We start from the raw sequence: 57,671 nt of genomic DNA on the forward strand, positions 1-57,671 counted from the left end.
AATGTAACAGCAATGACAAATGATATTAGTAGGCTAACTAACCAAGCGAGTAACAATGCGTTATACAAACTACCCAGTGGCGGAACACCTCTTTCATTGGGACTAAGAAAAGGCTATGAAGTTTTATACGCAAATAACGGTGGTAACGAGAGGAATCCAGAAAAAATCTTAATCGTTATTGGAGATGGTATTCCAACGTATAGTTACGGACCAGTTAAAAATAATGGCAATGTTATGTCAAGTAAGGTCGTCACGACAACAGTGGATAATATTGAACCTTTCAAAAATTTTGAAACCTATTCTGGAAATACATCAGGTGCAGGTTTTGTTGGACCGCTGACTTATCCAAGTGATTTTAATCGACCATCTGGCAATCGATACACTGGTGGTGAGGTTAAAGATAATGAAAGTACATCGCTTTGGGTTGGCGATGGTTCAGCCAATAACAGCACAGCAGGAAATGAGAATTCAGATGAAAAAGCGGCAGCAATTAACACAGTGGCTTATCATCACTGGTTAAAAAATAAGATGACTGACCCACCGAATATTTTCACGATTGGTCTAGGAATCGATGGTTCTGTTAGTGGCCGTCAACGATTGGATGCGATTGGTCGGAATGTGTTACAAAATATTGCTGATTCCAAAGACGACGGGACCTCGTACTATTACAATGCAAGCAATAAACAAGATATTGTTACAGCGCTAGAATCGATTTCTTCAACATTTACAAAAACAATTCGTCAAGCAACTTTGTATGATGAAACTGGTTTTAATGTTTCCTTATTTAATGGCGGAACATCGGCTGAAATCAACTATTATCATCTTGATAATAACTCGGAAGGTAGCGTTCGCTATCAAGCACCGGAACTATGGGATGAGGAAAAGCATGGACAAAGGCCAGCTGATGTTGTAGCAATGCCGACTAGTTATCAAGGACGAGATAATCATGCCTATAAATTTTCACCAATTTCGTTGGGTGAAGGCGAAATGGTACGAATCAAGTATCAAGTGAAACTAGATGGTGGTGCCCAAGATGGGAATTTCTACACCGTCAATAACTTAGCCTATATCCAAAACCAAGAGGATTACGAGAATGATGTTGAGTCAGGGAAAATGTTTTTCCCGGCACCGTCGATTCGTTTTGAACATCCTGACCGTAATCTACAGATTAAGAAAACTGGAGAAGATGGACAGCCATTAGCAGGTGTGTTGTTTGGCTTATATGATGCAGATCCGAGCTTGTCTGAAGCTAATTTAATTGAGCAAAGTCGAACGACAGATAATGGACAAGCTATCTTTAATACGAAGATTGATGTACTAAGTGATGGAGAAGACGCTACTAGTGATGTTTATTGGGTGAAGGAAATTGACGGACCTGAAAGGTATGAACTAGTAGAAGAAGCCTTAAAGTTCCAAATCAAAAAACATATCGCAAAACCTGGTGAATCATTAGGTCATTACGAATTAACTGTGGCAGGGACTTCAGGTAACCGAGTAAGCGAAATCAATGATACCGAAGGTGATGATCCTGATTCTTATTTTGAAGGAAGTCATCATAAATTATCAGTCGTTCAGAAGAAAAACGAATCAGAAACGGACTTTGCCGAACTATTTGTACAGTTAGAAATGAAAAATGAGTACAAACCTGTTCAACTAAACTTGAAAAAGGTAGCCAAAGAAAGTCGATTAGCAATCGATGGCGCTGAATTTTCTCTTTATGAAACGAATGGTTCGGGGGAACTTCAAGGGAAGCCTGTGGCAAAAGGCGTTTCTGGCGAAAGTAAAGATGCTACTAAAGGAACGTTGACTTTTTACGAGATTGATGACACCGGAACGTATGTGTTAGACGGAAATGGACAAAAAAAAGTCTATTCTTTAGCCAAATCAGGCAGCTTTGTTCATTCTGGCGATGGTTATCAATATGTAGAATATCGAGTTGTTGAAACAAAAAATCCCGCGGGGTATCAAGACCCAGTGGAAGAAGAGGACTGGTTATTACAGATCCAAAATAATGATCGGATCCGATTAAAACAAATAAATGCAGCAGATTGGACATTCTTGTCTTATACCGTTGATGAAACTGATAATACGTTGTGGATCGAATTTGAGGTTGAAAATACCTTCTTATATCGAGAAGTCCGCGTGAAAAAATTAGATGCGAATGATCAGCTGTTAAATGGTGCAGGATTTACGATTACAAAAGAAAATGATGCATCTTTCCCTGCTTACCGTGCCTATACAGGGAATCCGTTAGAGCCAAACACGGAACGACAAGCGGATGGTATCGGTTATTTCTACGCCTATCGTTACCATACTGAAAAATATGCTGATTTAGACTATGATATACCGCTGAGATTGATGCCAGGTGAATACACAGTTACAGAAAGCGTTGCACCAAGTGGCTATCAATTATCCAATAAAGTCTTTCAATTTGAAGTTAATGAAGAAGGTAATTTTATTGTTGATGGAATAAATCTTGATGAAGAGTCAGCTCAATCCCCAACTGGCTACCAAATGATTGACGATATTTTAGAATTAACTTTAACGAATGACTTAGCTCCAATAGATTTGACACTGGAAAAATTAGACAGTGTAACCAAGCGAAAATTGGAAGGTGCAAGTTTTAGTATTGAAAAGCAGCTAGAAGATGGTTTTGAGTTAATTGAAGATGGTTTGGTGGTGAATGAAGATGACTTAGCCACTTTTGTTGCCAAAGAGTTAACAGCTGGTAATTATCGAATTATTGAAACAGAGGCACCAGAAGGTTATCGAAAATTGCCGGGCTATTTCTTGTTAACCATTAGTTACCGAGAACAAGCAGCGCTAGATGGGGATTCAAAAGTCATTCCTGGAAAGGAAAAGGGAAGTTTGAAAGCAGAAATAGCTTATTATCCGACAATGGATGCAAGCTCTCCGGCTGAAACAAAGGAACTTACTTATGAATTGATTGATAACGAGAGAATTGCGTTGTCAGTTGAGGTAGGTAATGATACGGAAAATCCACTTCCAGCTACAGGCGGTCAAGGTAGGCAAATCTTTATGCTGATCTCAGCAATTTTAGTTGGCTTGGCTGGAATAGTTGGTGGAAGTTACTTCTATTATCAAAACAAAAGAAAGAAGGGATTAAAATGAGTCGCAAACTGTTAAATCTAGCTGGTGTGATACTAACGACTCTTTCTTTTCTTTTCATTCCGATGACAATCGTTCAGGCACAAACTAATGATGAAGTTGAGATTATTTTGCATAAGCGCATCATTCGTGATGTGGATTACAGTCAGGAAAATTTTGAGATGTATGAAAATGATGGCAAAGAAATTGATAAGAAGACGACGGATGTAGATGTCATCACACAAACAACGCCATTGAATGGAGCAAAATTTCAGGTGTATGATCTGACCGAATACTATGGTAAAGCAAATAATGGGACAGCAAAACAATTTGTGCAAACCATGGCGGGCTACAGTTTCCAACAGATTGATACATTGATTGAAAAAGAAGCAATTCCATTGGTTGGCACCATTCAAACACAAGATGAAGGTGAAACAAATGGAAAGTATGGCGGAGGAATCGGCAGAATTCGTCTTCCGCGAAAGAGTAACGCCCAAGATGCGGTGTATTTGTTTGTTGAACAAGAGACAGATACGGGGAGTGGAACGAATCTGGCTAAAGATACATTGACTACTCCTCTAGCCGTTGTTTTACCAATTATGGATCCAATGGACACAGCGAAAGAACTACAAGAAATTCATTTATATCCCAAAAACATTGGCTATTTACGAGATCCTTATTTCTTTAAATATGGCCGAACAAAGGGGACAAATGGAGAAGGTACTCCATTAGCAGGAGCAAAATTTGTCCTGTATAAACTCGAAGATGGGGAAAAACTTTATCTGACAGCTGATTCTACTAAAAGCTTTAACAGCAAGTGGGAGAAAGCAAAGAATAATGAGCCATTAACAGACGAAAATATTCGTAAATATCAGTCAAAAGACAATGGGTTAGTCGACACAGATGGTTTGCTTCTAGCGCCGAATACTTATTATTTTGAAGAAGTTCAGAGTGTTGAAGGGTATGAGATTAACGAAGAAAGTAAAAAAATCGAGGTGAAAATTCCTGCTTCATGGGTTGATGATGAAGGAAACGAAACCTTTGTAACTGTTGCTGGGCAAAAAATGTTGGAACTGCATTCAGGAAAAGTACCTGAGGAGGCAAAAGAAAGTGCAACACCGCGCGTTTATAATGAACGACAAAAAACACCTACAAAAGATTCAGAAGAACCGACGAATATTGGGAATAAACCGCCATTCAGTAAGTTTCCACAAACAGGTGCAGTTAAGACAGGGGCGTTTTTGCTTGGCGTCATGATTCTGGTAGGCGTTGGGTATTACTTGCGAAGACAAAAAACAACTAAAAAAGGTTCATAGGAGGAAAAAATGAAAAAATTTTGGAAAGTACTAACGATTATGGGGATGCTTGCCCCACTGTTTCAAGGATTTGGGACTAGTGTTGATGCAGCAGAAGTAGAAACGAAACCAGAGGAAGTAACGATTACGCTACATAAACGTAGTTTCTCATCACTGCCTGCTGAAGTACCTAACAATGGACTCGAGGATAATGATTTTGGTGGTGATCCGTTACCAGGTGTCGACTTTAGTCTGTTTGATGTCACAGATGTCTATTATGATTTGCTAAAAGACAATCCAACAACAGTTGAAGCAGATGATGGAATGACCTCAGCAGAAGCAATCCAATTGATTCAAACTGACCTTACGAGTGAATGGTTCCAAGATTACCAGTTGACAGCTGAAAAAACTGTCACGACGACTGGCGTGGGTGTAGCTGAATTTAGTGAATTAGAAGTTACAGAAACAACAGGTGAAAAACGGGATAAAGCGTATCTGTTTTTAGAAACATATTCGCCAGCTGCTATTGCCAAAGTGGCAACACCAATGGTCGTTTTAATGCCAGTGATGATGCCGAATACAAATAATCCAGGGCAATGGTTAGACACATATAATGATGATATTCATTTATATCCAAAAAATGAAACACAAGAGTCTAGTAAAGTCATGAATATTGATCCTTTTGAATTACAAGAAATCGAATTAAGCGATGGGTCGACAATTTCTTACGCGGATTTAGAAAAAGGACATGTAATCAATTATACGATTACTGCTCCGATTCCTTATTTTATTGACTCAGTAAATGATGACAGCACACCAGTAATCAATCACTTTATCATTGAAGATAAACCAACTGCTGGCTTAACTTACTTTGATCAAGAAATGGTTGTGACAGCGGGGACGACAGAGCTAACTTTAAATGAAGATTATACATTGGAAGAAGTAGACAATGGATTCAAATTAACAATCTTAACAGAAAAAGATGGTACAGCTAACACAACTACATTGGCTAAACTTGCTGCTGCGCGTGGGGGACAACTAACTGTCAACTATGCGATGAAACTTACAGCAACAATCACGCCTGATGTTCTTCAAGATAATTCGGCAACAATCAATATTGGACGCGGTGATGCGTATGACTACTCAGAAGATGTGGTGCCACCAGAAAAAGTAGTGACAGGTGGCCGTCAATTTGAAAAGTATGATGCATCAAGTAAAGCGAAACTTGGGGGAGCAGAGTTTGAGTTATGGGATGCAGCAAAAGAAAAATATGCTGTTTTCTATAAAGATGGGGCTGCCCTAAGTAGTTATCAGAACGATGCAGATAGCGTTGAATGGGTTGACGATCAAACAGGTGCCACTAAGTTTGTTTCTTTGGTAGACACTGGGAAATTTGAAGTCCAAGGATTAGAGTATGGCACTTATTACATGAAAGAAGTGAAAGCTGCTGACGGCTACGCATTACCAGCTGGGGCTGCTGCGTTTACAGAGTTTACGGTAGAACTTGGAAGCTATAACGGTTTTGAAGAAATTGGGCAACCAACTGATGTAGAAGTTCCTAATACGAAAAAAGGTGCTTTACCTTCAACTGGTGGAAACGGAATTTATCTGTTCTTGCTAATTGGTTCATTCTTAATGCTAGCTGCTTATGGTGGCTATCGTAAATTAAAAAAACCAACAGAAATTTAAGGACATGAAGAGTGGGCGATGATAACTGATGTTAAAGTTGTCGTTGCCCATTTTTTAATTAATCAAACGTTGGCGAAAGAGGTGAGAGATAATGAAGAAACTGACAAAAAGAGAAAAAAATCAAGCGCAAGAAGAGCCGCTAGGTCTGTTTTTAAAGGGCAGTGCTTTGACGTTGTTTTTGATTGGTTTCTTTATTTTCTTGTATCCATTTGTTGTTGATTCGTTGAACAATGTAATTGACCAAGCTAGGCTACAAACTTACCAACGAGAAGTTCGCCAAAAAGGAGAAGAAGAACAAAAAAAACGGCTAAGCAGTATGGCAAAAGTAAATCAACAGCAACGCGAACAAGGCTTGCTGATTGGTTCTGAAAAATTAGAGGATTATTTCTCAAAGAGTTTCCAAAAGAAAGAGGGAAAACAAAACCAACAATTGAATAATCATTTAATTGGAAGCATCTATATTCCTAAAATCAACGTTAGTCTGCCAATTTTTGATCAGACGAACGAATTGTTTCTGGAAAAAGGAGCGACTTTACTGCAGGGAACGTCCTATCCAATTGGTGGGAAAAGTACACACGCAGTGATTACGGGACACAGTGGTTTGCCCGAGAAAAGATTGTTTACCGACTTAGAGCAATTAAAAATCGGCGATCAATTTTATATTGAAACGCTGGGCAAAAAACTAGCATATGAAGTTAGTCAACTCACGGTTGTTTTACCAACTGACGTGGATGCCTTAGCTATCAAAGAAAATGAAGATTTAGTGACTTTATTGACATGCACGCCTTATGGGATAAATACGCATCGTTTATTAGTTACAAGTAAACGGATTCCTTATGAGGAACAGCAGGCGCAATCAGCGGAAAAGCGAGTAGCAACGTATCATATCAGCAGGTTTATTTTACTTGGGCTGATCTGCTTGGTTCTTTTGGCTAGTGTTAGTCGTTGGTGTTGGCTAAAATGGAATCAGATAAAAAGTAAGGATTTTTATTATTCCTTAGCATTTTCACTTTTTGTAGACGGCCAACCAAAAGAAAATCAACCTGTGTATCTTACCGATTGGAATCAACAAATAATCATGGATGCACAGGGACAACCTGTTCAACAAAACAGTGATGCGCAGGGACGCGTTTTATTTGAACAATTGCCAGGGGGACGCTATAAAGTAATCATCAAAGAGAAATCAAACGAACAGATTGTAAAAGCGAGCATCAACAATTACAAGAAGTTAGTTTTTGTGTTGAAAGTGAAGCGTTTTGGCAACTATCGTCTGAAAAAACAAAATAAGCAATTTATTTTGTGGAAGAAAACGAAAGAATATCATAAATAAAAACAAAAAAAGACTGGGAAAATTCAGTCTTTTTTTCGTATCTATTTATGAATCAGAAACAAAAGTAAAATTAGGGAGTCATGAGTGTGGAGAAATAATCTGTTTTATCTGCTTCAGTAATTGTTCGCAGTATGCGACAGGGATTTCCAACAGCAATGACGTTTGCGGGAATATCTTTTGTAACGACACTGCCAGAGCCGATAATTGTATTTTCGCCAATGGTCACGCCTTGATTCACCGTAACGTTTGCGCCTAGCCAAACTTTGTTGCCAATTGAAACTGGTTTCGCATAGCAGGCACCAGCTGCTCGTTCTTCTGGGTCAATTGCGTGATTGGTAGTAAAAATCCCAACACGTGGTCCAAATAAGACGTCATCGCCAATTCGAATTTCTGCACCATCTAGTAAGATACAGTCAAAATTGCTATAAAAACGTTCACCAATATGAATGTGTTTGCCAAATTCGCAACGAAATCCTAGTTCGAAAAAAGCAGATTCTCCAACAGAACCAAGTAAGTCAGATAGAATCTTTTTTCTGGCAGGTTCATCTGTCCCGTAGAGGTTGTTGTAAGTCAGAAGTGCCCGCATTGTTGTTTGGCGAGTCTGAATCAGTGTGTCAGCTAAATCGTTGTACATCTTTCCGGATTGAATAAAATCAAGATAGTTCTCTTTCATAATGCACCTACTTTGTTTAGTTTGGTCTTTCTTTCAGTTAAGCATAATCTGATTACAAAGACAAACAACTTTGTTAGTAGAAACTCGTGGATAAACATTCATACTGACCCGTGTATCATGGGAACGCATCTACGTGTTGTAAAAGGTATATGCTTAAGTCAAATGTTTATTGGTGGTACAATTAATGGCAGAATGAATCGAAAAGTGAATTAAGGTACGCTAGTTTTTTATGATGAAAGTTGGTGAGTAAGATGCTACGTGAGGTATTAGTAAAAGATGCTGCGGCATTAGCTACAATCAATGCTGATGATCTGGGCTATGAATTAGACAAACAACGTGTTCAAGAAAAAATCAGAGAATTTCAGCAAGATTCATTGCATCATTTTTTGGTCGTTTTCGAAGACTCGAATGAAGAAGTAGTCGGCTATGTTCACGCAGAAGTGTATGCGACATTGTATTCGGAAACGATGTTCAATGTCTTAGGCTTAGCTGTAGCAAAAAGAGCACGACATCAAGGAATTGCAACTTTATTGATGACTGCATTGGAACAAGAAGGAAGGCGGCGGAAGTATGCGGGAGTTCGACTGAATTCTGGTGAAGAGAGGATGGGTGCTCATCAATTTTATGAAAAGTTAGGCTATCAAGCAACAAAAAGCCAGAAACGTTTTATAAAGTATCTTTGAAGTTTGAAGATGGGTTTTAAAAGCATAAAAAATGAGAGGCTAGGATCTTACAGTTTCCTAGTCTCTCATTGATTTATTGGTTGCTACAGGAAAACAACATTTATTCAAACATTTTTTTCGCTGCTCTTGCAAGTGTTGGTATGTCTTTATCATAACGTGGTGTTTTGACAAGACGTGACATTGGGATTCCAGCAAAATGGAACGCGGCAATCTCACCAGAACGAACAGCACTTTGTTCTGTAAAAATCATTTGATAAGGTTGTTCGACAAATTCACCTGTAAAGGCAAGATTTGTTGAATGTTGTGGAATAACTTTTGGTCGATCTGTTTTTGCACGATTATTGAACAATGCAGAAGCATAGGGCATATACACTGGAATGTTATTAATAACACTAGCAAAAATTTCTTCTTCTTTTTCTCTGATATTTACTGGACCAGGGTCAACTTTTGAGAGTTGTCCAATCAGTTCTTGCAGCATTTCTCGACCAGTCATTTCAATGTAAGGCTTATTCACAAATTCACCGTGACGACGTGGGTAAAGGAAGTAGCCCCAAATAACCGTTTCGTTTGGTTTTTGTGAAGTAAAGTGTGGTTGATGATGAACCACGATCGACATATTGACATCTTTATGTCCTAAAGGTGTGATTGGCGTTGTTGAAATAAATGAATTTAATGCATTGCCAGGTTCTTGAGTTGTGATTCTTGCAATTTCATTCAACAACAAATGATTTTTGGTTGTTAAAGTAAAGCTGACCCATTCACTAGTGTCTCGATCAGCGAAAAATTTATCAGGATTTCCTAGATTATAGAAACGTTCACTTGCTTTTTTCCATAAACTTGAAGCGGCACCATAGTCCATATTTTCGGCAGCAGGTGTTTCGTAATCGCCCAAAGTTGCTGAGTCAGTGATTGATCCATTAGTAAAGATAACAGCTGTATCGTCGTCAACAATGACATGTTCTTTTTCGTTTGTTTCTGTATTGATCATTTCTAAACCAGTCACAGTGATTTCATCTTGCATAGGTGTTTCTTTGAATTCCCAATCAGTGACTAAACGATTTAAGATAATTTGACAACCTTGATCTTTTAAATAATTGATTAGTGGTAACATAATACTTTCGTATTGATTGTAGCGAGTACGATTGACCCCTACTAAATGTTCGATTTGAGTAAATTCATAAATCATTTGGTGCATGTAACGACGAAGCTCTTGAGCAGAACTTTGAGTACGGAAAGCAAAAGTTGTTTCCCACATGAACCAGAAATTCGTTTCAAAGAAATGAGGAGAGTCCTTGAAGTATTCAGCAATTGTCACGTTGTCTAATTTTTCTTCTTCTGAATCAGGCATCGAAATTAGTTTTGTTAAGAGCAAGCGATCTTTATTGTTGAATCCTAATTTTCCACCATCAATAATTCCTTTTCCGCCTTCTAACAGACGTGCTTTATCATATGTCCGATGCTTGGCATCGAAATCGCGCGTGTCTTCGGCTGCAGTCATCCCTGGCTCTGTTGCAGATGGAATTCGGCTGAGCAAATCCATCAAGTCAACATAAGTTCGATAGTTGAGCATTCGACCACCACGAGCGATATACCCTTTTGTGTTTTCCATCGGATGATTTTTATTCCAGTATTCATCTGTGACAGTGTCTGTCGGTGCCCCATCATTTGCACCATGGTCATCTAATGAGTAAAAGGTGATTTGATTTCCTTGCCATTTTCCTTCTTGAATTAAATACACAGCAGCAGCCATATTGGCAATGCCTGCCCCGATCATGATTGCTTTACTTTTTTTCATTGTGATTCTTCCTCCAGTACTTGGCTTTGGCAACTATTAAATGATGATTGGACGACTAGATTGATTCATATTCGTCATATAAATGACTATCGTCTTCAAAGAAACCAGTTTTCTTTCCAACGATCAGTGCGCCAATTGCTAGTACACCTAAACCAATGCTTAATTTTATTAGTTTTTTGTTCATAAGAAAATCCTCCTTTATTTCTCGTGACATCCTTCTTATGCTTTAAATGATAGACCCAATTTTTGAAACAACCAAATGATACGCGTGCTGAAAAAAAGATTTTTTGACAAGTTTTGTTGTCTGTCTAATTTATCAAAGCAATATGAAAAAGAATTCTTTTTTGTTTTGATTGGACGAGACCTCTTGCATTCTTTACAATAAAGTTATGGAGAATGGAAGAGGTGTGATAAGCGATGTTTGATGAAACGTTTGTTTTCTATTTAGAATGGGCTATTTTTATTTTAAATATTTTTTCCATTTTAATTTTGATCGTGGGAATATTTTTGGTGCTTAAAACGCTGTTTCAGTTTCACTCAATAAGAAAAAGTTATGCACAAAGAAATCAACGCAATGCAGAAGTTAGAAAATTGTTGGCTAGTTATATTTTATTGAGTTTAGAAGTGTTAGTTGTAGCGGATATCGTTGAATCGATTATTCGACCAACTTGGGCAGACATTTTGAAGTTGGCTGTGATGGTTATCATTCGAACAGTGATTTCTTATTTCTTGAACAGGGAAATTTCAGATAAAAAAAACGAGCAAGGGGGAGTGAAGGATGAAGGATATGTTGAGTGAACAATTCTTATCTTATGCACAATACCTCGTTTTAGGATTTAACTTTTTTGCTATCTTATTGTTGTTGTGGGGAGCGGTATTATCTGCAAAAGATTTCTTCTATTTTTCATTTGATAAGCAATTAAACAAGCAAGCAAAAATCAAAAAGAATACCGAAGTTAAAAAAATGTTAGGTGGCTACATTCTTCTAAGCTTAGAAATTATTATTTCTGCTGGAATCATCGAGTCAATCATCAAACCAACGTTGAAAGATATTTTTCAACTAGCGGCATTAGTAGGGATTCGCACGATTATTTCTTATTTCTTGAATGAAGAGTTGGGTGCTATTCATCCTTCTGAAAATGAAGAATGAATAGCACGTAAAGGAAACCAGCTAATAGATGAAATAAATGAAGATGGTTGAATTATTTTCACGAGTGGAAGTTTCTTTTGGTGTAAGTCCAAGACGAATTACTTGAACCTATGAAATCAAAAAAAGTGAGCCAAAACATTTTTCTGTTTTGGCTCACTTTTTTGAGCTGAATAAAAATAACTATATAATCGTTTGTTTAAAGTTATTTTAAATTCAATAAAGGTTTTGTTTTTATTTTTTTGTTCTTATTTTAACAAGATGGATAGTCAATTGTATATCCATTGAAAAGGCTTGCTTGTGTAGTGGGTAGTGGTATAATTTAAAATGGTTAAGTAGCAAGTGTCTGTTCTAAAAAACAACAAAATGTTTTAAAAAAGAGTACAAAAAAAGCACCGAATACAGTGCCAAAGTTTGTTTACGGACTAAGCCTTATTTTAACTCGCTATGTTGTTTTGAATGCTACCAACAAATATATTTTATCACATATTCGAGAATACACAACAGAAATATTCTTTTTATTTTTTACAAGGATCGTTACAGAAGAAAATCCGGGAGGGGTAAAGATGAAGAAAAATTACACGATTGGCCTTGATATTGGAACAGCGAGTGTCGGGTGGGCAGTACTGACAGAAGATTATGAGTTGATAAAACGAAAAATGAAAATTTCGGGTAATACACAAAAAAAAGCAGTCAAAAAAAATTTTTGGGGTGTTCGCTTATTTGAGCAGGGTGAAACAGCTGAAGGACGCCGGTTGAAACGAACGACTCGCCGAAGAATCGCTCGACGCCGTCAACGAATTCAATATTTGCGTACAATATTTGATGAAGGAATGAATCAAGTTGATGCGAATTTCTTTGCTCGTTTGGATGAGAGCTTTTCTATCATAGATGAAAAAGAAAATGAACGTCACCCGATTTTTGGAAATGTAGCAGAAGAAGTAGCTTATCATGAACAGTTTCCGACGATTTATCATTTACGTGAGCATTTAGCCAATTCCTCTGAGCAAGCAGATCTACGTTTGGTTTATCTTGCACTAGCGCACATCATTAAATTCAGAGGACACTTTTTGATTGAAGGGGAGCTGAATACAGAAAATTCTTCTGTTTCTGGGACGTTTGAACAGTTTATTAAAGTCTATAATGAAACATTCAACGTTGAAAAAGCATTGGACTTAACGGTCGATTTAGACGGGATTGCCGAGCAAAAAATCTCTCGCATGAAGCGAGCAGAACTGATTTTAAGTTTATTTCCTGAAGAAAAAAGTACAGGAGACTTTGCTCAATTTATCAAAATGATTGTTGGAAATCAAGGAAATGTCAAAAAAACATTTTCGTTGAATGAAGACGCTAAAATCCAATTTTCAAAAGAAGAGTATGAAGAAAATTTGGAAACGTTACTTGCTGAGATAGGTGAGGATTTCCGTAGTGTATTTGATGCAGCAAAAAGTGTCTATGATGCGATTTCGCTAGCCAATATTTTGAAAGTAACGGATGCTACGACACGTGCCAAATTATCAAGTAGTATGGTTGTGCGTTTTACAGATCACAAAGAAGATCTAAAAACATTGAAGCGATTTGTTCGTGAAAACTTACCAGACGAATATGATGATCTATTTAAAAATAAAAAAGTAGCTGGGTACGCAGGGTATATCGATGGCAACGAGACACAAGAAGCATTTTACAAATATTTGAAAAAAACGTTGGCGAAAGCGACAGGCGCGGAAGGTTTCTTAGCAAAAATGGAGCAGGAGGATTTTTTGCGCAAACAAAGAACTTTTGATAACGGTGTGATTCCTTATCAACTTCATTTAGAAGAATTAAAAGCAATTATCAAAAATCAAAAATCCTATTATTCATTTTTGGATGAAGAAAAAATTAGTCAGCTCATGACATTTAGAATTCCTTACTATGTAGGTCCGTTGGCTAAAGAAAAGGGACAGTTTGCTTGGCTAACGCGAAAAGAAACGGGGAAAATCACACCTTGGAATCTGAATGAAAAAGTAGATATTGAAAAATCAGCAACGGACTTTGTGGAACGGATGACAAACAGCGACTCTTATTTGCCAATGGAAAAAGTCTTGCCTAAGCATAGTCTGTTATATGAAACATTTACTGTTTACAATGAATTGACTAAGGTGAGATACATTGATGATAACGGGCGTGCACAAAATTTTTCGAGTAAAGAGAAACGGCAAATCGTCAATGAGTTATTTAAACAACAACGAAAAGTCAAAAAAGAAATGCTAGAGGCTTTTCTGAAAAATGAGTATGGCATTGAAAATCCAAAGGTTGAAGGAATCGAAAAATCTTTTAATGCAGGTCTGGGGACATATCATGATTTAATCAAACTGGGGATCCGCCCAGAGTTATTTGAGCAACCAGAACATGAACAACAATTTGAACAAATCGTGAAAATATTGACTGTCTTTGAAGATCGTAAAATGCGCCGTAAACAATTAGAAAAGTTCTCCAACATATTGACTGAAGAAGAACAAAAGCAATTGGAACGTAAACATTACAAAGGCTGGGGACGTTTATCTGCCAAACTGATTCATGGTATTGTTGACCAAAAAACACAGAAAACGATTCTCGATTATTTAATTGATGATGATGATCTACCGAAAAATCGTAACCGTAACTTTATGCAACTAATTAACGATGAAAATCTATCTTTTAAAGAAGAAATCGAAAAAATAGCTTTTGATAATGACAAGAGCACAGAAGAAATCGTACAGGAACTAGCAGGTAGCCCCGCGATCAAAAAAGGTATTTTACAAAGCTTAAAAATCGTGGAAGAAATCATTGATATCATGGGAGAATTACCAACAAATATTGTTGTAGAAATGGCGAGAGAAAACCAAACAACTGCTCAGGGAAATCGTGCTTCGAAAGCGCGCATGAAATATTTAGAAGAATCCATCAAAAAATTAGGTAGTAGTATTTTGGAAGATGAACCGATTAGCAAAGACGCTAATTTACTAAGAAATGATCGTTTGTTCTTGTATTATCTGCAAAATGGGCGTGATATGTATACCGGCAATGAGTTAGACATTAACAACTTATCTTCCTATGATATCGATCACATTATTCCTCAAAGTTTCGTCAAAGATGATTCAATCGACAACCGCGTGTTGACTACCTCTAGCATGAATCGTGGAAAATCAAACACGGTACCTGTTGAAAACGTAGTAAAAAAAATGCGACCTACTTGGGAAAGACTTTTGGCTTCTGGTCTAATCAGTAAAAAGAAATTTAGTTATTTGACGAAAGCAACCAACGGCGGTTTGACTGAAGAGGACAAAGCACATTTCATTCAACGTCAGTTAGTTGAGACACGCCAAATCACGAAAAATGTAGCCCAGATTTTACATCAAAAATATAACAATGAACAATCATCCGAAAAACCAGTTCGTGTGATTACGTTAAAATCTGCTTTAGCAAGCCAGTTTCGAAAAGACTTTTCGTTATATAAAATTCGTGAACTTAATGATTATCACCATGCACAAGATGCTTACTTGAATGGGGTTATTGCTCAAGCTTTATTGAAAGTTTATCCGAAACTTGAGCCTGAATTTGTTTATGGTGAATACCAAAAAGTTTCGATTCGTGCCCTTAACAAAGCCACAGCTAAAAAAGAAACCTATTCAAATATCATGAAATTTTTTACAAACGATGAGGCGTTAACGAATACCGAAACGGGCGAAGTCCTTTGGAATCGTCAAAGAGACATCAAGACAATCAAAAAAGTGATGAACTATCATCAAATGAATATTGTAAAGAAAGTTGAAATACAAACAGGTGCGTTTACGAAAGAATCAATCTTACCTAAAGGACCTTCGAAAAAATTGATTGCTAGAAAAAACAATTGGGCACCTGTCAATTATGGCGGGGTTGACAGTCCAACAGTGGCGTATTCTGTTATTATTACTCATGAAAAAGGAAAAGCTGCAAAAGTTGTCCAACAATTAGTCGGAATCAAAATTTTAGAACGTCAAGCGTTTGAACAAGACGAAGTCGCCTTCTTAGAAGAAAAAGGCTTTATCCATCCCAAAGTTCAATTGAAGCTACCAAAATATTCTTTATATCAATTTACTGATGGTCGCCGCCGCCTATTGGCAAGTGCGGAGGAATCACAAAAAGGCAATCAAATGGTCTTGCCAGTGCATCTGATTGAATTGCTATATCATGCGAAACACGTGAGCGATTCTAGTGGTAAAAGTTTGGAGTATTTGAACGAGCATCGCCACGAATTTGCTGAATTACTAGAAGCAATTTTACAGTTCACTGAACAATATATTGATGCGGGAAAAAATCAGAAAAAAGTCCGTGATTTATATGAAAAGAATCAGGATGCTGATATGAGAGAACTAGCTTCTTCATTTATTCAGTTACTTCAATTAAATAAACAAGGCGCACCAGCCGATTTCAAATTCTTTGGTGAGACTATTCCACGTAGAAGATATAAAAATACGGCAGAAATAGTTGATGCAACATTTATTAACCAATCAATTACAGGATTATACGAGACTCAAAGAAGGTTGGTCTGAGTTAATGGGTTGGCGGACAGTAGTAGTAAATACGCATTCTAAATTGACTTACAAAAACAATCATCTAGTTTTTCGGACATATGATCGACAAGAATTGATCCATCTGTCTGAAATTGATGTTCTCTTACTGGAAACAACAGACATTACGTTAACTACCATGTTAATTAAACGTTTGATTGATGAAAATATTCTGATTCTTTTTTGCGATGATAAACGTTTGCCTATTGGTAAATTGTTATCTTTCTATGCACGTCATGATAGCAGTTTACAATTAGCTCGGCAGTTGGAATGGGAAGAAAACAGAAAAGCGGAAATTTGGACCGAAATCATTTCACAAAAAATCTTGAATCAAAGTCAGTTGCTAACTGGCTTTGATCTTCAAGAGAAAGCAGCTTCACTCCTCAACTTGCAAAGCGAGTTAGAAATTTTTGATCCAAGTAATCGCGAAGGCCATGCCGCAAGAATCTATTTCAATGCCTTGTTTGGTAAAGAGTTTACACGTGAGGCGGACAATGCAATCAATGCCGGGTTGAATTATGGCTACACGTTATTATTGAGTATGTTTGCAAGAGAGGTTGTTCAAACAGGTTGCATGACGCAATTTGGATTAAAGCATGCGAATCAGTTCAATGATTTCAACTTAGCAAGTGATTTTATGGAACCATTTCGACCGTTAGTTGATCACATCGTTTATGAAAATCGACATCAGGAATTTCAAGTAATCAAGCGATCGCTATTTGATTTGTTTACGAACAACTATCCTTATCATAACAAAAAAATGTTTTTGACCAATATCATCAGTGATTATACGAAAAAAGTAGTGAAATCACTAAATAAAGAGATAGAAGGGGCGCCTAATTTTAGGATATGAGCTATCGTTATATGAGAATGATTTTGATGTTCGACATGCCGACAGAAACTGCAGAAGAAAGAAAAATTTATCGGCGATTTCGGAAATTCTTGCTTAGTGAAGGTTTTATTATGCACCAATTTTCTGTTTATAGTAAGATTTTGCTGAATAACACTGCCAATACTGCTATGATCAATCGCTTGAAGCAACATAATCCTAAAAAGGGATTGGTAACAATTTTGACGGTTACGGAAAAACAATTTGCACGAATGATCTATTTGACAGGAGAACAGGATACTTGCATTGGAAATTCGGATGCAAGGGTCGTTTTTTTAGGAGAAGCATATGATGAATCTGAACTTTAAGCTACTTGATGAATCGTTAAAATTAAATTTATCAACGATTTTAGTAGTTGAAGATGTAAAGACTTACGCACGTACCGTTGAACAGTTTTATCGCTATGATGAGATGAGCGAACTAAAATTGTTTGATAAAAATCAAAAAAATCTCAAAGAATCTGAACTGATTTTGATAACAGATATCTTGGGGTATGAAGTAAATTCACCTGCAACATTGAAATTTATTTATGCAGATTTAGAAAATCAGTTGAATGAAAAGCCAGAAATCAAAACCAAAATTGATCGTTTGTCGATGGAAATTGCCAAAGTGATGCAACACGAATTGTTAGAACATGCGCTAGATCTTGAAGAAGATGAGTTGACCCTCATGGAGATATTTAAGTGCTTAGGAATACGGATTGAAACGAAAAGTGATACCATTTTAGAAAAAATGATTGAAGTAATCCAAGTATATCGTTATCTAGTGAAAAAGAAGCTATTGGTATTCGTGAATGCTTGTTCTTATTTAACCACGACAGAATTACAAACATTAATTGACCATATTTCTTTATACAATGTAGATGTATTATTTTTAGAACCTCGACCAGTTGAGGGAGTTGCACAACAAATTCTAGACCAAGATTATTTTTTGGCAAGAAGATAACAGATAGGACTAATTTTTTCGTTCTTTGACAAGTAAATCAAACCAATGAAGCATTCAGGCTGAAGCCTTGCTATGGGCGAATAGTGCGATTACGGAACCTCAAAAATTTGAGCCGAGGTTTTAGAGCTATGTTGTTTTGAATGCTTCCAAAACTACGTGCTTTAGAGATACGTAAAGAGTTTGGTTTTAGAGCTATGTTGTTTTGAATGCTTCCAAAACTCACTCAGCTTTTGAACAGACAAGGGTAAAGTTTTAGAGCTATGTTGTTTTGAATGCTTCCAAAACGACTATTTTGAAAGTAGTTCATAATCCACTGTTTTAGAGCTATGCTGTTTGACGGACAAACTCATCTGTTTCTGAAAGCAAGCAGTACACATTCATACGATCAAATAAAAAAAGATGTAACAAATGGAAAAATAACAATGATTGAAGATGCAAAAAATTTTGAAGGAAATCCAGTGGTGAGGGTTATAGCACAAACAAGTAAAGAAGATGTCGGAAAGAGTGACACGCTAGGACGAAGCGATTTCCAGTTCCTAGGTGCTAATGCTGAATTATTTACACCGCTACTTAGCAAATAGATAGGCAAAAAAAGTGTAAAGGAAGTATTTATGAAAAAGGTTGTTGTTACACTCATAATAATAACTATCCTTGTCGTAGGGTTTCTTTTCGTAGACGCTAAACGTACAGAAAATCTACTACAAAATAAGGTTGAAAGTACCACTACAAGTGATGAAGAGGTAAATGACAGTTCAATCCAGTTCAAAATTATTGATTCAAATAAAAGAGATTTGGGAAAAATGATTAACCTGAATAAGTTAGACTCAAATGAAATCTGTTTTATCTTTGATTATTTGCCTTTCGATTATTATACTGGTCTTTATTTGGATGGCGAAGAGGTCCAGCAACCAACTGGTGCCACTAAACTGGAATTTGGTTTTTATTTGGATGAAGACAAAAATAGTCAGTTTTTGAAAAAAGGGAAACACAAGATTGATATAAAAATAGTTGAAACTAAAGAAGATATTAAAAAAAGGCAATATTTTGAAGAAATATCTTTTGAATATTCCATACAATAATGCTTTAGAGCTATACTGTCTTGAATAGGTACAAAGAATATTTTTGGCACAAATCTGAGAGGAATACTAGAAACTGTGAAATTTTGTTAATTACTTTAAGTTTTTTTGCTACAAAAACTCATGATTCATGAGCTTGATAGGATGATCCTCTCTACTATATACATAATGTTCACCGAGAATAGATAAAGATACGATGTCACTGGAAAATACTTGATATAATCAGAGAAGTAACGAGTACAGATTCAAAGTAGGGAGACTTGAGACTTTTAAATAAACTTCATTTGTTGTTTGAGTTGCAGGTTGATCGTTTCTAGCGTAAAGTTTGCTCTTGTGATTGTATTTCTGATTTTTACGATAATCATATTAGGGACAGTTTCATAAAATTCATAAAAATTAATACAAAAAATCCTACAAATACAGTGTTTTTTACTGTGATTGCAGGATTTTTTTGCTTATTATAAAATGAAAAATCGAAGAGCTGCTAAAGAGATCATCCCTACGATGACAATTACTAGTAAGTTTTTAGAAATGATTGCACTGATTACTGTTGGCAAGGAAGCAAGTAAGTTTTCCCAGTCAATGCTTGGAAGATGTCCCAGGTTTTGAATGAATAAACTATTGAACCATAAGGCAGACATGATAACGATTGGTACGAAGCTCAAAAATTCTGCTACGGGTTGGGAAAAGTTCATTCGCTTAATAAAAAGAAAAGGTAAGACTCGTGATAACCAAGTCGCTAAGCCGCAACCTAAAATAGTAAAAAAAAGATAACTAGTAGAATACATGTTTCATCATCACCCCAAATCCACAGCCTAAAAGTGTTACCACAATAATTAATAAATTACTTGGTATAAAGATTAATCCAAGAACGATTAATACGAGTGTAAATAGAATAACGGAAAATTGCAGAGAAAGAGGTAATGTCCGATCTGAGATTACCTGAAGATAAAGCAGGCCAATAAACATCGCAACAATTGCAAAATCAAGTCCGAGTTGTTTGGGATCGTTAATAAAGTTACCCATCAGAGCACCAATCATTGTTGCTCCAACCCATGTTAAATAAGAAATAATATTTGCTGTATTGAGCCACTCAAATGACAGCTTTCCTTTACTAAAATTCAATTTGTTCATTCCCAACGCAAAACTTTCATCTGTTAGTAGTGTTCCTAGCATCATATTTTGTGCTAATGTATTTTCTTTCAAATAATTTGCTAAGGTTGTACTCATTAAGATCATACGTGAGTTGACTAGAAAAGTGGATAAAATAATTGATAATACAGGGCTTGAAACAGTTAGCATGCTGACAGTGATGAATTGTGCAGAACCTGCGTAAACAAAAGCTGAGAGCATGAAAATAACGAATAAATGAAGACCAGCAGCGTGTCCAACGACACCGAATGCAATGCCAATGCCGATATACCCAAAAACAGTAGGCAAAGTATCTTTAATGGCTGTTTTATAATCTAATTGTCCGTTCATCCTTTTTCTCCTTTCTTGATGTGCCACTAAGCATAGCAGAAAACTTATTGAGTTTCTACTTGTGTGTCAAAATAAATACTTGGAAATTTTCTCTAAAGTTTTGTCAAGAAAATTGAAACATTTAGTTAAGCGTAAACGATTGCGTTAGACTGAGAGTAAGTGATTGTATTTTTTGGAAGGAGAAAAGAAGTATGAATGATTTAGAGATGTATCGCAGGCTATTAGCGATTGCTGAAGCAGGATTGTACTATGGAAAAGATGAATTTGACAAAGAGCGGTATCAAGAGTTAAAGAAGCTTTCTTTGGAGCTACTGAGCAAGGTGGGGAAGGAGTCCGTTGACGAGCTAGCTCAATTAACAGAAAGAAATGAAGGATACCCGACACCTAAAGTTGATGTTCGCGCGTATATTAAGGAAGAAGCTAAAGTGTTGCTGGTTGAAGACAAAAAAACAAAAGAATGGGCGTTACCAGGTGGTTATGCCGAAGTAGGTTTGTCTCCAAAAGAAAATATTCAAAAAGAAGTATTAGAAGAAACCGGATTAATTGTTCAAGTGAATGATTTATTAGGTGTTTTTGATACGAATTTGAGAAAAGATATTCCGCAAGTCTATCAATATTATAAACTGATTTTTAGTTGCTCGATTATCAAAGGTTCTTTTGTTGAAAATAACGAAACTTCAAATATGGCTTTTTTTGCATTAGATAGCTTACCTAAACTGTCGGTAAAACGAACAACGAGAGAACAACTAGCGTATTTGCAGCAACAAGAGAACACTTATTTTGAGTGAAGTAATTCAAACCATTGAGTCAAATCAATTAGCAGATGAGCGGATTGATTTGGCTCTTAGTTAATCAAAATAAATTGTTGCATTTACAACAAATAAGAGTAAACTAGAAAATAAATAAGTGAAAAGAGGGGTTTAATTGGTAGAGATTCTTCGAGATATTGGTGTGATTGCTCGAGCATTGGACTCAATCAGTAATATTGAATTCAAAGAAGTTGATTTGACACGTGGGCAGTATCTTTACCTGGTTCGAATTTGTGAAAATCCCGGAATTATTCAGGAAAAATTAGCAGAAATGATCAAAGTAGATCGGACAACAACTGCTCGTGCCATTAAAAAATTGGAAAAAAACGGGATGATCAAGAAAGAGCAAGATCAAGAAAATAGAAAAATAAGACATCTTTACCCAACAAGTAAAGGAAAAACTGTTTATCCTTTGATCATTCGAGAAAATGAGCATTCAAATCAAGTTGCGTTACAAGGGATTACAGAAGAGGAAGCACAACAACTGAAAACTTTATTAGAAAAAGTGAGTGCAAACGTAAGTGATGATTGGAATTTTGTAAAAAAAGGAAATAAACGAATTTATTGAAAGGAAATCTTATTTTATATGGAAGAAATAACGCTAAAAAAACTAACAGAAGACGATGCACAACAACTACAAACAATCAGCATTGAAACGTATGTAGACACATTTGGAGAATTCAATACAGCAGAAAATATGGCGACTTATTTGGAAGAAGCTTATGAAATCGATAAGTTACGTCGAGAATTAACTACGATTGGTTCGGAATTTTATTTATTAATGGTGTCCGATATCCCAGCAGCTTATCTAAAAATTAATATTGATGAACAACAATCAGAAGAGATGCCAGCAATCTTTTTAGAAATTGAACGCATTTATGTGCGAAAACAGTTTAAACGTATGGGCCTAGGAAATCGTTTGATGGAACTAGCGATTGCTAAAGCGAAGGAAAAAAAGAAAGAAAAAATTTGGTTAGGTGTTTGGGAACACAATAAAACAGCATTAGCTTTTTATGATAAATGGGGATTTACTCATTTTAGTGAACATATTTTTTATATGGGTGATGATGCACAAACAGATTATATCTTTGTCAAAGAACTTCTTGGAGAGGATGAAAAGTGAAATGAAAAAGGTGATAGTTGATACAACATTTTGGGAAGTTTTTCCGGAGGCGACGATTGAACTACTAGTTATTGAAGGAATGAATAATCAGGTTGATCTGTCCAATGAACCGGGATTTACTCAGTTACTGGATCAAGCGGCGAAAAAAGCACAAGTTTATCTAACGGAGGAGCCATTTAGTCAAAATGAAGTGATTGCACAGTGGCGTAAAGCTTTTACGAAATTCAAAACTAAAAAAGGCGCACGTTCATCAATTGAAGCTTTATTAAAGCGAGTTAGCCAAGGCCGCAAATTTTTGCCAATCAATCCATTAGTGGACTGCTACAACAGTATTTCTTTAGAATATGGTGTGCCATGTGGGGGCGAAGATCTAGAAAAAATCAAAGGTCATTTACAACTGGGAAAAGCAGTTGGTGGCGAAAAATTTTTGCCTTTGGGTGCACTAGATGATGCGCCGGCTTTACCAGAAGAACTAATTTATTTTGATGAAGAGGGCGCAATTTGTCGGTGTTTGAATTGGCGTGAAGCACAGCGAACGATGCTGACGGAAGAAACCACAAAGGCAGTCTTGGTGATTGAGTCAATCAATGAAGCGCAGGCATTTCGTGGCGCACAAGCAATGGAAGCTTTGAAAGAATTAACGGAGAAAACGTTCAACATAACTGGAAAAAGAAGTACGTTAACAGCTGAAAACCCTGAAACGGTTATTCAATAAAAAAACTAATGTTAGTATGATCGTCTTAAATGAAAGCTTAGGCTGGAAAATGTTCGTGTTTTGCTGATTATTCTAAATTTTGGTTTACTTATGTTGCTAATTATTATATGATTAAACACGTTGTTTTAGTGTTTAATCATTTTTTTGCGGACTTATTTTTTAATGTTCGGATTTTTAGGAGGATGTCAGATGAAGGAAAAAATACTTTCCTACTTCGAGCTAGAAAAGCTAAATACTACGGTCAAACGTGAGGTGTTAGCTGGTTTTACTACGTTTATTTCGATGGCGTATATTTTATTTGTTAATCCAACTGTATTGGGTGCTTCTGGTATGGATGAAGGAGCGGTCTTTACAGCAACGGCCTTAGCAAGTGCGCTGGGCTGTATTTTAATGGGCGTTTTAGCACGTTATCCGATAGCAACTGCACCAGCACTAGGAATTAATGCGTTCTTTGCTTATTCTGTTTGTTTGGGAATGGGTATTCCTTGGGAAACAGCACTAGCAGGGGTATTTGTAGCTTCGTTGATTTTTATAATCATTACGATTTTTAAATTACGTGAGATGATTATTGATGCGATTCCAGCAGATTTAAAGTATGCGATTTCTGGGGGAATTGGTTTATTTATTGCTTTCTTAGGTTTAAGTGAAGGTGGAATTATTGTAGCAAATGAATCAACATTGGTAGGCTTAGGACCGTTGAACGTGGGATCTACTTGGTTGACTATATTTGGTTTGGTAGTGACAGCTATTCTATTGGTTCGTCGTGTTCCAGGTGGAATTTTTATTGGGATGATTGGAACCACATTACTTGGTTTAGTTACTGGTTTGATCCAAATGCCAACACAAATCATTTCAGCTGCACCAAGCTTGAAACCAACATTTTTGGTTGCTCTGAAACACATTGGTGACATTAATTCTCTACAAATGTGGGTCGTTGTCTTAACTTTCTTATTAGTTACTTTCTTTGATACAGCCGGAACTTTAGTTGGTTTAGCCAATCAAGCAGGCTTCATGCGAGAGAACAAAATGCCTCGAGTTGGTAAAGCGTTGGCAGCTGATTCAACAGCAATGTTAGCTGGCTCATTGTTAGGAACTTCGCCAGTTGGCGCCTATGTAGAATCTTCCGCAGGGATTGCCGTGGGCGGACGCTCTGGTTTGACTGCTATTACAACGGGTGGATTTTTCTTGCTAGGTTTGTTCTTCTCACCTTTATTAGCAATCGTAACACCACAAGTTACGGCACCAGCATTGATTATTGTAGGTGTACTGATGGCTCAGTCACTTCGCCAAATTGAATGGGGAAAAATGGAAATTGCGATTCCTTCTTTCTTGATTTTGATTGGTATGCCATTAACTTACAGTATCTCTGATGGGATTGCGTTAGGATTTATTTTCTATCCAATCACAATGATTGCTGCCAAACGTGGAAAAGAAGTTTCGCCTATCATGTATTTATTATTCTTTGTTTTTATTGGCTTTATGTGGATTTTAAATGTGAATTAGCAGATAAATCATGGTCTATTTGTAAGTGAAATAACTTACAGATAGGCTTTTTTCTTAATTAAAACAGAAGAAAAGATACAATTTATTGATTTGTAGGCGTTTTATTAGTAAAATTGTGATGAGTAAAACTAACTCACAACAATTGGAGGTAACATCATGAAACACACAAAATTAGCAACAACAGTCGTAACTTTGGCAGCAGCAGGAATGTTTTTAACAGCTTGTGGCTCAGATTCAGATAAAGGAACAGCAGCATCTTCTTCAAGCACTGCTTCAACAACAGAAGTAGTTTCAGGTGCATCAGTAAGTGATAAAGCAAGCGACTTAGAAAAAGCATTAGGTGCTGACGGTAACTGGATCGTTGCAACCACTGCAGACGTTACATTTGATAACGACGTAACCGTTGCTGGTGAATTCCACGATAAAGGTGAAGCAAGTAACGATATCTACCGTAAATTTGCTTTGTATGCACAAGATGATAAACATACAGTAACAGATGAATATACAGTAACAGTTCCAACATTGATCGTTGAATCAGAAAACTTCAACATCGTTCACGGAACAGTTAAAGGAAACATCGAAGTAAAAGCAAACGGCTTTGTTTTAAACGGTGCGAAAGTTGACGGAAACATCACATTTGAAAAACAAGAATATAAAGATTCTGCTGTTTTAGATGAAGATGGTGCATCAGTAACTGGTGACGTAACAGTCGCTGAATAAAATGATGTATTTAACTAAATAACATCTAGCTTTTTCACCAAGTGATCTTGGTAGAGAGAAGTAATCCAGAGGAGAAGTCCTCTGGATTTTTTTGTGTTGTGAAGAGATGTTAATTGATTCAAAAATTGTTATCGTTAACATTCATCACGAATATTCTTTCTAGTGATTGTTGTGAAAGGCTTTTTGGTTTTTTTAATGAAAAACGACAAGAAACGGTCTATTTACTATTTGATTTAGTCACGCTACAATTCAATCAACAAGATTTAAAGGGAAAAAGCTAATTTAGTTGAACAAAAACGTAAGCGATTTCTTTTTTGCTTTAGTAAATGTGCAGGAGGAATGAATATGAGTGAACAGTGGTGGCAACGCGCAGTCGTTTATCAAATTTATCCACGTAGTTTTCAAGATACAAATGGAGATGGAGTTGGCGATTTACAAGGAATCATTCGGCGATTAGATTATTTAGAAAATTTAGGGATTGATGCTATCTGGCTTTCACCTGTTTATCAATCACCGAACGACGATAATGGGTACGACATCAGTAATTACGAAGAAATCATGAGTGAATTTGGCACGATGACGGATATGGAAGAATTGATTGCAAAAGGAAGAAAGAGAAATATCCGAATCATTATGGATTTGGTAGTCAATCATACCTCAGATGAACATGCTTGGTTTGTTGAAGCACGCAAGAGTCCAGAAAATCCTTATCGTGATTACTACATTTGGCGTGACCCTGTTGCCGGTCAGGTGCCTAATGAGCTGCGTTCTACTTTTAGTGGTTCTGCTTGGGAATTTGATGAGGCATCAGGACAATATTTCTTGCATTTATTTAGTAAAAAACAACCGGATTTAAACTGGGAAAATGAAAAAGTCCGTCAAGAAGTCTATGACATGATGAATTTTTGGATTGAGAAAGGCGTCGGCGGATTCCGAATGGACGTGATTGACTTGATAGGCAAACTTCCAGATCAAGAAATTACAGGAAATGGACCAAGACTTCATGAATATTTACAGGAAATGAATACTGAAACGTTTGGTGGAAAAGATCTCTTAACGGTTGGCGAAACATGGGGTGCCACGCCAGAAATTGCGAAGCGATATTCTGATCCAAAGCGAAATGAACTATCTATGGTTTTCCAATTTGAACATGTTGGCTTAGACCAACAAGCAGGAAAAGAAAAATGGGATTTAGCACCATTAGATTTAACCAAATTGAAGGAAGTATTGTCAAAATGGCAAACTTCTTTAGGAAACGAAGGATGGAATAGTTTATTTTGGAATAACCATGATTTGCCGCGAATCGTTTCAAGATGGGGAAACGACCAACAGTATCGAGTAGAGAGTGCCAAAATGTTTGCGATTCTTTTGCACATGATGAAAGGGACGCCGTATATTTATCAAGGAGAAGAAATTGGAATGACGAATTATCCGATTTCTGACATTTCAGAAGCAGAAGACATTGAAACCATCAATATGTATCATGAACGAATTGAAAAAGGCTATACCAAAGAAGAAATTATTCGGTCAATCAATACAAAAGGACGAGATAACGCACGTACCCCCATGCAATGGGACGACAGTCCAAACGGTGGGTTCACTACAGGAACACCATGGTTACATGTGAATCCAAACTATCAAGTGATCAATGTGGAACAAGCATTAACAGATTCGAGTTCGATTTTTTATACCTATCAGCAATTGATTGCTTTACGAAAAGAACATGACGTTATTGTGTGGGGGGAGTATGAATTAGTGCAAACATCCACAGAGATTTTTGCTTATTTACGTAGTTTAGGTGATGAAAAATGGCTGATTGCATGCAATTTATCTGAACAAAGTCAGACACTTTCAGTTCCAAAAAGTAAAGAAATTATTTTAACCAACTATGAATTGACTGAGGTACCTGTTGGGGAAGTGACGATGCGTCCTTATGAAGCGTTTGTGTTAAAGGTTTGACAAGAAATAAACGATAAAAGTCAGGCAGTTCCAATAATTTTAGTGAGCTGTCTGTCTTTATTGACAACTTATTATGAAAAAATAGGTATAGATTTTTGACAAATAATCCAAAGCATCATATGATATGCACACATGATTTTTTCAACAAAGGTATACAATTGTTTTGTAACTTCAAATAACGAAAATTAAGATGCTTGAATCATTTTTTTCGTGAAAAGAAAGAGTAGCTAACAAATGCAACCGGCGTGGTTCAAATCATTGGAAGTTTTTGCTTAAGTAATAATTCTTGATCAGAAACTTTACATAAATTCGCTCCAATTCATTTACAATTCAAACACACACAAGAAAACTTAGTAAAAGAGACGAACTCACCTGAGGGAGAGAAGGATTCTTTTTTTCTGAGTTTTTTTGTTGTTTTTAAGAAAAAATCGTTAAGAAGAGTGATATTTTTGAAACATTTTGGTTGAAATGCTATTCTGCAAATAGGAAGATCAGAAAAGGAGAACATAGATGAAGATTGTAATCATTGGTGGTTCATTCGCAGGAATCCGCGCAGCTCAATTACTTAACGAAGCGTGTCCACAAGCAGAAATCTATTTGATCGAAAAACAAAATGAAATCGGTTTTATCCCAAGTAGCTTTCATCTGCTTTTGACGAAACAAATCGTTGATAAAAAACAAAGTCACTGGATAACAAAAGAAAGACTTGAAGAAACTAGTCGAATCAATGTATTGACACAAAAGTCAGCGATTGGATTAGTTGAAAACGAAGTGTTATTAGACAACGGCGAAAAGGTGCCTTTTGACCAATTGATTATTGCGACGGGTTCAGCACAAAGCTTTAAACGATTGGACGAGGCTGAGGCACAGCATATTTATTCAGTTAAGAGTGGAACCAATTTTACTGAGCTGGAAACAGTGCTCGCACAAGCGGATAAAGTAGCGGTGGTTGGGGGCGGCCAAGTGGGTGTGGAATTAGCAGAAGACTTAACAACTCTAGGGAAGAAAGTTGATCTTTATGAAAGCCGCAACCAGATTTTGTTTCGTTATCTTGATGAACAAATGACAGAGCCAATCCTGAATGAGATGACAAAAAGCGGCATACAGCTTTTCTTGAATGAACAAGTCCAAGTTTTAGCCGATAAAAATGGTGCTATTTTAGAATCTGAAAAACGCAAAGCTCGTTATGATGTAGTTTTATTAGCGAATCATACGCGCCCAGATAACCGTTTGTGGGCAGAGACTATCAAGCTGAATGATGATGGAACGATTTGGGTAGACGACTATTTACGAACTTCACGAAAAGATGTGTATGCTATTGGCGATGCCATCCAAGTAACCTTTCGACCAACACAAGAAAAAATGTATGTTTCGCTAGTGAACAATGCCATTCGAACAGCACAAGTAGTTAGTCAAACAATCAGCGGCAAACCGACGAAAGATGTGGGCACCTACCGACCCGTTGGTAATAAATGGTTTGGTCACTTTGTTGGCAGTGTAGGCTTAACGGAAAGTGAACGATTTTTTTATGCAAGAAAAGTTCGGAAAATCAATCAAGAACATCGTGTTTCGCTGACGAATAATGAAAAGATTTATCTTCAGTTATTAGTTGATCAAGAGACGGATCAGCTGATTGGTGCACAACTTCAAAGTAAATCATCGGTTTTCCGATTATTGGATTTATTGACGATTGCGATTGAGCAGCAGTGGACGCTACAACAACTGGAAGCGCATGAGTTATTTTTCCAACCAGAATACCGGACTCCAGAAACGATTTTGACAGAGATGAGTGGATCTTCCTATGAGGATTGAAGAATTACTAGAAAAGAAGGAGCAACTACAAGTAACAATTTTACGTCAGTTGGTCTTGCGAGGTGGACAGGCATCCTTGAATGAGTTACGTCATGAGGTGGATTTGTCCAAGTCATCCTTTGATTCCTACTTGGAAGAAATTGAACTGATTGGTTTAAGTATGCAAAAAAAAGTAGAAGTTGTTCGAACCGATTATCAAGTAATCTTGTCTTTGGATGAAACAGTAAGTTTGGAACAAATTGTGTTACATCTTTTACAAGATAGCTTGAAATATAAATTACTGACATATTTATTGGAACATCAGCAAGCTTCAATCGTTCAATTAGCAACGGCTTTTTCTATCAGTGAGTCGTCTGTTTTTCGTAAAATTAAAGAATTAAATCTATTATTGAAAGAGTTTGGAATCCAGATAAAGAATGGTCAACTTTACGGAGAAGAACTCCAAGTACGGTATTTTTATTACGAATTATTCCAATTTATTCCTGAAGAACAACGTCCACTTTATCTTCAAAATACACCAGATAAAAAGACCATTATTTTAGGGTTGGAAAATGTGTTAGAAACTAGTTTTTCCGCATTTTCGACTGCCCAACTAGCTTGTTGGGTTGGAATTACGAAGAAGCGATTGGTGAGCGAAAAAACTACTTTTTCAACTTTGCGGGAAAAGAAAAAGCTGTATCAAGAGGACCGGCTATATCAAGCAGTTGACTCGATCTTGATTTTATATTTGAGTCGATTAGCAGCGGATTTAAGTGCATATGAAACACTGATGTTTTATAGTTTTTTTGTTTCTTTTTCTATTTTAGAAGAGGAGACTTTTTACCAATATGAGTTAACCCGAAGCAAAAAATTACCAACTGCGGTTTTGGATACATACATTCGAGAAACAATGTTATGGCATTACCGTCCAAGGAGATTAAAAATCAGTGAAGAAAAGGCTGTGGGGTATCAACTCTCGCAAATCAACAATGAATTATATTTCTTTTATGGTAAATTAACGATTTATGATCGTAAACATTTGCTCGAACAGCAGAAAAAAATGCTTGGTCATTCTTTAAGCAAGTTATTGGAACAACTAAAAGAAACAGCAATCAAGCAGTTACCTGCGAAAAAGTTTGATGCTCAAACGTTGGATAACTTAATGATTTTATATGCCAGCGTTCTGATGATGATTGATTTTTATATTGCTAAATTGGTAGTTATCGGGATTGATTTGACAACGTTACCGATTTACCGCATTGCTTTCCAACAATTTTTATTGAGCGAGCTTAAGGGAATCAGCGGTGTTCAGGTAGAATCGTATCAAGAAGGGAAAAAATACGATCTTATCATAACGTTTAATCAAATCAATAAGGAAGAGAATCGGTATTATCTTTCTGAATTTGCTTCTAGTTATGACATTGTGCGATTGAAAAAACAAATTGAACGCTACAAAAAAGAAAAAAATTAATATCTTTGAAAACCAGATGTATCAAGGGGTTGAAAGAAAACTGTCAAAAATAATTCAAAAAAATCAATTTTTGGCAGTTTCTTTTTTTAAATACATTGTATGATTAGTTCAGTTAAAGAAAGCGTTTGCAAAAAATGGAGGGATAACAATGACAGAATCAACTTACATTATGGCCATTGATCAAGGAACAACGAGCTCACGAGCGATCATCTTTGACAAAAAGGGAAGACACATCGGCAGTTCGCAAAAAGAGTTCACTCAACATTTTCCTCAAGATGGTTGGGTAGAGCACGATGCAAATGAAATTTGGAACTCAGTTCAATCAGTGATTGCAGGAGCATTTATTGAATCAGGAATCAAACCCAATCAAATCGCTGGGATTGGTATTACGAATCAACGTGAAACGACAGTTATTTGGGAAAAAGATACAGGACGACCAATTTATCACGCAATTGTTTGGCAATCTCGTCAATCAGCAGATATTGCGAATCAATTGAAAGAAGAAGGTTATCAAAAATTCTTCCATGAAAAAACAGGATTAGTGATTGATGCTTACTTCTCGGCTACTAAAATTCGTTGGATTTTAGACCATGTGGAGGGTGCGCAAGAGCGTGCAGAAAAAGGCGAATTACTTTTTGGAACAATTGACTCATGGTTGGTTTGGAAGTTGACGGATGGACAAGCCCACGTAACAGACTATTCAAACGCCAGCAGAACGATGTTGTTTAATATTCATAACTTAGAATGGGATCAAGAGATTCTTGATTTGTTGAACATTCCTCGTGCAATGCTACCAAAAGCAACGTCAAATTCAGAAGTTTATGGTCATACACAAGGCTATCATTTTTATGGTAGTGAAGCACCAATTTCAGGAATGGCTGGCGACCAACAAGCAGCATTATTTGGTCAGATGGCATTTGAACCTGGGATGGTAAAAAATACGTATGGTACAGGTTCATTTATTGTCATGAACACTGGAGAAACGCCGCAATTATCAAAAAATAATTTATTAACCACGATTGGTTATGGGATCAATGGCAAAGTGTACTATGCGTTAGAAGGAAGTATTTTTGTGGCAGGTTCTTCTATCCAATGGCTACGCGATGGGTTACAGATGATGCAAAAAGCAAGTGACTCAGAGGAAGCGGCAAGACGTTCAACAAGTGATGATGAAGTCTATGTTGTTCCAGCATTTGTAGGTCTAGGTGCCCCTTATTGGGATCAAGCCGCACGTGGAGCAATGTTTGGGATTACTCGTGGGACGACGAAAGAAGATATCATTAAAGCAACATTACAAGGAATTGCTTACCAAGTGCGTGACATCATTGAAACAATGCAGGCAGATACGGGCATTCAAATTCCAGTATTAAAAGTAGATGGTGGAGCTGCTAACAATGAGTATTTAATGCAATTTCAAACAGATATTTTGAACACACCAATCCAACGAGCTGAAAACTTGGAAACCACTGCTTTAGGAGCAGCTTTCTTGGCAGGTTTAGCAGTAGGTTATTGGAAAGATATGGATGAAATTCGTGAATTTTACGAAGCTGGAAAAATGTTTGAGGTTCAAATGGAAGAACCAAGACGTGAGAAACTTTACAGTGGCTGGAAAAAAGCTGTAGAAGCAACACGCGTATTTGAATAAGGGAGGAAAAACCATGTTCTCAAAGAAAACACGACAAGCAAGTATTCAAGCAATGCAAAAAGAAGAGTTGGATTTACTCATCATTGGTGGTGGGATTACTGGTGCTGGGGTAGCAGTGCAAGCTGCTGCGGCTGGCATGAAGACTGGTTTAATCGAAATGCAAGATTTTGCTGAAGGAACTTCTTCACGTTCAACTAAACTAGTTCATGGTGGAATTCGTTATTTGAAAAATTTTGATGTCGAAGTTGTAGCAGACACAGTTACTGAACGTGCTGTGGTCCAGCAGATTGCACCACACATTCCTAAGCCAGATCCAATGCTACTACCTATTTATGAAGATGAAGGTGCAACGACTTTCAATATGTTTTCTGTCAAAATTGCTATGGATTTATACGATCGTTTGGCTAATGTGATTGGGACAAAGTATGAAAATTATACATTGACGCCAGATGAAGTTTTAAAACGTGAACCATTTTTGAAAAAAGAGGGGTTGTTAGGTGCGGGCGTGTACCTTGATTTTCGTAACAATGATGCACGATTAGTCATTGACAACATCAAAAAAGCAGCTGAAGATGGTGCTTACTTGGTAAGTAAAATGAAAGCGGTTGGCTTTTTGTATGAAGGAAATCAAATCGTTGGCGTTAAAGCAAGAGATTTATTGACCGACGAAGTAGTTGAAATCAAAGCAAAAGTTGTAATCAATACAAGTGGGCCTTGGGTCGATAAAGTTCGTAATATGAATTTCTCTCGGGCAGTTGTACCAAAAATGCGTCCGACAAAAGGGATTCATCTAGTTGTTGATAGCAAGAAATTACCAGTACCACAACCAACTTACTTTGATACTGGCAAGCAAGATGGTCGAATGGTCTTCGCTATTCCTCGTGAAAACAAAACGTATTTTGGAACAACAGATACGGATTATCAAGGAGAATATACTGATCCAAAAGTAACACAAGAAGATGTTGACTATCTTTTAGATGTTATCAATCATCGTTATCCAGAAGCAGCGATTACTTTAGATGATATTGAAGCAAGCTGGGCGGGATTGCGTCCATTATTGATTGGTAATTCTGGTTCAGATTACAATGGTGGCGATAATGGTTCCATCTCAGATAAAAGTTTTAATCAAGTGATTGATGCAGTAACTCAATTTAAAGAAAATCAACTTTCTCGAATTGAAGTCGAAGATGTCTTGAATCATTTAGAAAATAGTCGTGGCGAAAAAGATTTAGCACCATCTGCCATTTCTCGAGGAAGTTCTCTTGAAATCGAACCAGATGGATTAGTAACTTTGTCAGGTGGGAAAATTACCGATTACCGCAAGATGTCTGAAGGGGCATTGACCTTGATTCGCAAACTATTACAAGAAAAATATGACTTGACCTTCAAAGAAATTGATTCAAAAACCTATGCTATTTCCGGTGGCGATTTTGATCCAACAAAACTAGAAGAAACAGTCGAAGAATTAGCAAAAAGCGGTGTGGAAGCTGGCTTGTCTGAAGAAGATGCACGTTATATCGCTGATTTTTATGGGACGAATGCTAAACGAATCTTTGAATTAGCTAAAGAAATGACACCATACGCTGGGTTGAGTTTGGCAGAATCTGCTCGGTTACGTTATGGGTTAGAAAATGAAATGGTTTTAACACCAGGTGATTACTTCATCCGTCGAACAAACCATATGTTGTTTGAACGCGATCAGTTAGATGAATTAAAACAACCTGTGATTGACGCAATTGCTACTTATTTCAACTGGTCTGAAGAAGAAAAAGAACAAGAAACAAGTCGCTTCAATCAATTGGTCGATGAGTCAGATTTACGTGAATTAAAGGAGGAGAATAAATGAGCGCAGAAATGACCCAAATCATGGGAGAGTTTATTGGTACGTTGATTTTAGTATTACTTGGTGATGGTGTCTGTGCAGCTGTTAACTTGAACAAGAGTAAAGCACAAGCGTCTGGTTGGATCGTCATTGCCTTAGGCTGGGGGATGGCAGTAACGATGGCTGTTTATATTTCTGGGTTTATGGGACCAGCCCACTTAAACCCTGCAGTTAGTATTGCAATGGCGATGACAGGTGCAATCGGTTGGAATCTTGTTTTTCCATTCATTATTGCTCAAATGTTAGGTGCATTTCTTGGTGCAGTATTGGTATGGCTATCTTACTTACCACATTGGGAAGCAACGAAAGATCAAGGTGCTATTTTAGGAACGTTTGCCACTGGACCAGCAATTAGAAATTATCCTGCAAACTTTATTACAGAGTTGATTGGGACCTTTGTTTTAGTTTTAGGTCTACTAGCATTTGGTGAAAATACATTTGCTGCTGGAACGAACGTATTTGCTGTTGGAGGCTTGATTTTAGCAATCGGTCTATCACTTGGTGGACCTACGGGATATGCAATCAATCCAGCTCGTGACTTGGGTCCGCGTATTGCTCACGCCGTGTTACCAATTGGTAATAAAGGAACTTCGGACTGGGCGTATTCTTGGGTACCAGTTCTTGGACCAGTTGTTGGTGCCATCGTAGCTGTCGGTGTCTTTTCATTGATGGTTTGATTATTAGACAAATTAAATCGTGAATCTTTATCAGTGTGAGGTGAAAATTTGCCTCACACTTTTTTTGCGGACAAGCATTTTATTTTAACTTACAAAAAGTAAGTTGTATACTGGATGTAATCAAATAAATAGAAAAAGAGGAAAGTGCGATGGCAATTTTAATACCAGATTTTCAATTAACAGCTACGGCACACATCGGAGTAGTTGCATTAAATGTTTCAAACTTAGTAAAAATGACTGATTTCTATGAACGTGTCATCGGATTAACGTTACTTGAATCAACAGAAAATCAAAGTGTTTTGGGCGTGAAAGATCAAGCGCTATTGATTTTAACCAAAATCGAAAATCCATTACCCGTTACTCGAAAAACTGGGTTATATCATGTCGCGTTTTTATTACCTACACGAGAAGCGTTGGGTGATGCTTTACTTCACTATTTACAAATCGAAGCGCCGATTGCGGGTGCTAGTGACCATGGGTATAGCGAAGCATTGTATCTAACTGATCCCGAAGGAAATGGCATCGAAGTTTATCGAGATAAACCGATGAGTGAATGGACGATTAAAGAAGATGGTGAAATCGTCGGAGTAACGGAAGAGTTGGATGGCGATGGTGTACTGGAAGCAGCTAGCCGGCACTGGCAAGGCTTTCCTAAGGGGACGATTGTAGGTCATGTTCATTTAAAAGTTAGTGATTTAGACCAAACACAAACATTTTTTACAGAAGTGCTCGGGTTGAGTTTGAAAAATGATTTTGGTAACCAAGCAAAATTTTTTGCGGCAGGTTCTTATCATCATCATATTGGTAGCAACATTTGGTTAGGTACACATATCCCAGCGATGGAGCCCAATGATCTTGGCTTAAATTACTATACGTTTGAAGTACCACTAGCTGAATTGACTCGTCTAGAGAAACATTGGAAAACAAAAACAATCGACTATGAAAAAAATGAAGAAGGACAATTGATTCTTTTTGATCCAAATGGAATTCAAGTCAGAATCACTGGCAGAAATCCACAGATTGATGCATAAAATTGACAAACTAAAATTCGCTTGCTATATTTAAGTAGAAAATAAATAAACCTAGATGAATGGGGAATTTTTGTGAGTGTAGCAGGTATCTAATTAGTAAGTTGAATAACCAATGAACCACTAGTGGTTTATTTGGTGTGCTTATGAGTGATACCTGTCAGAAGAACATACTTTTTGACCTTTTAAGGATGGGACACAACTTCTAAGCTGTGTTGCGTCCTTTTTTTGTACGAAAAAAGACGTCATAAGCGAATGTGGGTTGCGTTGCTCCAATGAGTTTTGAAAAGGACTTGAAGTAAGTGTTTATTTTGTGCAATGAAATGTTTCTAGGTGTTTATTTATTTTGAGACGGGTATCTCTTCGCAGAAAAGGAGAGAATATGAATAATCAAATGATTGAAAAACTACAATTTAATGAAATCAAAGAAGAAGTAAAAAAACGTGCGATTGGGCAATACACCAAGGAGCGAATTGAACAAACAACTGTTCAAACAAATTTGCAAACTGTTCAGGTTTGGCAAATGGAGACAAAAGAAGCACGAATGATTTTAGAAAGTAACCAACATGTACCATTTATGGGACTTAGTCGAATTGGTTATTTAACAGATCAAGTAAAAAAAGGCTTGATTTTAGCACCCGCAGACTTGGTTGAATATGCTGATTTTTTGAGAAGTAGTCGAATGATTACGAAGTTTTTTGAGAAAAATCAATATCAAACACCCACTTTACATGTGTATAGTAATCATTTGCCAGATTTATTGCCAGTTGAAGAAATGATTTATCAAAAAATAACTAATCAACAAGTAAGCGATGACGCTTCACGAAATTTAAGAAAAGTACGAAAACAATTACAGAATTTAGAAAAAGAAATTCAAGAACGCTTACTAAAAATTTTACGGCATCCGAATCATAAAGAAATGATTCAAGAGGCAATGATTGTTCAAAAGGGTGAGCATTACACGATTCCAATCAAGGCAAGTTATAAAAATAAATTTTCAGGAACGATTATTGAACAATCAAATAAAGGAACGACTGTTTTTATCGAACCCACGGTTATCGCTAAGTCAAACGAGCAGTACCAGTTGCTGAAAGCAGAAGAAATTGCGGAAGAATACCAAGTGTTAGCTGAACTAACCGGGTTACTAGCAGAAGAAGAGCAAGCAATCAGTTTGATTATTGAAACAATTACAGCGTTAGATATCATTTTTGCCCGCGCGAAGTATAGCCGTGAATTACAAGGAATCACGCCACGCGTCAATAAGTCAGAACGAATTTCAATCAAGCAAGGAAAACATCCTTTCTTAGCTGAAAATGCAGTACCATTAGACTTTGAGTTAGGAATTGATTATCGTGGATTGGTGATTACAGGCGCGAATGCTGGTGGGAAAACAGTTGTATTAAAAACAGTAGGATTATTTACATTGATGGCGATGTTTGGTTTGCAAGTTCCAGCACAAGAAGGAACCGAACTTGCTATTTTCGATGAATTATTCGTAGACATTGGCGATCAACAAAATTTAGAAAATGCGTTGAGTACTTTCTCAGGTCATATGCAAAACATTGCAGAAATTCTAAAAAGGGTGAACAGAAATACGTTAGTTTTACTTGATGAAATTGGCAGTGGAACAGAACCAAATGAGGGTGCGGCACTAGCTGTTGCGATTATGGAAACAATGTATGAGCAAGGTGCCTTGTTAGTTGCGACGACCCATTATGGTGAAATCAAAAAGTTTGCTAAGGAGCATGAAGATTTTATTCCTGCAGCGATGGCATTTGATAGAGATGCTTTACAACCGAAATACTTATTACAAGTAGGTGAAACAGGGGATAGCCAAGCGTTGTGGATTGCGAAAAAAATGAAGATGTCTTCCAAACTGATCGATCAAGCACAAACGTATATCCAACAAAAAACGTATCAAACAAAGAAAAAAGACTTTGCTGATTTGGGTCAAATCTTTGAGAATAAAAAGAACGAATTAGCTAAACGGCATTTTGAAAAAGGGGATCGTGTATGGCTAACAGAACATCAAAAAGAGGGACTAGTATTTGAAGATGACGGTTCAGAAAAAGTAATGATTTATTTCAACAACGAAAAGATAGCAGTTCTTCGTCAACGTGTGCAGTTCAGACGAAGTGCAAGTGAACTATATCCTGAAGGTTACGATTTAGATAGTTTGTTTATTGATTTTAAAACGAGAAAAAAACAACGTGATTTAGAAAGAGGATCAAAAAAGGCGCATAAAGAGTTGCTGAAAGAAATGCGTACGCGACAGCATCAAAAGAAAAAAGAAACAGATAGTTACTATCACTAAGAAGCGTAATCCACTACGGTAGTGTTTTAGTAGAGCTTAAGTTAAAATAAAATGGAACAAGTTTTGATAAAGGAGTTGTTAACAGATGAAAATTACGCAAAATTGGCGAGAAGAAATCAAAACAATTCCCAATGGGCTTTCGCTTTTTCGAATCGTTTTGTTGCCGGTATATCTTTATTTTGTTTGGCAACGTTCCTTTTATTTGGCAGGGTTAGTGATTGCTGTCTCAGGATTAACTGATTTTTTGGATGGTTATATCGCGCGCCGTTTCAACCAAATTACTGAATTAGGGAAATTATTAGATCCTTTGTCTGATAAACTTACTCAATTTGTATTGATTTTATCAATGGCATGGTATCGACCATGGATCTGGTTATTGCTGGGGTTATTTGTGATCAAAGAAGGCTTTATGATGATTGCAGGAATAATTGGACTGAAACATGGGGTAAAATTAAGTGGAGCCAAATGGTATGGCAAATTGGCGACAGCAGTGATTTATTTAGGGATGATAATCTTATTAGTATTCCCTCAATTGGCGGAAACGTGGGTAAGTGTAATCTTCGGTGTAATTGCTATATGCTTGATGTTGTCGTTTGTTCTATATGCCTTAGAGTATCGAAAAATGTTACGTTCGACTAAACTTAACTGAATGTTTTATGAGAAGGTTGTGGCGCAAAGCGTCAAGCTTCAAGCAATAAGGATGCTTTTCTAAAAATAGCTTTCCATATTTTTAAGAAGAGAAGACTTATTGCCGAAGAAGTTGCTTTGGGAACACCGTGAATAAAGGTTGTGGCGCAAAGCGTCAAGCTTCAAGCAATAAGGATGCTTTTCTAAAAATAGCTTTCCATATTTTTAAGAAGAGAGGACTTATTGTCGAAGAAACTGCTTTGGGAACACTATTTATTCGGAAGAAAAGGCTGTGACAAAATATTGTCATAGCCTTTTTTTGTGGAGAGGAACCAACAATCTTTATTTTTTAATAATCATATTGATTGCTTGTTCTAGTTTTTTTGACTGTTCTTCAGGATTGGTTTCAGGGTTTTCAAAACAATTTTTAAGATTGTCGGCAACAATCATTCCCATCACCCGATCAATACTTGAACGGACGGCGGTTAGCTGAGTGATGACGTCAATGCACTCTTGTTCATTTTCAATCATTTTTTGAATGCCACGGATTTGTCCTTCGGTTCGTTTGAGACGATTCATGATTTTTTTGGTTTCTTTGGTTTCGTTTTCCAATGTGACGTCCTCCTTTGATGATAATAAATGAAATATACCTCAGGTAGGTATTTTTTGCAAATAAAAATCTTTTTTTCAAAGTTAACAAAATTGTTTTTCTTGACAGTTTTGAAATACTTCTGTTAAATATACCCCATGAGGTATATTTCTAAAAAAGAAAAGAGGGAAAGGAATGTTTTCATTTTTTAAGGTTATTCCGACAATCACTACGCAAGAATTGGCTGAAAAATTACCAACTAATCCTAAAATTGTTGATGTTCGGACAAGTTCTGAATACCGAGGGGGGCATATTCGACAAGCCAAAAATCTTCCTTTAGCGCAAATCAATAATTATCGCGGAAATCAAGAAGAAACGGTTTATGTGATTTGTCAATCTGGTATGCGGAGTAAACAAGCTGTTAAGAAGTTAAGAAAAGCGGGCTATTCTGCTGTGAATGTTCGTGGTGGTATGAATCAATGGCGTGGAACGAAAGTGAGAGGAAAGTAAAATGAAGATTGTTATTATCGGTGGTGTAGCTGGTGGGATGTCTGCTGCTACGAGATTAAGACGTTTGATGGAAGATGCAGAGATTATCGTATTTGAAAAGGGGCCATTTGTTTCGTTTGCAAACTGTGGATTACCTTACTTTGTTTCAGGAGAAATTGATGAGCGAGAAAAGTTATTGGTTCAAACACCAGAAGCATTGGCTGCTCGTTTTCGCTTAGATGTCCGACCAAATCATGAAGTAGTGAACATTTCTCCAGAAGAGAAGCAGGTAGAAGTGGTAGCAAATGGACAGAAAGAAACGGTTGAATATGATGCACTGATTCTATCTCCAGGGGCAAAACCATTTGTTCCTAATATTTCGGGAATTTCAACAGCTGAAAATGTTTTTTCAATCAGAAATGTACCTGATATTGACCGAGTAATGCGTGCATTGGAAGCGAAACCTCAAAAAGCGGTTGTTGTTGGTGCTGGTTTTATCGGTTTAGAGATGGCAGAAAATTTACAAAAGAGTGGACTGCAAGTCACGATTGTAGAGCAGGCGCCACACGTCTTACCAACGCTTGACGAAGAGATGGCAGTCTATGTCCAACAAGAATTAATTAAACAAGGTGTAGCAGTTTTAACAAGTCAATCAGTTGTAGGGTTTGAAGAAAAAGGGAAGAAACTTCGTTTAGCAAATGGTGAAACGTTAGCTTCTGATTTGACGATTTTATCAGTGGGTGTTCAACCAGAAAGTACGTTGGCTGAAAATGCTGGATTAAAACTGGGCTTACGTGGCGGAATCGTTGTGAATGAAAACTATCAAACAAGCAACCCTGCGATTTATGCTGTGGGTGATGCAATCGTAGTCAAACAGCAAATTACTGGTGAAGATGCACTGATTTCGTTAGCTTCTCCAGCCAATCGTCAAGGGCGTCAAGTTGCTGATGTTATTGCTGGGTTGCCGAGAACGAATCAAGGAAGTATTGGAACAGCGATTGTTCGAACGTTTGATTTAGCTGCAGGTTCAACTGGCTTGAGCGAAAAAAGTGCGAAAGCAGCTGGATTGCCAGTGCAAGTGACACATGTGCTTGGAAAAAGTCATGCTTCTTATTATCCTGGTGCAACTGAGTTGTTGTTAAAATTAATTTTTAATCCAATGACTGGTGAAATTTATGGTGCGCAAGGTGTGGGTGTTGCAGGAGTTGATAAGCGTCTAGATATTTTGGCAACAGCAATCAAAGGACAACTGACGATTTTTGATCTACCTGAATTAGAATTTACGTACGCGCCACCGTTTGGTTCGGCAAAAGATCCAGTGAATTTATTAGGATATGCGGCGATGAATATCGCGGAAGGAGTGAGTGAAACTATTCAGTGGCACGAACTTGCAACAGAGCTAGAAAACGGGAAAATTCTTTTAGATGTGCGCGATGAAAATGAGCTAGAAAACGGGAAATTTAAAGAAGCAATCACTATTCCACTAAATGATTTGAGAGAGCGTTTAGGTGAGTTGAATCAAGGCAAAGAATATATTGTGAGTTGTCATAGTGGATTGCGTAGTTATCTTGCGGAGCGTATTTTGAAACAAGCAGGCTTTAAAGTGAAAAATTTAGACGGTGCGTTTGCACTGTATAAAATGGTGTTACCAGAGGAGATTAGTTATGTATAGAAGTATTGGTCCAGCAGAATTTTATCAAGAAACAAAAAAGAAAAGTATACCTGTTATTGATGTCCGTGAATCAGTTGAGTATCAAATGGGGCATGTGCCAAACGCGGAATCATTTCCGTTAAGTGAGCTAGAAGCTGCCAGCTCACAGTTGAAAAAAGAGAAGACGTATTATGTCATCTGCCAATCAGGCGGACGTTCAGCAACTGCTTGTAATTGGTTAGCTTCACAAGGATTTGATGTTATCAATGTAATGGGGGGAACTTCAGCTTGGCCAGATCGTCTGGTTTAGATGGAACTGAATGATAGAATTTAGTGACTGCTTTTCTTTGGCATGTGATTTCAGTAAATGATCTCAGTAAATGATTTTAATTAGTGATTTAAATAAACAGTTAGCTGATAGCTACTCAATTTGATAATAGTGTAAGAGTGGATTGCTAGTAACTTGGTTTTATTAGACAGATTCCTTCGAATGTTTATGTTTCTTTTTCTTGATTTGTTTTATACTAAAACGAATATTGAAGAATAAGGACGGGATCCAGGCATGAAAAAATTTGTTACAAGTCTAGCAGTGACCGTTACTGCTTCGGGATTGTTTTTTTTAGCACAACCAGTCTTAGCAGAAACAACGGGAATAACACAAGCAACTAGCTCGACAAGTATCGAGGACACGGTGACAACGAGTGAGTCACAATCAGCAACACAACCAAATGAGTCAACAGAATCAATGATCACTTCTGATGAAATCGAAAATACAGAATCTTCAACACAGCGATTCGACCTTGATTGGTTTCAAAAGTTGGAAGAACGACGAAAAGAAATCGAACAGTCTTTAGAAGATGCTAAGAATCAATTGAAAGAAAATCAAGAAACAATTCATCAAGATTTGACTGAACTAAAAGAGAACGCACAAAAAAATCATGAACAATTGGAACAAAATTTAGCGCATGCACAAGAAATTGCTGATGCGACACAAAAAGATATTGACGGAAAAATTCAAAAAGCCAAAGAGATTCAAGAACAAATTCATTCATTGGGGACAGACGCATCTACTACTTTAACCAATACACAATCAGATATTGAAACAGCGAGTGCTGAAATTGATGCGAAAATTCAAGATGCACAAGCGGCGATTGAAGACGCAAAGGCAAAGAAAACAGATCTTGAGTCAAGTATCGGTCGAATCAAGTCTATTTTACACTCAGCTGGTTCTAACGTAGAAAACCAAGAAGTTTATGCGGCAGACACGAAACAAAGTGTGGAACCTTTAGCAGCTAGCTCTACGGTAAAAGAGTTACCTAAAACGAATGACGAACAATCAATTGGGTTAGCTGTTTTAGGATTAGGATTGGTTAGTTTCACAGCTATTTTAATGAAAAAAAGAGCCTGAATAGCTTTAGTTAGGCTAAGTAGGAAAAAATTGTTTCTAGTGTTTTAAACGAAAATATGCTAAAATAAGTATAGAAAAAGGAGTTGCGTCAACAACTCCCTAACAGCACCGTTTAAGACGGTGACCAGTAATAATCTTAGAAAATAATCGTCCTGGTTAGAAGCAGTAGACGGTTATTTTTTTTTGTCTTGGTTGACTACTGCTAGGATGCCAAAAATGATCGTTGCGATTAACGAACCGAAACCGATCATTAGCTCCAAAGCTGATTCAACAGGCAAAAAGGCTTCTCCTCTCTCTGGATTTTGGAAGTACGCACATACGCATCCCCCCTCACTTTTAATTGGATAGCCACCGTCATAAACTCTACTGTCGTTTGTTAGTATACCATGTTCGTCAGAAAAAAAACTTGACTTTAAAATAGTCCTGGATGTTTTTTTATAGCACATCCATTCATTTTTAGAAACAGAATAAAAGCATCGCTTTCTCAAAAATAGTCGTTCTTTTGAGAAGCGATGCTTTTGTCTCGTTCTAACTTGTAGAAAAGCTGTTTATCGGGTAGCTACAGCAGTTCCGCTACAAGTAACCATTAACATACCGTTGTCACTACCAAGAACCTCATAGTCCATTTTTACACCAATGATGGCGTTAGCACCAAGGGATTCCGCGCGACGTGCCATTTCAGCTAGCGCTTCTTCTCGAGCTTGTAATAGCTCATCTTCGTAGCTTTTTGAGCGTCCGCCAAATACATTTCGTAATCCTGCACCGATATCTTTAAACACGTTGATACCAGTAATTACTTCACCAAACACGATTCCTTTATAAGCCTCGATTGTTGTTCCTTCAACACTATTTGTAGTTGTTGTAATCAATTCGATCACTCCTTTCTTAGCAAAAGTATAGCAAATTTTTTAATAAAGCGCTCTTTTTCAGCGGAAGTGTTGAAAATATAAGTAAAAATTGCAACTTTGACTCGAGCTGTTTACAATAAAACTGGTAACAGAAAGAGGTGCGCACATGGAATTGAATCAAGCTGATTTTCAATTATTTGATCGAGAAATATATACTTTCAAGCAATTAAAAGAACAGTATTCAACACAAGAAATCGAAGAAATCAAAGCAGATTATAAAAAACAGTGGCAAAAGTGGAAAACGTTACAGTTAGAAGTTGCAACAGCGTTACCTGTAGAATATGGGATGCAAAAACCCAAAATTGAAAGTTGGACGAATGGCTGGAATTTACGAAGTCATTTTTGGAGTGCTTACCGCAGCGAAGATCGCCAGCGAGAAAATGCATGCTTGGCTGTGTTATTAAATAAAAAACAATTTCAAGTTTATTTGATGTTTCAACAGTATAAAAGTGAAGAGCGAAGTGGTGGAGTGGAAGAATACAATGAGTTGCTAGCTGCATTACCAGAATGGAGCAAACAAGTTGCGATAGAACACTATTACATTTGGCCTCAAGTGGAACACGAGTTGGAGGATCACTTACCTTTGGCTACCTATTTAGCAGATTCGAAAGGGCAAGAAAAATTGAGAGAAGCAATGGGGAATCGTTCGTTTCAGATTGGTCGCTTGTTTTTTGAAACAGAGGCTCCAGTAGAAAATCTTGTAGCAGAAACAAGCAAAGCGTTAAAAGAGTTAGCACCTTTGTATTTTGCATTAAAAAAATAAACCTGTCCCTGTCTTTTCTAGCAAGGCTTGTGAAAAAGTGTATTAATTTTGAATGAAAATAATAGTAAAGAGGCGTATAATAAGCGAGCATTCATGATTAAAAAGGAGGATGTCAATGAAAGAATTGGATTTATCAAAGTCTTTGTTTGAACTAGTTTCCCTTTACCCCGAAGTAAAGGAATTGATGTATAGATTAGGTTTTGAAGCAATTGCAAAACCAGGAATGTTACAAACAGCGGGTCGTTATATGACGATTCCTAAAGGTGCAAAAATGAAAAAAATTCCTTTAGAAAAAGTGATCGGATTATTTGAAGAAAATGGATTTATTGTGAAAGGAGTAGAGTGATGGAGCGAACAAGACAGCAACGACAAGAACGCATTGTAGAAATTTTAACGTTGTTACATGAAGGTGGTTCGTTTGAAGCAGCGAAAGAATTGTTCAATCAAGAGTTTGACGGAGTGGATGTGACAGAAATCACAGCAGCTGAAAAAGCATTGATTCAGAGTGGCTTAAATCCACAAGAAATCCAACGATTATGTAACATTCATGCGGCAGTATTTAAGGGATCAATTAATGAGATTCATCGATCGAATTTGGAGCATGAACAACCCGGGCATCCTATCCATACGCTGAAGTTAGAAAATCAAGTGTTACAATCTTTGTTAACAGATGAAATTGATGACTTATTGTTAAAAATCAAAGCAGGCGATTGGACACAAAAAGAACGACTGCTTAAAGCGCTCAAGGATCTAAGACAAATTGATAAGCATTATGCACGTAAAGAAACATTGATTTTTTCTTACATGGAAAAATATGGAATCTCAGCACCACCCAAAGTGATGTGGGGCGTGGATGATGATATTCGCGACATGGTAAAAGCTTTGATTCAGCTAGCGGGAGACGAACGAGCAGCTTATAACCCCATTGCTACCAAATGGGAAGAAACGAAAAACGAAATCGAGGAAATGATTTTTAAAGAAGAAGAAATCATGGCGCCGATGACGCTGGATGTGTTTAGTTTATCTGATTGGGAAAAAATCGCAGCAGATAGTTTTGATATTGGTTTTGCCTTTATTCCAGAACCGCTTCCTTGGAAACCAAGCCAAGAGGCATTGGAAAAAGAAAGCGAACGCGAACCAGCTCGTCAGTTGGCAATCCAACAAGCAAAAGCAACCACAGACGGAATTGCCGAAAGCTTGTTGAACGAAACGGATAGCGTACCAGTATTTGTAGAAAAACAAGACAAAGCCGAAATGAAAGAAGTTTCTGAGCCAATTGTCCTACCAACAGGAACGTTAAAACTGGAACAAATGATTGCAATGTTTCAAGTTCTACCCGTTGATTTAACCTTTGTGGATAACGACGATCGAGTACGCTTTTTCTCTGAAGGAAAAGAACGTGTTTTTCCACGAACGACGTCAGTGATTGGGCGAGAAGTAGTAAATTGTCATCCACCAAAGAGCATGCATATTGTGCAGCAAATCTTAGATGATTTTCGTTCAGGTGCCCGTTCTGAAGCCGAGTTTTGGATTGATATGCGTGGGAAAAAAATCTATATTCGCTATTTTGCGTTAAGAAACGAAGCAGACGACTATCTTGGTTGTTTAGAAGTAACCCAAGATGTGACACCAATCCAGTCACTTGAAGGACAAAAAAGATTATTGGACTAAAGCTAAGGATAAAAGGTTGTAATGAGTGTGACCGCTCATTGCAACCTTTTTTGTTTTCTTGATAGCTATCAATGTTTTTCGCTTCTCTTTTGATTATTCTGTTATTGAAAAGTAAAGGAGGAGTTAGAATGAATAGTCAAAAAATAATTTTAAGTCATAAAAAACAATTGATGGTAATTAGTGGGAGTTTCATCTTTTTAGCGCTTGTTGCTAAATTTTTTTCGTATCAAGAAGGGTATCGTTTAAGTATGGCGATTTCGGCTCTTTTTGGGATTTTACCAATTGGACTTCAAGCATACCAAGCAATTAAAGTGAAAGTTATCAGTATTGATCTGTTAGTAACAATTGCGATTTTTGGTGCGTTTGCGATTGGTGAGTATAATGAAGCTGCGATTGTTGCATTCTTGTTTTTATTTGGTCATTTTCTTGAACAAAAAACATTGGAAAAAACACGTTCTGCTATTCAAAGTCTTGTTCAATTAGCCCCGACGACAGCTTGGAAATTTTTTGAAGACACGGTGGAAAAGATTCCGATTGATGAGGTCGAGGAAGATGATTTGTTATTAGTTAAAACTGGTGCCCAAGTTCCAGTAGATGGGGTAGTTATAGAAGGTGAAGGCTCAATTGATGAATCAAGCGTTACCGGTGAAGCGCAGCGAGTAGCAAAAAAAGCCAAGGATCAAGTGTTTGCTGGAACAATTTTAGAAAATGGAACATTAAAAGTACAGGCAATGCGAGTCGGTGAAGAGACAACTTTTGGGAAAATTATTGAACTAGTTGAAGAAGCACAAGATGCTAAATCAACAACTGAACGATTTATTGACCGATTTGCAACATACTACACACCGTTTGTGTTGATTCTTGCACTTTTAATTGGGGTGTTTTCTAAAGATATTCGTTTGGCAATCACAATTTTAGTTTTAGGATGCCCAGGAGCGTTAATCATAGGTGTTCCTGTCTCCAATGTTGCTGGAATTGGGAACGGTGCAAAAAACGGTGTGCTGGTCAAAGGTAGCGAAGTAATGCAAGTGTTTAGCCGAGTAGATACCATGGTTTTCGATAAAACAGGAACGTTAACTAATGGAAAACCAAGTGTTTCAAGTGTTAAGTCTTATGGTCAATCAGCGACGAATGTTCTGCCATTCGTCGCTAGAATCGAGCAAGAATCAGATCATCCTTTGGGACAGGCAATTGTAAAGTATGTGGAAAAACAGATGGGAAATATTGAACAGTACCAAGTAACAAATACCACTGTAATCAAAGGAAAAGGAATTATCGCGACAGTAGCAGGAGAAAAACTATTTATAGGTAATCGCCAATTGTTAAGCGATCAAGCTATCTCTCTGTCAGAGGTTGAAGCAGACGAGCAACGACTACAACAAGAAGGTAATTCTTTAGTATTTGTGGCAACAAAAAATGAGGTCGTCTTATTGATTGGAATCAAGGATCAACTTCGTGAGGGCGTCAAAGAAACTTTACAGAAACTGCAAGAAAAAGGGATCAAACGGCTCGTGATGTTATCTGGTGATAATCAACTGACTGCTGAAAGCATAGGAAAAGAAATCGGTCTGTCGGAAATACATGGAAACCTATTACCAGAAGAAAAAGCAAACTATATCAAAAAAATACAAAAAGAGGGTCAAGTAGTTGCTTTTGTTGGTGATGGAATCAATGACAGCCCTTCTTTAGCGATTGCAGATATTGGAATTGCAATGGGGAACGGGACAGATGTTGCGGTGGAAACTTCCGATATTGTGTTGATGCAGTCTGATTTTAAAAAATTGCTTTATGCGTTTGATTTAACCAAAAAATCAGTTTTGAATATGAAAGAAAATATTGGGATTGCGTTAGGAACAGTTTTATTCTTACTAATCGGATTGATTTTCGGCTATGTCTATATGGCGAGTGGTATGTTATTTCATGAATTAAGTATTCTACTAGTCGTTTTTAATGGTATGCGTTTATTATCTTATCGGCAAAAAAAGAAAAAACTTGATAGAAATCAATTATTTAAAGAAACAGAGGAATTAAACTAGAGATGTAGTGAAAGGGAGGATTTATCATGAAAAAAGTAATTATCCAATTAGGAACACTGACTTGTCCATCTTGTATGCAAAAAATCGAACAAGGACTTAGTCAACAAACTGGTGTTGAAAAAGTAAAAGTTTTGTTTAATGCCAGCAAAGTAAAAGTTGAAATAAATGAAAAGGACATTCAACCAGAAGATTTAAGCAAGAAAATCGAAGCGTTAGGTTATGATGTCGAAGGAATGAAAGTAAAGGAGTTAGCTTAAGATGAATTCAATTCAAAAATATGAACAAGAAAAACTTCAAAGTGAACAAGATCATCATACGCCAACTGCTGCAGCAATGATTAGTCATATTCTGTCTAACTTAGTTATTCATCGTACAAAACTTAAACAGATAAAAGCGTACCTTAAAGGTAACCAACGTAGTTATTTAGAAACCAAGTTACCAACAATCATCGCGAAAGAAGATGAGTTGTTTGACGAATTAAGTCAATTGGTATTAGATGAAGGGGAACTCATTCCAACAACGACTATGGAATTTGTCGGTTATACAATGATTAAGGAAAGTGGTCAGCTGAAATATGAATCTCCTGAAAAAATGTTGACCGAGATGGTCGCTGATTTTGCAACTCAAAATTTATTTGTTACTCGTGGAATTGTTTTAGCAGAAAAAGAAAATAAATATGGATTAGCAGAATGGCTCAAAGGATTATATGCTTGGCTTAATCACCAATTGTATACTTGGCAAAGTTATTTAGGAAATGATATTCGAGAAGGGTTAATGGAGGAAGAATAAGGAGGGAGTTACGTGGAACATCAACATTTGTGTGTCTCAGTCGTACCATTATTCAATCATCTGGCAGAAGCAGAACAACAAAAAATCCATGAATTAGTGAGCCACCGAAAGTTTAAGAAAGGTGAACAAATCTTTTCACCAGCTGACGAGGCTCAATTAGTGATTGTCGCTCAAGGAAAGTTGAAAGTGTACCAGCTTTCTTCTAGTGGAAAGGAGCAGTTGTTGCGTGTTTCTTTGCCAGGAAGTTATGAAGGAGAAAGCCAATTGTTTGGTGTTCCTAATGACTCCTTATTTGCTGAAGCATTGGAGCCCACAGAAATTTGCTTGTTAAGACAACGAGATTTTTCAAATTTGTTACTTCATTATCCAGAATTAAGCTTAAAGTTGTTAGAAATTAATGCAGAAAAAATGGCGAAGATTGAGCAACAAACACAATTTTTGATGATGGAAAAAGTGGAAGAACGCTTAGCCACGTATTTGCTTGACCTGTTTCAAGTAGAAGAAAATGTTCAATTAAACCTCCCGATGAAAATGAAAGAGTTAGCTGCTTTTTTGGGAACTACCCCTGAAACATTATCCAGAAAATTCAAGTTGTTGGAAAAACAACAACTAATTCAACGAAAAGGTCGAGTCATTGAACTGACTGACATCGAGGGATTAGAAGAACTGTAACTATTATTAGAATGTCAAAGAGAGGATGAATCCAAACTGATGGTTTGGATTCATCCTCTTTTTAATCGACAATCAAATCTCTTTGACGATAGCCAAGGGCACCTAAGCAAATCATACCTATACTAATGACCATTATTGTGCTAAACGTTGAAAAATAAAATGTTTCCACTGGCATCTTAGGAAACCAACTTTGGATGGCCGTTTTGGCAAACCAATCAGGCAAATTTAAAATTCCGCCGAAGTAATTCAGCATGAACGAATAACCTAAATAGATGTAACTAATTTTGCCGAGTTTGGGTGCCCAACCTAAGAACAATCCAGCTAACCCAATGAAAAACAAAATTGTCGGAAAAAGATTAAACCCAGCTGCTAAAAAAGTAGCTAGTGTCATTGGTGATGTGGCAGTCATCACTGACAATGCTGTTACCCCGAGAGAGCCCGCGCTCAACAAAGTTGCTAACACGCCGGCAATCACAGACAAAATAATTGTAGTCCAATAAAATGTATTACGAGAAGTCTTAGTTGAAAACAATTGATCCAGGTGCCCGCGAGTTTCTTCTGAGAATAATTTATTCGTTAACGCAATTGGCAAAATGGCCGAAAGGCAAATTAAGACCATCATAATCGTGCTAGTAAATGATTCTTCTATAGAGGAACCTGATTGCATAAACATTTGTTTCATTAACTCATTACTTTCTAAAAAATCTTGCATATCGCCATAAATCGAACCATAAGCAGCACCCATGACAGTAAAAGCTACGAGCCAACTGATAATGACTCCTCGATTTAGACGGAAAAACAGACCGGGAACGGATAATAACGAGCATTTGGCTCTTGCAGGTCCCTCACTTTCTGGAAAATAACCAGAATTCAAATCACGATGTTCTTCTAATAAACCAGCACCAACGCTGATTACTATACTAAACAAAAGGAGGTAAAGGAGTGGAATCCAGTTATTTTTAGTAAAAGGATACGTTAAATAGGTCCAACCTAAAGGATTAAGCATGGACAAATCACTTTTGCTAACGTCAGTCCAGGCTCTCATTAAGTACATCAGACCTAATAGTGAAAGTGATGTGCCAGTCGCGCTTGAAGAAACCGGCATGAGTTGAGCAAAGAATAAAGCAATCACACCACCTAAAAAACCAGCAGCTCCCACGGAAAAACCGAACAGCAAGGATCCTTCCACTGTTATAGAAGAAGCTTGAAAGGCAATCATAATTCCACCAGTGAGTCCTGCTAGTAACAAATTGATTAACAAAGTTTCAGCTAAAACAGCAAATGAATTGGCTTGTCGACCAACTCTGAAGGAACGAATCAATTCTGCTAAGCCAAGATCTTCTTCTTTTCTTGTATGGCCGACCACGTGTAAAATGGATAGCACAGCTGCAAATAACCCACAGAAAAGTAACATTTCGTTTGCGTACATCGCACCTAGTGTATAGTCAGCTGCTGAATGGACAGGTGAAGGTCCGACCATTGAAATCATCGCAGGGTTTTGCATCGTTTCATACATTCCTGTTAGACCATTTCCTTTTGCAATCTCTTCGAAGGCTGGAACATAAGCACCAGAAAATAAACCCAAACCAATGACCCAAAAACTTATTTTTTTCCAATCACGCTTGAGGTACTGCAAGAAAAGAACAGACCAACGTGAAAAACGTTCGTTCATAATAAAAAACCTCCCTGTGACTTAATTTTCATAATGACGCATAAATAAGTCTTCGAGTGTTGGTGGGACAGACTCAAACTTCTTCACTCCTAATTTTGTAGCGGCAAGTAAAATTTCATTGAGTTGTTCAGTATCCGCAGAAAAATGTGCTTGATTTTCTTTTTGAACAAAGTCGTGAACACCAGACAAACTTGCAAGAGTTGCGACATCGCCTTGTGTTTCAATAGTGATTGTTGAGCGAGTCAAGTGTCTTAATTCGGCTAACGAACCTTCTTCGACAACTGTTCCTTGCCGGATAATAACAATCTTATCTGCCAAGCGTTCCACTTCACTGAGAATGTGTGAAGAAAGCAAGATTGCTTTCCCAGCACGTTTGATTTTTTCGACCTCTTCTTGAAATACTGCTTCCATTAACGGATCAAGACCTGAAGTTGGTTCGTCAAACAGATACAAATCAGAATCTACGGATAATGCAGCAATCAATCCAACTTTTTGGCGGTTCCCCTTTGAATAATTTTTGGCTTTTTTCTTAGGATCTAATTCAAAACGTTTAATCAACTCATCACGTTTTTCTTTGTTCCCATTTCCATGTAATTTCATAAACAAGTCAATGATTTCGCCACCAGTCAAACTTCCCCATAAAGCAACATCTCCTGGAACATACGAGAGACGTTCGTGAATGACAAGACTCTCTTTAAATACATCTTTGCCGAAAATTTCAGCTTGTCCGCCATCTTTACGAATGATTCCTAACAATGTTTTGATAGTTGTTGATTTTCCTGCCCCGTTTGGGCCGATAAAACCAACAACTTCACCAGCGTTCACAGAAAAAGACACGTCTTTTAGTGCTTCGAATTTTCCAAACTTTTTTTGTAAATGCTGTACCTTAACAACTTCTGACATCCCCAAGTCACTCCTTTCACATTCAACTACAGGTTCATGTTTGGTTAACTGTAGTGAATCTTGTCACTGATGATATTCCTTTTATTTTTCACTGTCAATAAAAATCATTGCGCAAATAAAACTAAAATACTATTGTTGGTTTAATTTTTTGGGTGTATAATGCCTTTAATTATAAAAATGAACTATTTCTGATAGTAAAGTTTAAAAAGAGGTTGGTAGAATGAATGGTTTTGAAAAAAGAACAGAAGAAAAAAAGAAACAAATTGTTGAAGCAACATTCGATATAATCAACTCTGAAAATGGGTTGGCAGGTTTAACGATTGATGAAGTAATTGCTAGGACATCTGTTAGTAAAGCAACAGTTTTTAAGTACTTTGGAAACAAAGAAGCGTTAATTTATCAAGTATTCTTTGAGTTTATGGATGAGTTAAAAGATTCAGCAAAACGAATTATGGAACAAAATCTTTCGTTTGAAGAAACTTTAATCAAGATGAGTGAAAATAAGATCGATTACTTAAAACGAGTAGATCAACAATTTTATCTTGATTTAATGGCTTATTATACGAAAAGAAATAACCAACAATTTTCAGAAATGATGGACGAATATACGAAAGAGAGTTTAAACATGATGCTAGACCTTTTTCATCGTGGACGAAAAGAAGGAAAAGTGGACTTGAAATACTCAGATGAATTTTTGTTGCTGTACTTTCAAGCAATGATCGAAGGGATTTCTAAACCTGCTATTTACAGTAAATTATTACCTTACACAGCGGAGTGGACAGAGTTATTATTAAAAGGAATCTCGCCTAACAATTGAAATTGGTATAGATTGGTTTTGCGCGTTTTTATTTTTACAATCGAATATAAGTCTATTTTTAAGTGTGAAAATAGCTGGATGAGGAGCATCTTTCTTGTTTGGTGAAATTTTCATGCTTTTTTTTATTTGGAGTGGTATACTTTCTTTTGTTGATTTTTTATTTTTCATGAAAACTTTCCGAGAATGAAAATCAATAATAATTTGGACTAGATAAGGGAAATAAATGGTCTGTTTTTTTGGGGGAGGAAGAGAATGAAAGCATATATGCAAAGGATGGGTCGCTCGCTAATGCTACCCGTTGCAGTTTTGCCAGCGGCATCACTTTTAGTTGGGATTGCGAATTGGATCGTAGGAATGGGGATCAGTAACGCGGGAACAACTTTTTTGATGAATGCTGGTTTAGCTATTTTAAATCATTTGGCTCTATTATTTGCTGTTGGGTTAGCGTTAGGAATGTCTAAAGATAAGGATGGCTCGGCTGCTTTAGCTGGTTTAGTTGCTTATTTAGTTCCACAAACTGTTTTAGCTCCGCTTTCTGTTCAAGGATTGTTGGGCTTAACCAATCTTGCTGACGTCAATCCAGCGTTCAATAGTATGGATAACAATGTTTTTGTGGGAATCGTAGCTGGTTTAGTGGCTGCTGAAATGTACAATCGTTTTAGTCAAGTCAAGTTACCAATGGCTTTATCATTTTTCAGTGGGAAACGGTTGGTTCCAATTATGTCAGCATTAGGAATGTTGGTGGTTTCGGCTATTTTATTATTCATTTGGCCTAGTGTATATGATGTGTTAGTTGCATTTGGTAAAGGGATTTCTGGTTTAGGATTCATTGGCGCCGGCGTATATGGTTTGTTTAACCGTTTATTGATTCCTACTGGATTACACCATGCGTTGAATTCGGTTTTTTGGTTTGATGTAGCTGGAATTAATGACATTGGAAACTTCTTGGCCGGACAACAAGCGTTGGATACTGGCAAAGCAATTGTTGGACAAACGGGGATGTATCAAGCAGGATTTTTCCCTGTGATGATGTTTGGCTTACCAGCTGGAGCGTTAGCTATTTATCAAAGTGCTCGTCCTGAAAAGAAAAAACAAACGGCTTCCCTGATGCTTGCAGCAGGCTTTGCTTCATTTTTTACTGGCGTAACGGAACCATTAGAATTTTCATTTATGTTTGTTGCTTGGCCGTTGTATGTTTTGCATGCTATTTTTACGGGAATCTCATTGGCAGTTAGTGCCTTTTTCCATTGGACGGCAGGCTTTGCCTTCAGTGCAGGTTTTGTTGACTATTTTTTGTCATTGAAAAACCCAGTCGCAAATCAACCTTTGATGTTGCTTGTTCAAGGTGCTGCGTTTGCAGTTATTTATTATTTTGGGTTCCGATTTGCTATTCAAAAGTTCAATTTGATGACTCCGGGAAGAGAAGTGGGAACTGGAGAGGAAACACCAGAAGTTGCCACCGGAGAAGACAAGTTTTCACACCTAGCAACTGAAATTTATACAGCACTTGGTGGTAGTGACAATGTTCGAGTAATTGATAATTGTACCACCCGCTTACGTTTACAAGTAAAAGATACTGATCAAGTGAATCAAGAAAAAATCAAAGCAACCGGTGTTCCAGGAGTTAAAGTAATTGATGATACAAATATTCAAGTTATTGTTGGAACTGAGGTACAATTTGTTGCTGATGAAATGGGTAAACTACATGGACAATCAGCACCAGCTAAGAGGATGAACGTACCAAAACAATCATTTGAGGATGAAACGCCAGTTGATAAGGAAGTTGCAAAAACAAATGAGCTGTACGCTGTAGCAAATGGGAAATTGATTCCAATTAGTGAAGTTGCAGATGCGGTTTTTTCTGAAAAAATGATGGGAGATGGCTTTGCGGTTATCCCAACTTCAGGAGAAATTTTTGCACCGGTTTCTGGAACGATTGCAAGTATTTTCCCAACGAAACATGCTGTTGGTATCAAGACGGATAGTGGTATCGAAGTGCTGCTTCACATGGGAATCAACACGGTTGACTTAAAAGGAGAACCGTTTACGATCTATGTTGAGGAAGGTCAGCACATTGCGCGCGGACAATTGATTGCAGAAGTGGATCTAGCCATGTTAGCAGTGAATGAGAAAAAAACCGATATGATTGTTGTTTTCACAAACGGAGAAGCAATTGAAACAGTCATAGTAGACACGGTGACTTCTGTTCATGGAAATGAAGTAATCGGAAAAGTAGAAGCAAAATAAAAAAAGGGTGTGGCTCAAAGTAAATAGCTTCAAGCAATAAGGATTTTTTCTAGAAATAGTTTCTCGTATTTTTGTGAAAAAAAGACTTATAGCCGAAGAAGCTGCTTTGGGAACACCATTTATTCGTAGAGGCTGGGATAAAAGTAGCCTAAATAGAAAAAAGCCTAAAATTCGTTTTTGAAAACGTTGATTTTAGGCTTTTTTTTGTGGAAATTTGTTGAGAATGACTGGCTATCTAGTTTTGTCCCACACTCTTATTTGTGACAGAGTGAGAAAAAGTTGTTACTTTGAAAAAATTTATTTCTTGATGTTTCTTTTTTCTGACTCTCTTTGGATGAATGCTTCTATTAGCTTAACCCACGAGCTTGTTTATCAACAACAGAAGGCACGTTGATGAACTGCTCTAAGACATTATTTTGACCCGAAAGTTCAGATTCAAAGCGAATGCCGTCAATATTGATCCGTGCTTGTCGGTAATAGTTTGCACCTAATTGTCCCCAAGAAGGAGTAGAGGCATCGACATTACAGAAAATTGAAAAACCTTGTGATTTTAAGTAATCAAATTTTTGATTTTCAGCTGTATAGTCGTGCCAATCGCTGATATCTGCGCCAAAAGGATAAATCAACATGGTTGTTTTTCCTAAGATTGGAGCGACTTCGTTTTGCCAAAGTTCATTGTCGCGTTTCACATCTTCTAGGGAAGCATCCGTCATATTCAGATGCCCCCAAGTATGAGAAGCGAACGTCCAGCCATCTTTTTTCAATTGTTCAGCAACTTTTTTCGCTTTTTTGATTTCTGTATTTGTTTTCTCGTTATCTCCATATTCTGATTTTGATGTTCGATAACCAAGCACACCATTGTAGCCAGTTAATGCGAGTGTTCCCTTAGCTCCTTGATAAGAAAAATCAGGATGTTCTTCAACAAATGTATCGATTAAGGGAACCATATCAAAATCACCGATTTGTTCTTTTTTATTATTAACATACACATTTTTCACTTTGTCCTTATCAATGACCAATTTGTCAGGAAAACCTGAATCTTTCATGTATTCATAGTAGCTGACATCATCTTCTGAAAGGACGAGTGGCTTTTTGTCTTTAGGCAAAGAAACACCTACAAAGGAAACATTTCCTTGATCATCAATCGTAACTAAGTCGGGTAAATTTACTAAAACATAATTATTTTTATAAAGCTGTTCAATCGTTTTGTTGAACTCAGGAATTGTGACCATATATTCCTTATAGCCTTGTGCTTGTTGTGACTGGAATGCTTTAGCTGGATCAACAATCAAGCTATGGAAAAACAAATGAGAAATTTTTGTTGGGTCATCCCATTTGACTAATTGTTCTTTTTCTTTTTTGATGGTTTGAAGGAACGCCTTCGCTTCATCGGAATGAGCGTCAGCTAGTTGCTTGATCGCTTCATCATAGTGATAACTTTTGACTAGTTGTTGTGCTTCACTCAGTTTTTTATCATCGGAATTGACAGCTGCTGGTTGGCTTTCGGTTGATTGTTCAGCCGTGGTTGAAGAAGCTGACTTTTCATTAGAAGTTGCATGAATAATCAAAAATAGGCTGAAGATTGAAATTAGCACTGTTATACCAGCAGTGACTCCAAGAATCTTTTTTTGTTTTTGTTCCATTAACGTATACCCCTACCTTTACACTTTTACTCAAATAATAGAATAACTTTGTTTCTTTTATTGTAACGAAGACAGGAAAGAAGTGAAAGTGATACGCTGATTTATGAGAAAATCAGCTATTTTTATCATCAATTCTGACGAAAAAAATGATATGTTATAAAATTATTCAAAAAACTGCTCGAATGTGATTTTACTCATCATAATTATTAATGTTTTTTGTTATTTAATAAAAAAATATTTGTTTTGTGTTGACAAAGAAAAAAACGGGCTCTATGATAGACACATGTTAATAGATAACAAGACGAAGAACGAAACGAAGTAGTGATTAAGGTCGATGTTTCAGAAAGCTAGTGGTTGCTGCGAACTAGTACAAGCCTTAAAACGAATTACATTTCAGGAGTCTTTGACAGTTTTTGTCACGCGACAGCGTTAAATGTTTGAGAGATATGTTCTTGAAGAACATATAATT

The 57,671-nt window shown here is 37.0% G+C and carries 52 protein-coding genes and 1 other annotated feature (2 of these 53 running past the window's edge); of the genes, 41 read left to right on the plus strand and 11 right to left on the minus strand.

Annotated features, from left to right (window positions below):
- The 4 genes from IGJ66_RS01445 to IGJ66_RS01460 all read left to right on the plus strand — a co-directional run.
- On the plus strand, positions 1-3,132 hold the 3' portion of the coding sequence (locus tag IGJ66_RS01445; protein ID WP_430617009.1) for a SpaA isopeptide-forming pilin-related protein. 1,416 nt of this gene lie to the left of the window's left edge; 3,132 of the gene's 4,548 nt are visible here — the last part of the coding sequence; its start codon lies off the left edge, out of view; its stop codon occupies positions 3,130-3,132.
- Positions 3,129-4,424: a pilin N-terminal domain-containing protein gene (locus IGJ66_RS01450; protein WP_430616714.1), complete on the plus strand. Its 1,296-nt coding sequence runs from the start codon at positions 3,129-3,131 to the stop codon at positions 4,422-4,424. Before IGJ66_RS01445 ends, IGJ66_RS01450 begins: the two co-directional genes overlap by 4 nt.
- A 9-nt stretch (positions 4,425-4,433) precedes the next feature.
- Positions 4,434-6,092, plus strand: a complete 1,659-nt coding sequence (locus tag IGJ66_RS01455; RefSeq protein WP_430616715.1) for a SpaH/EbpB family LPXTG-anchored major pilin — start codon at positions 4,434-4,436, stop codon at positions 6,090-6,092.
- A gap of 91 nt (positions 6,093-6,183) precedes the next feature.
- The gene (locus IGJ66_RS01460; protein WP_430616716.1) at positions 6,184-7,422 is read left to right on the plus strand and encodes a class C sortase; all 1,239 of its coding nucleotides are present in this window, start codon (positions 6,184-6,186) and stop codon (positions 7,420-7,422) included.
- Positions 7,423-7,492: 70 nt separating this feature from the next.
- Here IGJ66_RS01460 and IGJ66_RS01465 read toward each other — a convergent pair whose 3' ends face one another.
- Entirely contained in the window at positions 7,493-8,095 is a 603-nt protein-coding gene (locus IGJ66_RS01465; RefSeq protein WP_086270563.1) for a sugar O-acetyltransferase, read from the minus strand.
- A 251-nt stretch (positions 8,096-8,346) separates the two neighbouring features.
- Between IGJ66_RS01465 and IGJ66_RS01470 the strand changes: the two genes are divergently transcribed.
- On the plus strand, positions 8,347-8,778 hold the full coding sequence (locus tag IGJ66_RS01470) for a GNAT family N-acetyltransferase (protein ID WP_067483157.1): 432 nt from the start codon (positions 8,347-8,349) through the stop codon (positions 8,776-8,778).
- Positions 8,779-8,878: 100 nt separating this feature from the next.
- Here IGJ66_RS01470 and IGJ66_RS01475 read toward each other — a convergent pair whose 3' ends face one another.
- Entirely contained in the window at positions 8,879-10,573 is a 1,695-nt protein-coding gene (locus IGJ66_RS01475) for an oleate hydratase (RefSeq protein WP_067483155.1), read from the minus strand.
- 55 nt (positions 10,574-10,628) lie between these two features.
- The gene (locus IGJ66_RS01480) at positions 10,629-10,757 is read right to left on the minus strand and encodes a methanol dehydrogenase (protein ID WP_067483153.1); all 129 of its coding nucleotides are present in this window, start codon (positions 10,755-10,757) and stop codon (positions 10,629-10,631) included.
- Between the two features lie 233 nt (positions 10,758-10,990).
- On the opposite strand from IGJ66_RS01480, the gene IGJ66_RS01485 reads away from it, so the two are divergent.
- The 8 genes from IGJ66_RS01485 (at position 10,991) to IGJ66_RS01520 (ending at position 19,201) form a co-directional block, all read left to right on the plus strand.
- Complete coding sequence (locus tag IGJ66_RS01485) at positions 10,991-11,371, plus strand: DUF1622 domain-containing protein (protein ID WP_071868594.1); 381 nt, start codon at positions 10,991-10,993, stop codon at positions 11,369-11,371.
- Positions 11,352-11,723, plus strand: a complete 372-nt coding sequence (locus tag IGJ66_RS01490; protein WP_067483149.1) for a DUF1622 domain-containing protein — start codon at positions 11,352-11,354, stop codon at positions 11,721-11,723. Before IGJ66_RS01485 ends, IGJ66_RS01490 begins: the two co-directional genes overlap by 20 nt.
- 563 nt (positions 11,724-12,286) lie before the next feature.
- Positions 12,287-16,270 carry a type II CRISPR RNA-guided endonuclease Cas9 gene (gene cas9, locus IGJ66_RS01495; protein ID WP_430616717.1) on the plus strand — a complete coding sequence of 1,328 codons (3,984 nt, stop codon included), beginning with the start codon at positions 12,287-12,289 and terminating at the stop codon, positions 16,268-16,270.
- Between the two features lie 4 nt (positions 16,271-16,274).
- Positions 16,275-17,141, plus strand: a complete 867-nt coding sequence (gene cas1, locus IGJ66_RS01500; RefSeq protein WP_075490984.1) for a type II CRISPR-associated endonuclease Cas1 — start codon at positions 16,275-16,277, stop codon at positions 17,139-17,141.
- The gene (gene cas2, locus IGJ66_RS01505; RefSeq protein ID WP_430616718.1) at positions 17,138-17,485 is read left to right on the plus strand and encodes a CRISPR-associated endonuclease Cas2; all 348 of its coding nucleotides are present in this window, start codon (positions 17,138-17,140) and stop codon (positions 17,483-17,485) included. The genes cas1 and cas2 overlap by 4 nt, the downstream gene beginning before the upstream one ends.
- The gene (csn2, locus tag IGJ66_RS01510; protein WP_430616719.1) at positions 17,469-18,122 is read left to right on the plus strand and encodes a type II-A CRISPR-associated protein Csn2; all 654 of its coding nucleotides are present in this window, start codon (positions 17,469-17,471) and stop codon (positions 18,120-18,122) included. The genes cas2 and csn2 overlap by 17 nt, the downstream gene beginning before the upstream one ends.
- A gap of 422 nt (positions 18,123-18,544) precedes the next feature.
- Positions 18,545-18,703, plus strand: a complete 159-nt coding sequence (locus tag IGJ66_RS01515; protein WP_430616720.1) for a hypothetical protein — start codon at positions 18,545-18,547, stop codon at positions 18,701-18,703.
- A gap of 30 nt (positions 18,704-18,733) precedes the next feature.
- Complete coding sequence (locus tag IGJ66_RS01520; protein WP_430616721.1) at positions 18,734-19,201, plus strand: hypothetical protein; 468 nt, start codon at positions 18,734-18,736, stop codon at positions 19,199-19,201.
- A 455-nt stretch (positions 19,202-19,656) separates the two neighbouring features.
- On the opposite strand, the gene IGJ66_RS01525 is transcribed toward IGJ66_RS01520, so the two are convergent.
- Both IGJ66_RS01525 and IGJ66_RS01530 read right to left on the minus strand, forming a co-directional pair.
- A complete protein-coding gene (locus IGJ66_RS01525; RefSeq protein ID WP_071868598.1) occupies positions 19,657-19,986 on the minus strand; it encodes an AzlD domain-containing protein in 330 nt (109 codons plus the stop codon).
- Positions 19,973-20,680 (minus strand): AzlC family ABC transporter permease, encoded by a 708-nt coding sequence (locus IGJ66_RS01530; RefSeq protein WP_430616722.1) that lies wholly within the window; start codon positions 20,678-20,680, stop codon positions 19,973-19,975. The genes IGJ66_RS01525 and IGJ66_RS01530 overlap by 14 nt, the downstream gene beginning before the upstream one ends.
- Positions 20,681-20,871: 191 nt before the next feature.
- Here IGJ66_RS01530 and IGJ66_RS01535 point away from each other — a divergent pair, with 191 nt between their 5' ends.
- The 15 genes from IGJ66_RS01535 (at position 20,872) to IGJ66_RS01605 (ending at position 38,966) form a co-directional block, all read left to right on the plus strand.
- Positions 20,872-21,468, plus strand: coding sequence for an NUDIX hydrolase N-terminal domain-containing protein (locus tag IGJ66_RS01535; protein ID WP_067483134.1), 597 nt, complete (start codon positions 20,872-20,874; stop codon positions 21,466-21,468).
- Positions 21,469-21,604: 136 nt separating this feature from the next.
- Positions 21,605-22,057, plus strand: coding sequence for a MarR family winged helix-turn-helix transcriptional regulator (locus IGJ66_RS01540; RefSeq protein WP_067483132.1), 453 nt, complete (start codon positions 21,605-21,607; stop codon positions 22,055-22,057).
- Between the two features lie 18 nt (positions 22,058-22,075).
- Complete coding sequence (locus IGJ66_RS01545; protein ID WP_067483130.1) at positions 22,076-22,612, plus strand: GNAT family N-acetyltransferase; 537 nt, start codon at positions 22,076-22,078, stop codon at positions 22,610-22,612.
- 1 nt (position 22,613) lies between these two features.
- On the plus strand, positions 22,614-23,327 hold the full coding sequence (locus IGJ66_RS01550) for a B3/B4 domain-containing protein (RefSeq protein WP_430616723.1): 714 nt from the start codon (positions 22,614-22,616) through the stop codon (positions 23,325-23,327).
- Between the two features lie 189 nt (positions 23,328-23,516).
- Entirely contained in the window at positions 23,517-24,830 is a 1,314-nt protein-coding gene (locus tag IGJ66_RS01555; RefSeq protein WP_067483128.1) for an NCS2 family permease, read from the plus strand.
- 156 nt (positions 24,831-24,986) lie between these two features.
- On the plus strand, positions 24,987-25,550 hold the full coding sequence (locus tag IGJ66_RS01560) for a polymer-forming cytoskeletal protein (protein ID WP_067483127.1): 564 nt from the start codon (positions 24,987-24,989) through the stop codon (positions 25,548-25,550).
- 345 nt (positions 25,551-25,895) lie between these two features.
- Positions 25,896-27,509, plus strand: a complete 1,614-nt coding sequence (locus tag IGJ66_RS01565; RefSeq protein WP_430616724.1) for a glycoside hydrolase family 13 protein — start codon at positions 25,896-25,898, stop codon at positions 27,507-27,509.
- Positions 27,510-28,019: 510 nt separating this feature from the next.
- Positions 28,020-29,321 (plus strand): FAD-dependent oxidoreductase, encoded by a 1,302-nt coding sequence (locus IGJ66_RS01570; protein WP_430616725.1) that lies wholly within the window; start codon positions 28,020-28,022, stop codon positions 29,319-29,321.
- Positions 29,311-30,771 carry a helix-turn-helix domain-containing protein gene (locus tag IGJ66_RS01575; protein WP_067481503.1) on the plus strand — a complete coding sequence of 487 codons (1,461 nt, stop codon included), beginning with the start codon at positions 29,311-29,313 and terminating at the stop codon, positions 30,769-30,771. The genes IGJ66_RS01570 and IGJ66_RS01575 overlap by 11 nt, the downstream gene beginning before the upstream one ends.
- 148 nt (positions 30,772-30,919) lie before the next feature.
- Entirely contained in the window at positions 30,920-32,416 is a 1,497-nt protein-coding gene (gene glpK, locus IGJ66_RS01580; protein ID WP_067481501.1) for a glycerol kinase GlpK, read from the plus strand.
- Positions 32,417-32,429: 13 nt separating this feature from the next.
- Positions 32,430-34,262 carry a type 1 glycerol-3-phosphate oxidase gene (glpO, locus tag IGJ66_RS01585; protein WP_270607977.1) on the plus strand — a complete coding sequence of 611 codons (1,833 nt, stop codon included), beginning with the start codon at positions 32,430-32,432 and terminating at the stop codon, positions 34,260-34,262.
- Positions 34,259-34,975 carry an MIP/aquaporin family protein gene (locus IGJ66_RS01590; RefSeq protein WP_067481497.1) on the plus strand — a complete coding sequence of 239 codons (717 nt, stop codon included), beginning with the start codon at positions 34,259-34,261 and terminating at the stop codon, positions 34,973-34,975. The genes glpO and IGJ66_RS01590 overlap by 4 nt, the downstream gene beginning before the upstream one ends.
- Positions 34,976-35,124: 149 nt before the next feature.
- The gene (locus IGJ66_RS01595) at positions 35,125-36,006 is read left to right on the plus strand and encodes a VOC family protein (protein WP_071868604.1); all 882 of its coding nucleotides are present in this window, start codon (positions 35,125-35,127) and stop codon (positions 36,004-36,006) included.
- Positions 36,007-36,385: 379 nt separating this feature from the next.
- Positions 36,386-38,317, plus strand: a complete 1,932-nt coding sequence (locus tag IGJ66_RS01600; RefSeq protein WP_430616726.1) for an endonuclease MutS2 — start codon at positions 36,386-36,388, stop codon at positions 38,315-38,317.
- An 85-nt stretch (positions 38,318-38,402) separates the two neighbouring features.
- Positions 38,403-38,966, plus strand: coding sequence for a CDP-alcohol phosphatidyltransferase family protein (locus IGJ66_RS01605; protein ID WP_430616727.1), 564 nt, complete (start codon positions 38,403-38,405; stop codon positions 38,964-38,966).
- A 320-nt stretch (positions 38,967-39,286) separates the two neighbouring features.
- On the opposite strand, the gene IGJ66_RS01610 is transcribed toward IGJ66_RS01605, so the two are convergent.
- On the minus strand, positions 39,287-39,523 hold the full coding sequence (locus IGJ66_RS01610) for a metal-sensitive transcriptional regulator (protein ID WP_067481516.1): 237 nt from the start codon (positions 39,521-39,523) through the stop codon (positions 39,287-39,289).
- A 205-nt stretch (positions 39,524-39,728) separates the two neighbouring features.
- On the opposite strand from IGJ66_RS01610, the gene IGJ66_RS01615 reads away from it, so the two are divergent.
- From IGJ66_RS01615 to IGJ66_RS01630, 4 genes are all read left to right on the plus strand, one after another.
- The gene (locus IGJ66_RS01615) at positions 39,729-40,043 is read left to right on the plus strand and encodes a rhodanese-like domain-containing protein (protein ID WP_067481490.1); all 315 of its coding nucleotides are present in this window, start codon (positions 39,729-39,731) and stop codon (positions 40,041-40,043) included.
- Position 40,044: 1 nt separating this feature from the next.
- Complete coding sequence (locus IGJ66_RS01620; RefSeq protein WP_270346271.1) at positions 40,045-41,694, plus strand: FAD-dependent oxidoreductase; 1,650 nt, start codon at positions 40,045-40,047, stop codon at positions 41,692-41,694.
- Complete coding sequence (locus tag IGJ66_RS01625) at positions 41,687-41,983, plus strand: rhodanese-like domain-containing protein (protein ID WP_067481486.1); 297 nt, start codon at positions 41,687-41,689, stop codon at positions 41,981-41,983. The genes IGJ66_RS01620 and IGJ66_RS01625 overlap by 8 nt, the downstream gene beginning before the upstream one ends.
- A gap of 252 nt (positions 41,984-42,235) precedes the next feature.
- The gene (locus IGJ66_RS01630) at positions 42,236-43,081 is read left to right on the plus strand and encodes an LPXTG cell wall anchor domain-containing protein (protein ID WP_430616728.1); all 846 of its coding nucleotides are present in this window, start codon (positions 42,236-42,238) and stop codon (positions 43,079-43,081) included.
- 173 nt (positions 43,082-43,254) lie between these two features.
- Here the strand turns inward: IGJ66_RS01630 and IGJ66_RS01635 are convergent, their stop codons facing one another.
- Complete coding sequence (locus IGJ66_RS01635; RefSeq protein ID WP_231885371.1) at positions 43,255-43,359, minus strand: putative holin-like toxin; 105 nt, start codon at positions 43,357-43,359, stop codon at positions 43,255-43,257.
- A 270-nt stretch (positions 43,360-43,629) separates the two neighbouring features.
- Positions 43,630-43,950, minus strand: a complete 321-nt coding sequence (locus IGJ66_RS01640; RefSeq protein ID WP_218658062.1) for a putative heavy metal-binding protein — start codon at positions 43,948-43,950, stop codon at positions 43,630-43,632.
- A 145-nt stretch (positions 43,951-44,095) separates the two neighbouring features.
- Between IGJ66_RS01640 and IGJ66_RS01645 the strand changes: the two genes are divergently transcribed.
- The 7 genes from IGJ66_RS01645 to IGJ66_RS01675 all read left to right on the plus strand — a co-directional run bounded on the left by IGJ66_RS01645 (position 44,096) and on the right by IGJ66_RS01675 (position 49,920).
- The gene (locus IGJ66_RS01645) at positions 44,096-44,752 is read left to right on the plus strand and encodes an HI_0552 family protein (protein ID WP_430616729.1); all 657 of its coding nucleotides are present in this window, start codon (positions 44,096-44,098) and stop codon (positions 44,750-44,752) included.
- A 115-nt stretch (positions 44,753-44,867) separates the two neighbouring features.
- Entirely contained in the window at positions 44,868-45,098 is a 231-nt protein-coding gene (locus IGJ66_RS01650; RefSeq protein WP_067481478.1) for a DUF1858 domain-containing protein, read from the plus strand.
- The gene (locus tag IGJ66_RS01655) at positions 45,098-46,423 is read left to right on the plus strand and encodes a DUF438 domain-containing protein (protein WP_430616730.1); all 1,326 of its coding nucleotides are present in this window, start codon (positions 45,098-45,100) and stop codon (positions 46,421-46,423) included. The genes IGJ66_RS01650 and IGJ66_RS01655 overlap by 1 nt, the downstream gene beginning before the upstream one ends.
- Positions 46,424-46,551: 128 nt before the next feature.
- A complete protein-coding gene (locus IGJ66_RS01660) occupies positions 46,552-48,459 on the plus strand; it encodes a heavy metal translocating P-type ATPase (RefSeq protein WP_086270566.1) in 1,908 nt (635 codons plus the stop codon).
- Between the two features lie 26 nt (positions 48,460-48,485).
- Positions 48,486-48,716, plus strand: a complete 231-nt coding sequence (locus IGJ66_RS01665) for a heavy-metal-associated domain-containing protein (protein ID WP_086270567.1) — start codon at positions 48,486-48,488, stop codon at positions 48,714-48,716.
- A gap of 1 nt (position 48,717) precedes the next feature.
- Positions 48,718-49,248 (plus strand): ferritin-like domain-containing protein, encoded by a 531-nt coding sequence (locus IGJ66_RS01670; RefSeq protein WP_430616731.1) that lies wholly within the window; start codon positions 48,718-48,720, stop codon positions 49,246-49,248.
- A 12-nt stretch (positions 49,249-49,260) separates the two neighbouring features.
- On the plus strand, positions 49,261-49,920 hold the full coding sequence (locus IGJ66_RS01675; protein ID WP_067481468.1) for a Crp/Fnr family transcriptional regulator: 660 nt from the start codon (positions 49,261-49,263) through the stop codon (positions 49,918-49,920).
- Positions 49,921-49,981: 61 nt separating this feature from the next.
- On the opposite strand, the gene IGJ66_RS01680 is transcribed toward IGJ66_RS01675, so the two are convergent.
- On the minus strand, positions 49,982-51,592 hold the full coding sequence (locus tag IGJ66_RS01680) for an ABC transporter permease (protein WP_430616732.1): 1,611 nt from the start codon (positions 51,590-51,592) through the stop codon (positions 49,982-49,984).
- Between the two features lie 21 nt (positions 51,593-51,613).
- The gene (locus IGJ66_RS01685) at positions 51,614-52,495 is read right to left on the minus strand and encodes an ABC transporter ATP-binding protein (RefSeq protein WP_067481464.1); all 882 of its coding nucleotides are present in this window, start codon (positions 52,493-52,495) and stop codon (positions 51,614-51,616) included.
- A 220-nt stretch (positions 52,496-52,715) separates the two neighbouring features.
- Between IGJ66_RS01685 and IGJ66_RS01690 the strand changes: the two genes are divergently transcribed.
- Positions 52,716-53,312: a TetR/AcrR family transcriptional regulator gene (locus IGJ66_RS01690; RefSeq protein ID WP_067481462.1), complete on the plus strand. Its 597-nt coding sequence runs from the start codon at positions 52,716-52,718 to the stop codon at positions 53,310-53,312.
- Between the two features lie 252 nt (positions 53,313-53,564).
- Positions 53,565-55,559, plus strand: a complete 1,995-nt coding sequence (nagE, locus tag IGJ66_RS01695) for an N-acetylglucosamine-specific PTS transporter subunit IIBC (protein WP_075490970.1) — start codon at positions 53,565-53,567, stop codon at positions 55,557-55,559.
- A gap of 347 nt (positions 55,560-55,906) precedes the next feature.
- Here nagE and IGJ66_RS01700 read toward each other — a convergent pair whose 3' ends face one another.
- Positions 55,907-57,202 (minus strand): polysaccharide deacetylase family protein, encoded by a 1,296-nt coding sequence (locus IGJ66_RS01700; protein ID WP_430616733.1) that lies wholly within the window; start codon positions 57,200-57,202, stop codon positions 55,907-55,909.
- A gap of 295 nt (positions 57,203-57,497) precedes the next feature.
- Positions 57,498-57,671: a binding site (T-box leader), on the plus strand; it runs 30 nt beyond the window's last position.

Source organism: Enterococcus sp. DIV0176, assembly GCF_050528535.1.
Classification (GTDB): domain Bacteria; phylum Bacillota; class Bacilli; order Lactobacillales; family Enterococcaceae; genus Enterococcus_B; species Enterococcus_B thailandicus.

Coding starts and splice junctions, on each gene's coding strand:
- IGJ66_RS01555 (WP_067483128.1), top strand. CDS start 23,517: ATGAAGGAAAAAATACTTTCCTACTTCGAGCTAGAAAAGCTAAATACT.
- IGJ66_RS01575 (WP_067481503.1), top strand. CDS start 29,311: ATGAGGATTGAAGAATTACTAGAAAAGAAGGAGCAACTACAAGTAACA.
- IGJ66_RS01465 (WP_086270563.1), bottom strand. CDS start 8,095: ATGAAAGAGAACTATCTTGATTTTATTCAATCCGGAAAGATGTACAAC.
- glpK (WP_067481501.1), top strand. CDS start 30,920: ATGACAGAATCAACTTACATTATGGCCATTGATCAAGGAACAACGAGC.
- IGJ66_RS01650 (WP_067481478.1), top strand. CDS start 44,868: ATGAAAGAATTGGATTTATCAAAGTCTTTGTTTGAACTAGTTTCCCTT.
- IGJ66_RS01615 (WP_067481490.1), top strand. CDS start 39,729: ATGTTTTCATTTTTTAAGGTTATTCCGACAATCACTACGCAAGAATTG.
- IGJ66_RS01450 (WP_430616714.1), top strand. CDS start 3,129: ATGAGTCGCAAACTGTTAAATCTAGCTGGTGTGATACTAACGACTCTT.
- IGJ66_RS01530 (WP_430616722.1), bottom strand. CDS start 20,680: ATGAACGGACAATTAGATTATAAAACAGCCATTAAAGATACTTTGCCT.
- IGJ66_RS01660 (WP_086270566.1), top strand. CDS start 46,552: ATGAATAGTCAAAAAATAATTTTAAGTCATAAAAAACAATTGATGGTA.
- IGJ66_RS01655 (WP_430616730.1), top strand. CDS start 45,098: ATGGAGCGAACAAGACAGCAACGACAAGAACGCATTGTAGAAATTTTA.
- csn2 (WP_430616719.1), top strand. CDS start 17,469: ATGAATCTGAACTTTAAGCTACTTGATGAATCGTTAAAATTAAATTTA.
- IGJ66_RS01485 (WP_071868594.1), top strand. CDS start 10,991: ATGTTTGATGAAACGTTTGTTTTCTATTTAGAATGGGCTATTTTTATT.
- IGJ66_RS01595 (WP_071868604.1), top strand. CDS start 35,125: ATGGCAATTTTAATACCAGATTTTCAATTAACAGCTACGGCACACATC.
- IGJ66_RS01470 (WP_067483157.1), top strand. CDS start 8,347: ATGCTACGTGAGGTATTAGTAAAAGATGCTGCGGCATTAGCTACAATC.
- cas1 (WP_075490984.1), top strand. CDS start 16,275: ATGGGTTGGCGGACAGTAGTAGTAAATACGCATTCTAAATTGACTTAC.
- IGJ66_RS01680 (WP_430616732.1), bottom strand. CDS start 51,592: ATGAACGAACGTTTTTCACGTTGGTCTGTTCTTTTCTTGCAGTACCTC.
- cas2 (WP_430616718.1), top strand. CDS start 17,138: ATGAGCTATCGTTATATGAGAATGATTTTGATGTTCGACATGCCGACA.
- IGJ66_RS01605 (WP_430616727.1), top strand. CDS start 38,403: ATGAAAATTACGCAAAATTGGCGAGAAGAAATCAAAACAATTCCCAAT.
- IGJ66_RS01570 (WP_430616725.1), top strand. CDS start 28,020: ATGAAGATTGTAATCATTGGTGGTTCATTCGCAGGAATCCGCGCAGCT.
- IGJ66_RS01665 (WP_086270567.1), top strand. CDS start 48,486: ATGAAAAAAGTAATTATCCAATTAGGAACACTGACTTGTCCATCTTGT.
- IGJ66_RS01590 (WP_067481497.1), top strand. CDS start 34,259: ATGAGCGCAGAAATGACCCAAATCATGGGAGAGTTTATTGGTACGTTG.
- IGJ66_RS01515 (WP_430616720.1), top strand. CDS start 18,545: ATGATTGAAGATGCAAAAAATTTTGAAGGAAATCCAGTGGTGAGGGTT.
- IGJ66_RS01520 (WP_430616721.1), top strand. CDS start 18,734: ATGAAAAAGGTTGTTGTTACACTCATAATAATAACTATCCTTGTCGTA.
- IGJ66_RS01600 (WP_430616726.1), top strand. CDS start 36,386: ATGAATAATCAAATGATTGAAAAACTACAATTTAATGAAATCAAAGAA.
- cas9 (WP_430616717.1), top strand. CDS start 12,287: ATGAAGAAAAATTACACGATTGGCCTTGATATTGGAACAGCGAGTGTC.
- IGJ66_RS01550 (WP_430616723.1), top strand. CDS start 22,614: ATGAAAAAGGTGATAGTTGATACAACATTTTGGGAAGTTTTTCCGGAG.
- IGJ66_RS01545 (WP_067483130.1), top strand. CDS start 22,076: ATGGAAGAAATAACGCTAAAAAAACTAACAGAAGACGATGCACAACAA.
- IGJ66_RS01560 (WP_067483127.1), top strand. CDS start 24,987: ATGAAACACACAAAATTAGCAACAACAGTCGTAACTTTGGCAGCAGCA.
- IGJ66_RS01685 (WP_067481464.1), bottom strand. CDS start 52,495: ATGTCAGAAGTTGTTAAGGTACAGCATTTACAAAAAAAGTTTGGAAAA.
- IGJ66_RS01455 (WP_430616715.1), top strand. CDS start 4,434: ATGAAAAAATTTTGGAAAGTACTAACGATTATGGGGATGCTTGCCCCA.
- IGJ66_RS01460 (WP_430616716.1), top strand. CDS start 6,184: ATGAAGAAACTGACAAAAAGAGAAAAAAATCAAGCGCAAGAAGAGCCG.
- IGJ66_RS01565 (WP_430616724.1), top strand. CDS start 25,896: ATGAGTGAACAGTGGTGGCAACGCGCAGTCGTTTATCAAATTTATCCA.
- IGJ66_RS01480 (WP_067483153.1), bottom strand. CDS start 10,757: ATGAACAAAAAACTAATAAAATTAAGCATTGGTTTAGGTGTACTAGCA.
- IGJ66_RS01535 (WP_067483134.1), top strand. CDS start 20,872: ATGAATGATTTAGAGATGTATCGCAGGCTATTAGCGATTGCTGAAGCA.
- IGJ66_RS01475 (WP_067483155.1), bottom strand. CDS start 10,573: ATGAAAAAAAGTAAAGCAATCATGATCGGGGCAGGCATTGCCAATATG.
- IGJ66_RS01625 (WP_067481486.1), top strand. CDS start 41,687: ATGTATAGAAGTATTGGTCCAGCAGAATTTTATCAAGAAACAAAAAAG.
- IGJ66_RS01610 (WP_067481516.1), bottom strand. CDS start 39,523: ATGAATCGTCTCAAACGAACCGAAGGACAAATCCGTGGCATTCAAAAA.
- glpO (WP_270607977.1), top strand. CDS start 32,430: ATGTTCTCAAAGAAAACACGACAAGCAAGTATTCAAGCAATGCAAAAA.
- nagE (WP_075490970.1), top strand. CDS start 53,565: ATGAAAGCATATATGCAAAGGATGGGTCGCTCGCTAATGCTACCCGTT.
- IGJ66_RS01630 (WP_430616728.1), top strand. CDS start 42,236: ATGAAAAAATTTGTTACAAGTCTAGCAGTGACCGTTACTGCTTCGGGA.
- IGJ66_RS01525 (WP_071868598.1), bottom strand. CDS start 19,986: ATGTATTCTACTAGTTATCTTTTTTTTACTATTTTAGGTTGCGGCTTA.
- IGJ66_RS01620 (WP_270346271.1), top strand. CDS start 40,045: ATGAAGATTGTTATTATCGGTGGTGTAGCTGGTGGGATGTCTGCTGCT.
- IGJ66_RS01490 (WP_067483149.1), top strand. CDS start 11,352: ATGAAGGATATGTTGAGTGAACAATTCTTATCTTATGCACAATACCTC.
- IGJ66_RS01690 (WP_067481462.1), top strand. CDS start 52,716: ATGAATGGTTTTGAAAAAAGAACAGAAGAAAAAAAGAAACAAATTGTT.
- IGJ66_RS01670 (WP_430616731.1), top strand. CDS start 48,718: ATGAATTCAATTCAAAAATATGAACAAGAAAAACTTCAAAGTGAACAA.
- IGJ66_RS01700 (WP_430616733.1), bottom strand. CDS start 57,202: ATGGAACAAAAACAAAAAAAGATTCTTGGAGTCACTGCTGGTATAACA.
- IGJ66_RS01645 (WP_430616729.1), top strand. CDS start 44,096: ATGGAATTGAATCAAGCTGATTTTCAATTATTTGATCGAGAAATATAT.